A 57,368-nucleotide genomic window follows, 5' to 3' on the forward strand; every position below is an offset into this window, starting at 1 on the left:
ACAGGGAGCCGACGATTACGGAAGCGCCCCGTCCGCAGCCCAGGGTCGAGGTTCTTCCCGAACCGCAGCGTCCTGTACGTCAGGCGCCAGCCGTTACGGAAGCGCCCCGTCCGCAGCCCAGGGTTGAAGTTCCTCCCGAACCGCAGCGTCCTGTACGTCAGGCGCCAGCCGTTACGGAAGCGCCCCGTCCGCAGCCCAGGGTCGAGGTTCCTTCCGAACCGCAGCGTCCTGTACGTCAGGTACCAGCCGTTACGGAAGCACCCCGTCCGCAGCCTGAGACTGGTGTCGTAGCAGCTCCTCTTCCACAACAGTCTGGAGCTGATGAAGAGATGGGCAGACAGCACAGGTCCAAGGGCAAGGCTGGAGCACATCACAGGCATGAGGCTGCTGTGGTGGATGCAGCACAGCCGGTGGTGGAGCCGCATCGGACGCATAGGCATAAGCATACGCAGGCCCGTCAGCATGAGGTGGTGGTTATCGAGAGGGAGCATCACACGGTCGCCGGACGGCATGTGGAAGCACATGCCCAGAAGGAGCGTCATCATTCGAGCAGAAAACGTGATGATGATTACGTGGATGCTCTGGGCTTTGAGGCTCCTGCGAGGTCCCATCGTTCTCATAAGAGTGAAAGGGTTTATCAGTTTGACTGGGACAAATGAGACCAATCTTGTGAGAAAAAGAGCATAATCTGTCTCAATGAGGGTATCGTGGGCTGGAAAGGGCTTGACCTGAAAGGCTCAAGGTATCATTGTCCCGCTCAGGTATAGGGGATGTGCTGCTCCGACACTGATGAAGCAGCGTCCCATCATGCGGCAGCAGTCCGAGGGTAGTATGGCCAAGACAAACGTAATCATGATCCGTCTCGTTTCTTCTGCAGATACGGGTTATTTCTATGTCACGAAGAAGAATGCCCGTACGGCAACGGGGAAGATGGAAGTACGCAAGTACGACCCGGTCGTGCGCAAGCACGTTGTCTTCCGTGAAGCGAAGATCAAGTAATCGTCATTCCATTTGACGAAAAAGAAAGGCGGCCTTTTGGGGCCGCTTTTTTTTATGTGTCATTGCCCCCAAGAGGGGAGAAACGACCTGATAGTTTACAGGGAAACGTGAGGTGAGCGGGGGCAGAGCCCGGTCATTCTGTCTGTCAATAAAGAGAGTTTTTCTCACCGTAGGGAATGACCAGATCGCCCTTGCGGCTGCTGTTGAGCATCACTCGGCTCCGTTCATCCAGCATGTCCGGGTCCAGGGCTCTTTCATTCAGCGCCATGACGCGCCGACGCCAGATGTCCTGCTCCTTATGGGCATCCAGCAGGGCGGACTGTGCCTCTGCCTGAAGTTTCTTCTGTCGTTGATAGGCCTCAATACCAAGAGTCCCATGCAGGGCATTCCAGATGAAATAGGCTGTCAGAAGCAGAAAGAGGAGCGGAGCGAATACAGCACCCAGTCCACGCCGTAGCAGAGCGATCATGCAATGGCTCCTCGGTCTTCATGTTGATCAGGTTGAAACGGTTATCACCTTATAAGCGGTTGGTGGGAGAGGCAAGGTATCTGCCGGCCCTGCCAGAGAGAAATCTGAAGGGGAGGTATAAAAAAAGCCCCCACCCGTTTCCAGGTGGAGGCCTTTTCCGCAAGTTCAGCCGGGAGAACCGGCTAAACTGCTCCCGTAATTACTTGCGGGCTTTTTTCAGGATGCTGTGACCAGCATACTTGGCGCTCTTGCCCAGCTGCTGCTCAATGCGGATCAGCTGGTTGTACTTGGCCATGCGATCGGAGCGGGAGAGGGACCCGGTCTTGATCTGCCCCGTGTTCACGGCGACGGCGAGGTCGGCAATGGTGCTGTCCTCTGTCTCACCAGAACGGTGGCTCATGACAGTGGTGTAGCCAGCGCGCTGGGCCATTTCCACAGCGTGCAGTGTCTCTGTCAGGGAGCCGATCTGGTTCACCTTCACGAGCAGGGAGTTGGCAACACCCTTCTCGATGCCTTCCTTCAGGCGGGCCGGGTTGGTCACGAAGAGATCGTCACCGACCAGCTGGATGCGGTCACCCAGACGCTCTGTCAGCTCTTTCCAGCCTTCCCAGTCATCTTCAGCCAGACCATCCTCGATGGAGACGATCGGGAACTTTTTGGTCAGTTCCTCAAGGTAGGAGACCATCTCGCTGGAGGAGAAGCTCTTGCCTTCGCCCTTCATCTCGTAACGGCCGTTCTTGTAGAACTCGGTGGAGGCACAGTCGAGAGCGATGGTGATGTCCGTACCGAACTTGTAGCCGGCATCGGCAACGGCCTTCTCGATGTACTTCAGGCCTTCCTCTGTGGACTTCAGGTTCGGAGCAAAACCACCTTCATCACCAACGTTGGTGTTCAGGCCGTTCTTGTGCAGCTCTTTCTTCAGACAGGCGAAGATTTCGGAGCCCATGCGGATGGCTTCAGCAACGGAAGAAGCCCCGACCGGCTGGATCATGAATTCCTGGAAGTCGATGGCGTTGTCCGCATGCTCACCACCGTTGATGATGTTCATCATCGGGACCGGCAGAACATGGGCGAATGTGCCGCCAACATAGCGATACAGCGGCAGGTCCAGCTCTTCAGCTGTAGCACGGGCCACGGCGAGGGACACACCGAGAATGGCATTGGCGCCAAGGCGGCCTTTGTTCGGTGTACCATCAAGGTCGATCATGGCCTGGTCGATGGCGATCTGGTCTTCAGATTCCATGCCACGCAGCTTGTCGGCGATCTCCGTGTTCACGGCGTTGACGGCCTTCAGGACACCCTTGCCGTGGAAGCGTTTTTTGTCGCCATCACGCAGTTCTACAGCTTCGTGGGCACCGGTGGAGGCACCGGAAGGAACAGCGGCACGGCCGGTCACACCGGAGGCCAGTTCAACATCTACCTCAACAGTCGGGTTACCACGGCTGTCCAGAATTTCGCGGGCAATAATATCAACAATAGCGCTCAAGGGACTTCTCCTGACTCTATGCGGCGGACCCCGAACGGCCTATTATCAGCTCGCAGACCGGATCCGCTTTCGCTCTATTTCAGTCTCAAAATCCGCGCCCGAGGTCAATTAAGATGCGACAATTTCCTGTCACGGCTGCCATGCTTGTTGCGCTTGGCGGCGTTTTTCCCTTTCTGGTGGGGGGCTGGCTGTTTCTGGCGGGTGTGCTGACATCCCTGCCACATCTCAGCCAGATCCTTCTAGCCTATGGGGGATGCCTCCTGCCTTTTTATGGGGCTGTACAGTGGGGGTTGCTGGCCAGCAAACCCACGATCATTCCGCCAAAGGGAGAGAGCCTGCGGGACAGGCGGGCGCTTCTTTCAGGGACGTTTGCGTTTCTCTGGGGGTGGCTTGCCCTCTGCGCAGGCCTGCTGGGAAATCTGCGCACAGGCTTCGGGCTGGAGGCAATCGGCTTTGCAGGAATTTTTGCTCTGGAACGAATCGCCAACCGGCATGGTGACCTGCCGCAGGGATATATCATGGTCCGGGCCATCAGCACCGGTCTGTGCGTGATTGGCTTCCTGTTTGCCCTTCTCTCACCGCAAGGCCAGTTTTGAGAGGGGGGAAGGGCCTCTGATCAGAGGCCCTCAGCTTTCACGAGCTCGTCAATCTTTTTGAGTGGGGTCAGCAATGACCGCATTTCAGCAAGGGGGATCATGGTCGGGCCATCACTGGGGGCCGTATCCGGTTCCTGATGGGTCTCGATAAACAGGGCGCTTACACCTGTCGCCAGGGCGGCCCGGGCCAACGGAGCAACGAATTCACGCTGCCCTCCGGTGGCTGTACCCAATCCGCCCGGTTGCTGCACGGAGTGGGTGGCATCGAAGACGACGGGATAGCCGGTGCGCGCCATGATGGGGAGGGCCCGCATGTCGTTGATGAGTGTATTGTAGCCGAAGCAGGTGCCACGTTCGCAGAGCAGGATACGCTCATTGCCGGTAGATTTCAGCTTGTCGACAATGTTCTGCATGTCCTGCGGAGCGAGGAACTGCCCTTTTTTGACATTGATGGCCCGTCCTGTCCGTCCAGCGGCCAGAAGAAGGTCTGTCTGACGGCAGAGAAAAGCCGGAATCTGGAGAACATCCACAGCTTCAGCTGCAGGAGCACACTGTTCCGGTGCGTGAACATCCGTCAGCACAGGAATATTGAAGCGGGACCGGATGTCGGAGAGGATTTTCAACCCTTCCTCCATACCGACACCACGGGCAGCATGGACGGAACTGCGGTTGGCCTTGTCGAAACTGCTTTTGTAAATCAGCTTGATATCCAGCTCCTGACAGAGCCCATGCAGGGCTTCGGCCATGAAGAAGGCGTGATCACGGGATTCGATCTGGCACGGGCCAGCGATCAGCCGGAAGGGCTGATCCTGACCAATGATAAATTTGCCCAGAGGGACGCTCATACATCCTGTTCCCGTGACAGATGTTCTTTTTTTGCAGCGCCGACAAACCCTACGAAAAGCGGGTGCGGGTCGAACGGCTTGGAAAGCAGCTCTGGATGGTACTGCACACCGATAAACCAGGGATGGTCTGGATATTCCACCACCTCGGGCAGAACGCCATCGGGAGACATGCCAGAGAAGCGCAGGGACGTTTTTTCCAGCACGTCACGGTAATGGACGTTGACTTCCCAGCGATGGCGGTGGCGCTCACGGATGTCCGTCCGGCCGTAGACCTCTGCAACACGGGAGCCTTCAACCAGTTTGGCCGGATAGGCACCGACACGCATGGTTCCGCCAAGGTCGCCTCCTTCACGGCGGCGCAGCAGTTCCGTGCCACGGGCCCATTCGGTCATCAGGCCGACCAGTGGCTCATCTGTCGGGCCGAACTCCGTGGAGGAGGCCTTCTTCAGGCCTGCGAGGGAGCGGGCACATTCAATAACGGCCATCTGCATCCCGAAGCAGATTCCAAGGAACGGAATCCGGTTTTCACGGGCATAACGGACAGCGTTGATCTTGCCTTCAGACCCACGTTCGCCAAAGCCGCCCGGCACGAGGATGCCATCCATGCCACGCAGCTGCTCTTCAAGACTGGAGGGGTCTTCCAGTTCTTCTGCATCAATCCAGTTCATATGGACACGGACATCCTGCGAGATGCCACCATGCAGAAGGGCCTCGGCAAGGGACTTGTAGCTGTCCAGCAGGGCCGTATATTTGCCGACGATGCCGATGCGGACTTCGCCTTTCGGCTCCCGAACGCCACGGACGATTTTCTCCCAGCGGGAGAGGTCTGGCGCTGTTTCGAACGGCAGGCCGAAATAACGCAGAACTTCACGATCCATGCCCTGCTCGTGATAGGCGATAGGGCAGGCGTAGATTGTATCGACATCCAGCGCTGCAATTACGGCTTCGGGACGGACATTGCAGAAGCTGGCAATTTTCTGCCGCTCTGTCTGCGGAATGGGACGGTCGGAGCGGCAGAGCAGAATCTGCGGCTGGAGGCCGACATTCTGGAGTTCCTTGACGGAATGCTGGGTCGGCTTGGTTTTCAGCTCACCAGCGGAGGGAATGTAAGGCAGGAGGGTCAGGTGAACACACATGGTGTTCTCATGCCCCAGATCATTGCGGAGCTGGCGGATGGCTTCCAGGAAAGGAAGACTCTCAATGTCGCCAACCGTGCCGCCGATTTCAACCAGGACAAAATCGTAGCCATCCGTATCGGTAACCACGGCTTCCTTGATGGCATCCGTGATGTGCGGAATGACCTGGACCGTAGCCCCGAGGTAATCGCCCCGGCGTTCCCGGGCGATGACATCGGAGTAAATGCGGCCCGTCGTGGTGTTGTCGGAGCGACGGGCATGAACACCCGTAAAACGCTCGTAATGACCGAGATCGAGGTCGGTCTCGGCACCGTCATCAGTGATGAACACCTCACCATGCTGATACGGGCTCATCGTGCCCGGATCAACATTCAGATAAGGGTCCAGCTTCCTGATGCGGACCTTGTGCCCACGAGCTTGGAGGAGGGCAGCCAGAGCCGCCGAAGCGATACCTTTACCGAGGGAGGATACAACCCCACCCGTCACAAAAACAAAGCGCGTCATGGGAGGCCCTTATATAGTGAAGAGGGGGGGAAGGGGAAGCAGATTATGTGCTCCGCTTCCCCCAAAAATGGCCTCAGGGATGCTGTGGCTGGGACGGCGCTGTCGGAGCCGCTGGAGCTGCTGGTTGGCTGGCAGGAGGATGGGCCAGAATGTCCCGCGTGTTGCCACCGCTGGAGGCCCCACGGTTCAGCACGGCCAGACACAGGCAGAGAATCATGAAAATGGCAGCCAGAACGGCCGTACCGCGGGTCAGCAGGGTGGCTGTCCCCCGGCCGGACATGAAGGAGCCAAGTCCCTGACTGCTGCCAACGCCGAGACCACCGCCTTCGCTACGCTGGATCAGGATAATGCCGATGAGGGCCAGGGCAACCAGAACAGTGAGGATAAGCAGTAATGTGGTCATGCAGTCAGGTCCAACAGGTTATGGGGAAGGCTGAGGCGTTGTTGCTTCAGCCGCAGCGCCAATGATGTCCAGGAAGCTTCGTGCCTCGAGGCTGGCACTGCCGACAAGCACCCCATCCACTGCCTCTATGGACATGATGGAGGGAGCCTGCACGGAAGTTACAGACCCGCCATACAGGACCGGAACACGAATGTCATCCGTCATGAGTCTCATTGGCAGCAGGGCACGGATCAGCTGGAGCTTTCTCTGGAGCTCTTCCCGGGAGGGTGTGATACCACTGCCGATGGCCCAGACAGGCTCATAGGCCACGATTCCACGGAAGCCCCGTGTCAGGGAGCCCTCAATCTGTGTGGAAAGTACGCTGGCGGCCCGACCTTCGTTCCGTTCGGCCAGATGTTCGCCAATGCAGACGATTGGCGTCAGTCCGGCTGCCGTGGCGGCCTTGACCTTCTGACGGATGACTGCGTCCGTCTCCCCATGGTTCTGGCGCCGTTCGGAATGCCCCAGGATGACATAGCGTGCTCCCATGTCCCGGATCATCGGGGCGGAAATATCCCCCGTGAAGGGCCCGGAAGAGGCCGGGTAACAGTCCTGTGCCCCCAGGGCCAGCTGCTCGTGGGGCAGGCAGACTTCCTTCAGGGCCTGATGGACACCATCGAGCTGCGTGAAAGGCGGACAGATGATGGTGTGAAGGTGGGCTGGCGGCGGGGCTTCTTTCATGCCATGGGCAATGTCCCGTGCGAGCTGTAGGCCGTGCTCGTGGCGAGCCTGCATTTTCCAGTTCCCAATGACGAATTTGGGTACGGTGGTCATTCTGCTCTCCCCGGTCGGCACGATGCATCCACTGCGCATGAGCAGAGAAGGGACACGCCGTGCTGGTCAATCTGTGTCGGCATCTCTATGCTGGGGCAGCTTAGCGGGTTTTCCCGGCTAATGCTATTCTGCCATCAGTAAAGTGATATGCGTCTTCGATGATTACTGCCCTGCGTCATTTCCTGGTTGACTCCTGGCTCGGCCGGGTGATCGCCTTAATGGTTTTCGTGTCTTTTGTTGTACTGGGAGGCACCTTTTTTGGGCTGGGCGGCGGCATGGCCGGTCTGGGCGGTGATACCGTGGTGCAGGTCGGAGCACACAAGATCACCCCTGCCGAGTTTCAGAAAGCTATCCAGAATCAGGTTGCCTCTGTCCTTCAGCAGACGGGTGGTTCGGCTGAATTCCTGAAGACCCCGCAGGGACGGCAGGAGATCGGCCATACGGCCCTGCGCAGTCTCATTCTGGTGCATGAGGGAGAACTGGCTGGCAGGCGGAATGGCCTCAATCCTGGGGATGAAACGATTCGTGGGGTTGTTTTTGCCATGCCGGATTTCCAGGATCCCAGTGGCCGCTTTGACCCGCAGAAGATGGAGGCGGTGCTCGGGCGTAACAATATGAGTCATCAGGATCTGACGCAGGAAGTACGGCGCATGCTTTATGGTAGTGCCACTCTGCTTGCATTCGGTAAAACCGTGCAGCCCCCGGCGCAGGAGCTGGATTGGCTGATGAACTACATCGGTCATGGCGCCGTGGTGGATATGGTGCGTCTGCCGTTCTCTCTGGGAGAGGTGTCTGCCCAACCGACTGATGGGCAGCTGAAGCGTTATTATCAGAACCATCTCTGGCAGTTCCGGCAGCCGGAGTACCGTCATGCCCGGATCGTGATCATGACGGCAGGCAGTGTCGCAAAGACGATCCAGATTTCTGATGAGGACCTCCAGGCGGCATACAGGATGAAGATGCAGGACCCCGCCGAGGCGGCCCGGCATAACAGTCCGGAACTGCGCTCCATTGAGGTGCTGGCCGTGACGGATGAGGCTACGGCAAAGAGTCTGGCGGCAGCATGGCGGGGAGGGCAGTCTTGGGCGGCTCTGCAGAAGCAGCACCCCAAAGCCATTCCTGCCACGTTGAATGACGCCCGTCTGACCGATCTGCCTGATGAGGCCTTGGGCAAGGCAGCGTTTGCCACGCCGGAGGGTCATGTTTCTGCGCCTGTTCATACGGCCGCTGGCTGGAGCGTGGTACATGTGCTGTCCGTCAAGCCTGCGAGACATGCCAGTTTTGAAAGCCTGAAGGACAGTCTCCGTGAGGATCTGGCCAATGAACGGGCGACGGCCATGCTGAAGGACCGTCAGAGAGCCTTTGAGGAGGCCGTGGCCGGGTCTGTCACGCTGGACAAGGTTCCGGCCGACATTGGTGCTTTCCCTCTGGAAGGCAGTCTGGATTCCCATGGCAATCTGCCGGGCGGGGAGCCTGCTCCTTTGCCGGGTGATGTCGCCCTGCGTCAGGCTCTGATAGAGCAGGTCTTCAGTCAGAAGAAAGATGAGCCGCCGCATGTCGTGACCGGACCGGATGGCAGTGCTTTTGCCGTGCTGGTGGATGGTGTCACGCCGGGCAGGCAGGAGCCGTACGAGGCCGTGCAGCAGGCCGTCAAGGATGCCTGGCTGGCGGATGCCCGGAAACACGCCACTGAGCAGAGGGTCACCGCCTTGTATCAGCAGGCGAAAAAAGAGGGGCTGCGTCAGGCTCTGGCAGGACAGAAAGAGGAAGCCATGCTCCAGAAGGATGAGCATTTTTCTCGCCTCCAGCTGCGGAACGATGTGCCCGCCCTCATTCTCAGGGCGGCGCTTGAGCAGAAACAGGGACAGACAGCCATGCTCCAGGAGGGAGATGGCTACTGGCTTGTCAATGTGACAGGGCAGTATGCGGAATCACCGACCATGATGCAGGCCATCCGGCAGCGTCAGGCAAGCCTGATAGCCGGGGCTTACCGCAATGATCTTCAGGAGACGCTGGGCATGTCCTATACCCGGGAGGCTCCTCCCCGTCATTTCAATGCAGCTCTGTTCAGTGATGTGAATGAGAGGGTGCTGAGCATGATTTCAGGAAGGTTGGGCCAGCAGTGAGCAGGATATTACATAGGGTAGAAGCAGCCGATCTGCTGACACCGCTCTCGGTTTTTCTCCGTCTTTCCCGTCTGGTGGATGATCCGTACCGCCTCTTTTTCGAGAGTGTGGAGGGAGGCGCTGCCAGAGGGCGGTATTCCATCATAGCCTTGCTGCCGGATACGATCTGGCGCTGCAAGGATGGTCAGGCATTTCGTGATGGAAGGCCGGAAGAGGCGGCTCCATTGGTGTCGCTGAAGGCTCTGCTTGATGAGAGCCGTATGGACCTGCCGGAGGGGTTGCCCCCGATGATTGGCGGTGTCTTTGGCGTGCTGGGCTATGACATGGTCCGTCAGATGGAAGACCTTCCCAACCCGCCGCCGAATGACCTGGACCTGCCAGAAGGGGTGATGATCCGTCCCCGGCTGTTTGCTGTGTTCGATACGGTGCGGGACGAGCTGATTCTGGCCACCCCGTTGCGTGATGGCATGGCCAGGGCAGAAGGGGAGGCGCTGCTGGAGAAGGCTGTGGCCGCTCTGCGGCAGCCCGTTGCTGACCCGGCAGAGACCCTGCCAGAGGGAACCCGGCTGGCGGAGCCTGTTTCCAACATCACGCATGAGGCTTTCCTCCAGAAGGTGAGGACGGCGCAGGATTATATTGCAGCGGGTGATGCCTTCCAGATTGTTCCGAGCCAGCGTTTCACGACAGCGTTTCCCCTGTCGTCACTGGCCCTGTATCGCAGTTTGCGGCGCATCAATCCGGCACCGTTCCTGTTTTTGATGGAGCTGGGTGAATTCACCCTCGTAGGGTCGTCCCCGGAGATTCTGGTGCGGATGCGGGATGGTATCGTAACGGTCCGTCCTCTGGCCGGAACCCGGCCCCGCGGGCGGGATCGGGCCCATGATCTGGCACTGGAGAAAGAGCTGCTCGCTGATGGCAAGGAGCTTGCCGAGCATCTCATGTTGATCGACCTGGGCAGGAACGACGTGGGGCGTGTGTCCCAGCTCGGGACCGTGGAGGTGCCCGACCGTTTCGTGGTGGAGCGCTACAGCCATGTCATGCATATTTCATCGACCGTGACGGGCCGGGTGAAGCCGGGGTGCGGGGCGCTGGATGCTCTCTCGGCTGCTTTCCCGGCGGGAACGCTGACCGGGGCGCCGAAGATACGCACCATGGAAATCATTGACGAGCTGGAGCCCACCCGGCGTGGCCCTTATGCCGGGTGTGTCGGCTATTTCGGAGCGGATGGTGACATGGATACCTGCATCGGTCTGCGCATGGCCCTGCTGAAGGATGGCCAGATGCATGTGCAGGCCGGTTGCGGTGTCGTGGCGGAATCTGACCCTGAGGCGGAATATCAGGAGACGAGAGCCAAGGCCCGGGCGCTCTTCACTGCTGCGGAGGCGGCCATTGGTCAGGCTGTTCATAATGGGCAGCAGGCGTTTTCTGGGGAAGGGGGGTGTAATTCCTCATCCCGCACATCATCTGAGAAAGCAGATATGACCTCTGGATGTGAGGAGAGAGTCAGATGATCCTGCTGATTGATAACTATGACAGTTTCACTTTCAATCTGGTGCATCATTTCGGAGCACTGGGTGTGGAATGTGCGGTGAAACGGAATGATGCGCTGACCGCAGACCGGGCGCTGGAGATGAATCCTTCTGCCATTGTGCTGTCTCCCGGCCCCTGTTCTCCCGATGAAGCGGGTATCTGCTGTGAGCTGATTGAAAAAGCAGCGGGGAAGGTCCCCGTGCTGGGTGTCTGTCTGGGCCACCAGTCCATTGGGCAGGTCTTCGGGGCGAAGGTCGTCCGGTCTGCCGTGCCGATGCATGGCAAGATCAATGCCATCCATCACGATGGCAGCGGGGTCTTTGCCGGACTGTCCGACCCGGTGGATATGGTGCGCTATCACAGCCTGACGCTGGACCCGGACAGCATACCGGATTCGCTCATCGTCAATGCAAGGACGGAGGATGGTGTCATCATGGGGGTCCGTCACCGGGAGCATCCGATCCATGGTGTGCAGTTCCACCCTGAAAGCATTGCCTCCAATTCCGGGCGTGACCTTCTGGCCAACTTTTTGCGACTGGCCAATGTTCTTCCGCAGAAAGAGGGTGCAACTGGCTGATGGGCGGGCAGGAGAAGCCATTTGCGTCTTTTCTCAGGAAAGTCGCCGCCAGAAAGGAGCTGGATGTTTCTGAGGCGGAGCAGGCTTTCAGGCTCATCATGCAGGGAGCCGTTTCGGATATTGAACTTGCCGCTTTCCTGACAGCCCTTCAGATGCGGGGAGAGACCGTTGAGGAGCTTTCAGGTGCCGTGCAGGCCGTGCGGCAGAGTATGCAGGCCTTGCAGAAGGTGCCGGATGACACGGTGGATGTCTGCGGCACAGGGGGTGATGGCCTGGGAACATTGAATGTCTCCACAGCCACGGCCTTTGTTCTGGCTGGACTGGGCGTGTCCGTGGCCAAGCACGGGGGGCGGGCCCTGTCTTCCCGGGCCGGGGCAACGGATGTTCTGGAAGCTCTGGGGATTCCTGCCGATGCGGACCATGCCCGGCAGGAAAAACGTCTGAGGCAGGAAAATCTCGCTTTTCTGGCAGCGCCGTTCCATCACCCGGCCATGCGTGTGGCTGCACCTGTTCGCAAACAGCTTGGTTTCAGGACACTCTTCAACCTTCTGGGGCCGCTCTGCAATCCGGCGCGGGTCCGGCGGCAGCTGGTGGGCGTGTTTGATGAAGTCTGGTGCCGGCCAGTGGCCCGGGTGCTGGGTGAGCTGGGGGCTGTTTCCGCTTGGGTTGTGCATGGTCATACGGATGAAGGCGGAATTGATGAACTGACTCTCGCCGGCCCAACACACAATGATGTGTGGGAGAATGGGGAGATCATTTCTTTTGACCTGACACCGGAAATGGCCGGTCTGCCGCATTACGGCATTGCCGCCCTGAAGGGGGGAGACCCCATCTGCAATGCCCAGCGCATGAGGGCTCTTTTTGCAGGAGAAACAGGCTGTTATCGGGATACGGTGCTGTTGAATGCAGCTGTTGGTCTGCATGTTGCCGGGCGGGGGAATCTGCTTGAGAGTGGCCGTCTCTCTGTTCCCGCTCTGAGGCGCAACGTGGCCGAGGCAGCCCGCTCCCTTGATGAAGGGCTGGCCCGGAAGGCTTTAATCCGGGCTCAAACGGGTGTAAGTGCTCAGGACTGAACGCTAGAACCGTTCGGTAATGTTCCAAGGTAAAGATTCAGGACGATCATGATTTTTTTGCCACAGCGGTCGATGGCTGCTTTTGCCCCTGCAGAGGATGGTGGACAGGTTCCGGCTTCTGATGTCCCTTCAAATGGTGATGCACAGGAGGCGGTAGCGTCGGAAGTCTCCCAGCCTGCCACATCAGGTAGCGGGGAGAGCGGCGGTGATGTGCTGGAGCGCATCTGTGCCCGGACCCGCCTTGATGTCGAGCAGCGGATGCAGGTGATGCCGCTGAAGGAGATTGCTGCCAAGGCAAAGGAAGTCTCCATGCCGACCCGTGGGTTTGGTCAGGCCCTTCAGCATATTACGGCTGACAGGCGTGTGGGACTCATCGCAGAGGTGAAAAAAGCATCTCCATCGGCAGGAATCCTGCGGCCTGAGTATGATCCGGCGCAGATCGCCCGGTCCTATCAGAATGCTGGGGCAAGCTGTATTTCCGTTTTGACGGAAGGGTCCTGTTTCCACGGGAGTGCGGAAGACCTTCAGGCCGTCCGTGCTGCATGCAGCCTTCCGATCCTGCGCAAGGATTTCATCCTTGAGCCATGGCAGGTTCATGAGAGCCGCCTCATCGGGGCGGACTGCATCCTGCTTATCATGGCCGCCCTGAAGGAAGATGAGGCTGTTGAGCTGATCGCTCTGGCCCGTGGTCTGGACATGGATGTGCTGCTTGAGGTGCACAACGAAGAAGAGCTGAATCGGGCGCTTGCTTATGACAGTTTCCTGATCGGCATCAACAACAGGAACCTCAAGACATTGAAGACGGACATTCAGACGACGTTGGACCTTGCTCCGCAGGTTCCGCCGGATCGTCTTGTCGTGTCCGAGAGTGGCATTGCCACGCCGGATGATCTGGCCAAGGTTGGCGAGGCAGGGTGCAGTGCCGTTCTGGTCGGAGAATCACTGTTGCGTGAGGAAGATCCGGGGCTTGCAGCCCGCAGGCTGCTCGGTTTCTGAAAAGAGTACCGGTCCGGTATAAAAAATGGTTGGAGGGGGTCTCGGATAGCTAGCTTTTGGAAGGGACTGTTGTTACAAGTCCGCCCTATCTGAAATCGTCAACCGCGGGAGAGTGTCATGGGTTCTATGACGGACGCGCCGAACCGGCAGAATGGCCCGGCGCTATCACGGGAGGAAATGGAGCGTGCCTACAGGGAAATGCTCCTTGTGCGTCGCTTCGAGGAAAAGGCCGGCCAGCTGTACGGCATGGGGCTGATCGGTGGCTTCTGCCATCTTTATATCGGTCAGGAAGCTGTTGTGGCTGGTATCGGTCTCGCCATGAAGAAGGGCGACCGTTCCATCACCTCCTATCGTGATCACGGGCAGATGCTGGTGGCTGGCATGACGGCCCGTGGCGTCATGGCGGAGCTCACAGGCCGTTCAGGGGGGTATTCCCACGGCAAGGGTGGCTCCATGCACATGTTTTCAAAGGAACAGGAGTTCTACGGAGGGCATGGTATTGTCGGAGCGCAGGTGGCCATCGGGACCGGCCTTGCCCTGACGAGTGCCTACAAGAAGGATGGTGCCGTTTCCATCGTGTATTTCGGTGAGGGTGCGTCCAATCAGGGGCAGGTTTATGAGAGCTTCAATCTCGCCGCCCTGCACAAGCTTCCCTGCCTTTATGTGATCGAGAACAACCGTTACGGCATGGGGACTTCCATTGAGCGCTCCTCCGCCTCCAAGGACCTCTCGAAGAATGCCGCTCCGTGGGGAATTCCATCCCGCAAGGTGGATGGCATGGATGTGGCCGCCGTTTATCAGGCCGCCAGAGAAGCCATGGAGCATTGCCGCTCCGGCAAGGGGCCGTTCCTGCTGGAGATGGAAACTTACCGCTATCGTGGCCATTCCATGTCAGACCCGGCGAAGTACCGCCAGCGGTCCGAGGTGGACGAGATGCGCCGGACACGTGACCCGATCGAAACGCTGAAAGCAGAAATGATCAAGCACGGGATTGATGAAGCCTTCTTCAAGGCAGTGGAACAGGATGTGAAGGCCACTGTGAAGGATGCTGCCGAATTTGCAGAAACCAGCCCTGAGCCGGATGCATCCGAGCTCTGGACCGACGTTCTGGTGGGGGAATAACTCATGGCCTCTCCTATTCTCATGCCTGCTCTCTCCCCGACGATGGAGGAGGGAACACTGGCCCGCTGGGTCAAGAAAGAAGGTGATGTGGTCAAGCCCGGCGAAGTGATCGCCGAGATCGAGACCGACAAGGCCACCATGGAAATGGAAGCCGTCGAGGAAGGCGTTCTGGGGCGTATCCTCGTCACCGAGGGAACGGACCACGTGGCGGTGAACACGCCCATCGCCGTCCTGCTGGAGGAGGGTGAGGACGCTTCTGCAGCGGACGGGCTGGACCTCGGTCCCAAGGCTGGCTCTGCTTCCAAGGTGGAAAAGAACGTTCCTGCCCAGACGCCCGCACCACAGGCTCCGGCCAGCACCTCCACGACCGACCTGGTCGAGCCTGAATGGGGGGAGACGGCCGAGATCACCGTGCGTGAGGCTCTGCGTGATGCCATGGCTGCCGAGATGCGTCGTGATGAGGACGTGTTCCTGCTCGGTGAGGAAGTGGCCCAGTATCAGGGCGCCTACAAGGTCAGTCAGGGCCTTCTGGATGAATTCGGTGCGAAGCGTGTCATGGACATGCCCATCACGGAGCATGGCTTCACCGGCATGGCCGTTGGTGCCGCCCTGTCCGGTGTGAAGCCGATCGTCGAATTCATGACGATGAACTTCTCCCTTCAGGCTGTGGACCACATCATCAACTCTGCCGCCAAGACACGTTACATGTCCGGTGGTCAGATGTCCTGTCCGATCGTGTTCCGTGGTCCCAACGGAGCAGCGGCCCGTGTCGGGGCGCAGCATTCCCAGTGCTTTGGCAGCTGGTATGCCCACATTCCGGGCCTGAAGGTCGTGGCCCCGTGGTCTGCGGCAGATGCCAAGGGCCTGCTCCGTGCCGCCATCCGTGATCCGAACCCGGTCGTGGTTCTGGAAAACGAGATCATGTACGGCAAGAAGTTCCCATGCCCGGTGGATGAGGATTTCATCCTGCCGATCGGCAAGGCCAAGATCGAGCGTGAAGGCAAGGATGTGACGCTGGTCGCTTTCTCCATCATGGTTGGCGTGGCTCTGGAAGCTGCCGAGCTTCTGGCCGAGCAGGGCATCGAGGCCGAGGTGATCAACCTGCGGACCCTGCGTCCGCTCGATACGGAAACGATCATCAAGAGCGTGAAGAAGACGAGCCGCATCGTGTCGGTGGAAGAAGGCTGGCCGGTTGCGGGCATCGGGTCCGAAATCTGCACGGTTGCCGTCGAGCAGGCCTTCGACTGGCTGGATGCCCCTCCGGCCCGTGTCTGCGGGCTGGATATTCCTCTCCCTTATGCAGCAAATCTGGAGAAGCTGGCCCTGCCCAAGCCGGAATGGATTGTTGAGGCTGTGCGCAAGCAGTTTGGAGACTGAAACCGATGGCAATCAATATTTTAATGCCGGCCCTGTCTCCGACCATGACGGAAGGTACTGTCGCCCGCTGGCTTAAAAAAGAGGGTGACATGGTCCAGTCCGGCGATGTGATCGCCGAGATCGAGACCGACAAGGCGACCATGGAAGTGGAAGCGGCGGATGAGGGGATTCTTGGGAAGATCCTCATTCCGGAAGGGACCGAGCATGTGGCCGTGAAAACCCCGATCGCCATTCTGGTGGATGAGGGGGAAGATGTTCCGGAGGCTCCGGCTGCCGGGGCAAAGCCGGAACCGGAAAAGAAGGCCGGGGTAAAGGACGAGACTCCCGCCCCGATTGAGATTTCCTCTTTCGACCCGGACAAGAAGTCGGCTGCACCTGAAAAAGGCAAAGGGGAGCGCATCTTCATTTCTCCTCTGGCCCGTCGCATTGCCAAGGAGCATGGGGTTGATATTGCCAGTCTGGCAGGGACAGGCCCCAATGGCCGCATCCTGCGGCGTGACGTGGAGGAGGCGAAGGGGCAGAAGCCTGCCCCGGCTGCGTCGTCTGCGGCCGCTCCGGCAGCTGGTCATGTGGAGCATGTGAAGCATTCCGGGATGCGGAAGGTGATTGCCCGCCGCCTGACGGAATCCAAGACACAGGTGCCGCATTTCTATGTCTCTGTTGATATCGAGCTGGATGCCCTGCTGTCCCTGCGCAGCCGCCTGAACAAGGCTCTGGAGGCAGAGGGCTGCAAGATTTCTGTCAATGACATGATGATCAAGGCCGTGGCTCTTGCCCTGAAGAAGCTGCCGGGCCTGAACGTCCAGTTCACCGAGACCGAGATGCTGCATTTCGAGGATGTGGACATTTCCATGGCCGTCTCCGTGCCGGATGGGCTGGTGACGCCGGTCATCCGGCAGGCTGACCGCAAGAGCCTCAGGGAGATCAGTCAGGAGGCCCGCAGTCTTGCGACCCGTGCCCGTGACGGCAAGCTCTCGCCTGAGGACTATCAGGGTGGAACGTTCTCCATCTCCAACATGGGCATGTTTGGCGTGAAGGACTTCGCCGCCATCATCAATCCGCCGCAGGCTGCCATCCTTGCGGTTGCTTCGGGTGAGAAACGCCCCGTGGTGCGGGATGGTGAGCTGGCCGTGGCAACCGTCATGACGGCCACGCTCTCGGTGGATCATCGTGCCGTGGATGGTGCTCTTGGTGCGCAGTGGCTCAATACGCTGCGTGACCTCATTCAGAACCCTTATTCTCTGGTGCTTTGATCATGTCCGACCTTTTTGATCTTGTTGTGATCGGTGGTGGCCCGGGGGGCTATGTGGCCGCACTGCGGGCCAGCCAGCTTGGCATGAATGTGGCTCTGGTGGAGAGTACCCACATGGGTGGCGTGTGCCTCAACTGGGGCTGCATCCCCACCAAGGCCCTGCTGCGCTCCGCCGAGGTGTATCATACGCTCGGCCATCTCCAGGAGTACGGTCTTTCTGCCAACCAGCCGTCCTTTGACCTCGCAGCCATCGTGAAACGGTCCCGTGGCGTGGCGGAGCGGATGGGGAAGGGCGTGGCCCATCTTCTGAAGAAAGCCAAGGTCACGACCTTTGATGGTCGTGGCAGGCTGGCCGGTCGTGCTGGTGAGGCGCATAAGGTCTCCATCACGAAGGATGGCAAGGAAACGGCCCAGATCCGTGCGCCTCATGTCATTCTGGCCACCGGGGCACGGGGGCGTCAGCTTCCCGGGCTTGAGACGGACGGCAAGCTTGTCTGGGGTGCCCGTGAGGCCATGACGCCGGATACGCTGCCCAAGCGGCTTCTGGTCATCGGTTCTGGTGCCATTGGCATCGAGTTTGCCTCTTTCTATCGTGATCTTGGCTGTGAGGTCACGATTGCTGAAGTGGCTGACCGTATCCTCATGACCGAGGATGCCGAGATCAGCGCACAGGCGCACAAGGCGTTCGAGAAGCGTGGCATGACCATCCATACGGGTGCGAAGGTTGGTCCGCTGAAGAAGGGGGCCAATGAGGTCTCCACCACGATCGAGACGGCAAAAGGCAAGGTTGACCTGACGGTGGATCGTGTGATCTGCGCCGTGGGCATCGTCGGTAACGTGGAAGACCTCGGCCTCGAGGGGACGAAGGTCAAGGTGGACCGTTCGCACATCCAGACGGACGAGTTCTGCCGCACGGGTGAGCCGGGCATCTATGCCATCGGTGACGTGGCGGCTCCGCCGTGGCTGGCCCACAAGGCAAGCCATGAAGGTGTGATCTGCGTCGAGAAGATCAGCGGACGCTCTCCGGAGCCTCTCCATGCCCGCAACATTCCGGGCTGCATCTATGCCCGTCCGCAGGTGGCTTCCGTGGGGCTGAGCGAGGAGAAGGCCAAGGCAGAGGGCTACAAGGTCCGTGTCGGGCGGTTCCCCTTCCTGGCCAACGGCAAGGCCGTGGCCATGGGTGAGCCTGAAGGCATGACCAAGACGGTCTTTGACGCCGAGACGGGCGAGCTGCTCGGTGCCCATATGATCGGCTCCGAAGTTACGGAGATGATCCAGGGGTATGTCATTGCCCGTACGGGCGAGCTGACCGATGCCGAGCTTATGGAAACGGTCTTCCCGCATCCGACCATCTCGGAGACGATGCACGAAGCCGTTCTTGCCGCTTATGAGGGTGCTCTGCACATCTGATTCATGGTCCAGCGTATCGTCATCAATCATCAGCGGGAGCGTATGGCGGCCATACGGCATCCTGAGAAGGCTCACCGGCCGGACAACCCCATCCAGAAGAAACCTTCATGGATCAGGGTGAAGGCTCCAGGGAGCAATCCCGTCTATGATGAGACAAGAGAGCTGATGCGCACGCATGGCCTAGCGACCGTCTGCGAGGAAGCAGCCTGCCCGAATATCGGGGAGTGCTGGTCCCAGCGCCATGCGACCATGATGATCATGGGTGAGATATGCACGAGGGCCTGTGCCTTCTGCAATGTCACGACGGGCCTTCCCAACCGGCTGGACCCTGATGAACCTGCCCATGTGGCGGAGGCTGTGGCCAAGCTGGGGCTGAAGCATGTGGTCATCACATCGGTGGACCGTGATGACCTGCCTGATGGCGGGGCGCAGCATTTTGCCGATGTGATCGCCGCCATCAGGGCTGCGTCGCCCGGTACGACCATAGAAATCCTGACACCCGATTTCCTGCGGAAGCCGGGTGCGCTGGAGGTGGTCGTGGAGGCCCGGCCGGATGTGTTCAACCACAATATCGAGACGGTGCCCCGGCTCTATCCGGGGATACGCCCGGGGGCCCGTTATTACCAGTCAGTCCGTCTTCTGGATGAGGCCAAGAAGCTTGATCCGTCCATCTTCACGAAGTCCGGCATGATGCTGGGGTTGGGTGAAGAGAAGATGGAGGTGGCGCAGGTGATGGATGATTTCCGGATTGCCGATGTCGATTTTCTGACACTGGGTCAGTATCTCCAACCCACTGTCAAACATGCGGCAGTGAAAGCCTTCGTCACGCCTGATGAATTTGCTGATTACGGTGCCATGGCCCGGGCGAAGGGGTTCCTTCAGGTCAGCTCGTCTCCGCTGACCCGGTCCTCCTATCATGCGGACCGGGACTTTGCCGAGCTGCGTGAGGCCCGGGAACGTCGTTTGAAAAAGGGTCAGGGCTGATGCCGACACACGCTGAACAGAGAGTGATTCCCTATTCTGCTGAGCAGCTTTTTGATCTGGTAGCTGATGTTGGCAAGTATCCCGAGTTTCTGCCCTGGTGCGTGCGATCGGTCGTTCGGTCACGTACGGAAGACGAGCTGCTGGCCGACCTGACAATCGGCTTCGGGCCGTTCAGGGAAAGCTATACGAGCCGTGTGCGGCTGGAGCGTCCCCATCGTATCGTCGTGGGGTATGAGCGTGGTCCTTTCAAACATCTCAAGAATGTCTGGACCTTCACACCGGAGGGGCAGGGCTGCCGTGTCGATTTCTTCGTGGATTTTGAGTTCCGGTCCCGCCTTCTGAGGAATGCCATCGGCATGGTCTTCAATGAGGGGGTCCGCTTGATGGTCAAGGCTTTTATTACCCGGGCCGGGGCAATCTATGGGCCTCCCGGAGGGAATGCAGGCTGACAGGACCAGCAGACGAAAGATCTGTTGCCCGGTCTGGATGGGGTGGACTTACAGACCTGTTTTTTATGTAATATTTCTTTTAGTGCTGTGTGGATTGTTTTGCAGAAGTATTCGTCCTACACTGCCCCCGTCGTCACATGGAAGGACGATTGAGGAGGATTTATGAAGAAACTGTCTCTCTCTGCTGTCGCTCTGATCGGCCTGACAGCTGCTGCTGCTCCGGCTTTTGCTGCTGATGCCCATCATGCTCGCCATCACCATCATCATGGCAAGAAGTGCAACATGAAGCATGGCCAGAAGAAGGAAGACGGCAAGGCTCCGCAGGCTACTGAAGATCTGAACGCATCTTCCCTGCAGAAGTCCCAGCCTGCAGCTCCGGCTCCGGAAGCAGCTCCGGCAGCTCCGGCCCAGCCTGCAGCTCCGGCTCCGGAAGCAGCTCCGGCCAACTGATCCAGGCCTGTTTCTGGCAGTGGAAAAGCGGTCCCGTCTGGGGCCGCTTTTTTTATGATTCGTCCCTAAAAGATCAATGGGTCAGGAGAAGTGCATAAAGGGACATGTCTGTCATGATGTGCTCGATATAAACCCGTGTTTCCTTATAGGGGATGAGGAGAATCCAGCGCAGCAGACTGTCTTCATCTTCACGTGTTGGAGACGTGGGGCTGCCTATTTCGTCCTGCCACTGCCTGGAGCGGCCAGGCCCGGCATTGTAGGCAGCCAGTGCGTAGGGCAAAACCTGACCGAACTGGGCCTGAAGGTCCTCCATGAAAAGGCTGCCGATCGTCGTGTTGATGTTGGGGTCCAGCAGGTCGGCAGGGGATGTCAGCTGATACGGTAGAGCATGGCGTTTTGCTGTCCGGATGGCTGTTGGCAGGAGAAGCTGCGTGAGGCCAAGTGCATGGCGGGGGCTGACAGCGTATTCATCCATGCTGCTTTCCTGGCGGATCAGGGCTGGCATGAGGCTCGGGGGCAGGGAAGTGGGGACCATGACACGGGGTGACGGATAGCCTCCCGGATAGAAGGCGATACCCTGCCGGGCCAGCTGTCGGGCCACGAGGATGGCAGGCTTGGGCAGGCCAAGTCTGGTTGAAAGGCGTGCTATGGCTGGCTGCCCCGCCCGGTCATCCTGTGTCCTGCCCTGAAGATAGGTCAGGAACAGGGTAGCATTCTGGTTGTCACCAGCCTGTTGCAGCCGTGTTGCTGCCGCCATCAGATCAGGTCGTGGCGACTTTCCTGCTGGTGGCATGGGGGGCAGAGCAGCCAGTTGCTGTTTCAGAAGTGCGAGGAAACGCATGTCCCGGTTGGTGGCCGAGAGAAATGCTGTGTGCGTCAATCGTGCCAGAGCCATTTGGCCGTAAAAGGTGGTCGGCAGGGTTGCTGCTTTCCTGAAGAGTGGTCCGGCCTGGTCCGGGTGCTGGCTTTCCAGACTTCGGGCCTGCCAGTAGAGCCCTGCGGCCCGGTGGTTCAGGTCTGTTTCTGCTGCCAGAGCCTTGAAATGTGGTGCAGCCCGGTTGGGGTCATGCAGCAGCATGAGGGCGATATATCCGGCCATCATGTGGCTGTCTTCGGTCTGGCTGGAGGCAGGTATGGTGTCCAGCAGGGCAAAACCCGTCAGTGCGGCATCATGTCTGCCGGAGCGTAACAGGGCCCGGACAAAATTTGTACGCTCGTCCTGCCATTGTGTGACCGTCGGCGGGGAGAGGGCACCGACGGACGTTGTGGGAAGCGGTTGCTGCCAGAGCTGGATGGCTTCATCCAGCCGGTCGTGAAGGCGCAGATATTTCAGTCGATAATAAACCAGCATGGCATCGCTGGAGGCATCCGTATTCTGGAAGGCAGCATCGGCGTCAGCCGTGGCAAAACGGTTGGCCAGCCGTGCTGTGAGGACAGGACGCAGAGCAGGAGGTGTTCGTTGAAGCTGCTCCCTGGCAAGGGTGACCGGGCCGTTGCGTTCCAGCCGCTCGTAGCGTTTCAGTTCATCATCGGCTGTCAGATGGGCTGAAAAACGGGTAAGGAAAAGCCCCTGTTCTGCCGGACCCATGTCTGTTTCCCGCCAGAGCCGACGTGCCTGGGTTGGGAGGTCCGGCAGAAAGGAGGCACAGGCGGCGAGAAGATCACTGCGCATGATGGGGAAGGCAGGACACAGGGCCTGACGTGCCTGCGCCGACGTTTCCATCAGCATGGCCCGTTCATACCGGCTTTCGATGCGTTTCTGCAACGGCCAGGCGGGTTGCTGGCGGAGAAAGGCCGCATAACGCTGGGCTGGGTATGCCGTGCCTCCCGGGGCCGTCAGCGCTTTCCATTCATCCAGCCGGGATGGGGACGATGCGGATGGAACAGAAGGGGAAAGGCCGAGCTCTGCTTCCAGTGATCTGGAAGTGTCGCCCCATGCTGTCACGGCCGGAGCAGAACAGGCGAGGGCCAGAACACATCGGAGGATTGTCCGCCCCGGTCTGCCTGGCGGTTTAATGGACGTTCGGAAAGCGGATATCATGATAGCCTTGGTAAAGAAGGTGCAGGCTGAGGCCGAGCATGATCAGGACGCCAACCCAGCCCAGCCAGCGCATCCGCAACAGGAGGGTGGGCGTATGGATGACGCCGACCGTGATGATCACGAGGGAAATGACGAGCCCGACAATGAGGATGATGTGGTGATGGATGGACACACAGGCGATGGCGAGAATATTGTCCAATCCGAGGGCGAGGTCCGCAATGATGATCTTGGGAATGGCCTCGGCCAGGCTGGTTGAGTGGCTGCTTGTCTCTTCCGGGACGGGGGACGTGAGGGCACGGTACAGTGTCCAGCTTGTCCAGAACAGCAGAACGCTGGCTACAAGTTTCGTGTAGGAAAAAATGAGGAGATCACTGAGGATCAGGGTCAGCCCGATCCTGAGAAATGCAGCCAGAGCCGTGCCGAAGATCAAAGCCTGCCGCCTGTAGCGCCGTATTTCTGCCTGTGTCTCGGAGGACTGGAAATTCTCATCGGTTCCGGTTGGTCTGATGCTGTCTATGATCTTCTTGAGGATGATCACGTTATAGCCGCTGAGGGCCAGATTCAGGAGGATGGTCAGACAGACCATCACGATGAAATGGAAAAGAGACATGATCACACGATCGTATTTGCAGTGTCCGGCCTGCCTTTGTCGGCCCTCCATTATAGCCAGAAATGTTTTCTGATGCAGTAAAATGATTTCTCCGGAGAAGATTGATAAAGACGGTTCTGCTTTCCTTCCTGTAAAAGCCGGTCTCTTTTCGCTGTCGGCTCTGGCAAGAGGGTACTGTTTGGGGTAAGCAGGGCTGGATTGCTTTTTCTGCAGGAGTTACGTCATGGTTCCCCGCTATTCGCGTCCTCGGATGACGGCCATCTGGTCACCGGTCAACCGTTACCGCATCTGGTTCGAGATTGAGGCTCTGGCCTGTGAGGCGCTTGCCAAGAGAGGGGAGATTCCGGAAGAAGCTGCCAGGATCATCCGCACGAAGGGTGATGAGGCCATGGCGGCATTCTCCGATGCTGATGTGGCCCGGATTGATGAGATTGAAGCCGAAACCCGCCATGACGTCATCGCCTTCCTGACATGGCTGGCAGAAAAGGTCGGACCGGAGAGCCGTTTTGTCCACATGGGCATGACATCTTCTGATGTCCTGGATACCTGTTTGGCCGTGCAGCTGACGCAGGCAGCCGATATTCTCCTGGAGGACATGGACATCCTTCTGGCTGCACTGAAGAAGCGTGCCCATGAGCACAAACATACCGTCACCATCGGGCGCAGTCACGGCATCCATGCTGAACCGATGAGCTTCGGTCAGAAGCTGGCCGGGCATTATGCCGAGTTTGTCCGCAACCGTCGCCGTCTTGAGGTGGCCCGTGAGGAAATCGCCGTCTGTGCCATTTCCGGTGCGGTGGGTACCTATGCCCATATCTCTCCCGAGGTGGAAGAATATGTGGCCAGTCATCTGGGGCTGAAGGCGGAGGCTGTCTCCACGCAGGTGATCCCCCGTGACCGTCATGCGGCCTTTTTCTGCGCTCTGGGCGTGATCGCCAGCGGGATCGAGCGTCTGGCAACGGAAGTACGGCATCTCCAGCGCTCTGAGGTGCGTGAGGCAGAAGAATTCTTCCATGCCGGGCAGAAGGGCAGCTCGGCCATGCCCCACAAGCGGAACCCGGTCCTGTCCGAAAACCTGACGGGCCTGGCCCGCCTCATCCGCTCTTATGTCACTCCGGCGCTGGAGAATGTGGCCCTGTGGCACGAGCGTGACATCAGCCATTCCTCTGTGGAGCGGAACATCTGCCCGGATGGGACGGTCACGCTGGACTTCGCCCTGGCCCGCCTGTCCGGGATGATGGAGAAACTGGTGATCTATCCAGACCAGATGCTTGCCAATGTGGAAAGCCTTGGTGGCGTGGTCCATTCTGGCGAGGTGCTGCTGGTTCTGGCCCGTGCTGGCATTTCCCGGGAGGATGCCTACCGGATCGTCCAGCGTGCCGCCATGGCAACATGGACGAAGCTCGGTACGCCAGAAGGCCGGACATTCCGCGAAAATCTGGAGGCTGATCCCGAGGTGGCCGGACGGGTCGAGAAGGCCGTGCTTGATGATGCTCTGGATCCCGCACGGCATCTCCGTGCAGTGGACCAGATATTTGCCCGCGTTTTTGGCTGAACAGCAGGGCCGGAGCTGCCGGCCTGATCTCAGGCTCGTCTAAGGGCGTCCAGCTGTGCTAGGCTGCCCGGACGACCTGTAGGTGCATCGATTAAGGATTGAATGACATGGCTCGCCGTCGTCAGATTTATGAGGGAAAAGCCAAGATCATTTTTGAAGGGCCGGAGCCGGGAACGGTCGTCCAGTACTTCAAGGATGATGCAACGGCAGGCAATGGGGCCAAGAGTGGCGTCATTACGGGCAAGGGTGTTCTCAATAACCGGATCAGCGAATATCTGATGCAGCGTCTGGGGGAGCTGGGCATTCCCACCCACTTCATCCGCAGCCTGAACATGCGCGAACAGCTGGTGCGGGAGGTGGAGATCATTCCGCTGGAGGTCGTGGTCCGCAATGTTGTGGCGGGGTCCCTTTCCAAGCGTTTTGCCCTGCCTGAAGGTGAGCGTCTGTCCCGGACCCTTGTGGAATATTATTACAAGAATGATGCGCTGAATGACCCGCTGGTTTCCGAAGAGCATATTGCCACATTCGGCTGGGCGCATCCGCAGGAGCTTGAGGAAATCCAGAGCCTCGCCCTGCGGGTGAACGACTTCCTGTGCGGCCTGTTTACGGGTGTCGGGATCACGTTGATTGATTTCAAGCTGGAGTTCGGTCGTCTCTGGCAGGGGGACGAGATGAGGATAGTCCTGGCTGACGAGATTTCACCAGACAATTGTCGTCTGTGGGACAGCCGGACACAGGAGAAGATGGACAAGGACAGGTTCCGTCGGGACATGGGTGGCGTCGGTGAGGCCTATCAGGAAGTGGCACGTCGTCTGGGTATCCTTCCGGAACATGGCCAGGCTGAAAGCGTAGCTGCGGAGAGTGTGTGATGAAGGTTAGGGTGTTTGTTTCTCTGAAGGACGGTGTGCTGGATCCGCAGGGCAAGGCAGTAGAGCATGCGTTGCATTCTCTCGGGTTCGAGGAGGCATCTGATGTGCGGATCAGCCGTGTGGTGGATCTGTGCGTGAAGACTGACAGTGCAGAGGCGGCCAAGGAGAAGGGAGCTGAAATGGCTCGTGCTCTTCTGGCCAATGAGGTGATTGAGGATTTTCGGGTAGAGGTGGTTGGATGAAAAAGTCTGTTCGGCAGACAGGGCTTGCCCTGTTTTTCAGCATGGCATGCGTGTTCTTGGGGACTGCGGCTCACGCTCAGCGTATTTCATCTCTTTCAGGCGCTGAGCTGGAAAAGTTCTGCCAGAAAGAGTCCAAGCGGGCTGCCTGCGGGTCCTATCTGGCCGGTGTGGTCGATGGTGCTGCCTGGTCGCAGAGTTTTGGGGCTCTGGTCGGGGCACGCCCTGCGACGGCTTTCTGTCTGCCTGCGGGGATCAAGGGTATTCAGGTCCGGTCGCTTGTTGTCGGCTGGTTGGCTGGTCATGATGGCGTGGCCGCCCAGCCTGCCGGACGGGCCGTCTATCAGGCCCTTCATGCCAACTATGCCTGCCCTACGGGCATGGCCGGCATGTATGTTGAACAGAGGGCTGAAGCGCAGAATATTTCTTCTCTGCCGGGACGTGGCCTCGTCTCCATGTGCACGCATGAGAGTGGCCTGCTCGCCTGTGACGGCTATCTGGCCGGAACGATGGACAGTGAGGTCTGGGCCCGCAATTATTCCACGGTCGAGGGAGTCCATACACCGGTGGCTTTCTGTGTCCCGAAGGAAATCCGGGGAGCCCAGCTCCGGGCTTTGGTTGTCGGGTGGTATGCTGGTCATGAAGATGCCATGAACGAACCCGCCGGGCGTGGTATCTACCGGGCCCTGCATGACAACTATCCGTGCTCTTCCACGATACGGCCCATCGCCTCGGCACCAGCGGCTCAGTAGAGGACAGTAGACAGTCAATGAAAACAGGTATCGTCGTTTTTCCGGGCACCAATCGGGAGCGCGACATGGCTCAGGCCTTCCGGGTGGTATCCGGCCGGACACCTCAGATGCTCTGGCATCAGCAGGACAGTGTCGAAGGGTTTGACCTGATCGTCCTCCCCGGTGGGTTCAGCTTTGGGGACTATCTCCGCAGCGGTGCCATGGGGGCTCATTCACCGATCATGAAAGCCGTGCGCCAGTTCGCCGAGAAGGGTGGTTATGTCCTTGGTGTCTGCAATGGTTTCCAGATTCTGACGGAAGCCCAGATGTTGCCGGGGGCGCTCCTGCGTAATGCGGGGATGCGCTTCCTCTCGCAGGACTGTCACCTGAAGGTTGAAGGCCGTGACAGCATCTTCACGTCTGGCTGGAAGCATGGTGATGTTTTCCGTGCACCCATGGCCCATGGGGACGGCAACTACACGGCTGCGCCAGACGTGTTGGACCGTCTGGAGGGAGAAGGCCGTGTCGCTTTCCGTTACTGCACCGCAGAGGGGCAGGTGAAGGACGGGGACGAGCACGTAAACATGAATGGCAGTGCCCGGTCCATTGCCGGTGTGCTGAGTGAGAACCGCCGTGTCTGTGGTCTCATGCCGCACCCTGAAAATCTGACAGAGGAGATCCTTGGCGGCACGGACGGCTTGCCGCTCTTTAACGGGATCATGGAGGCACTGGGCTGATGACAGCAGCACCTGTTGATATCGAGCTTGCACGCTCTTTCGGCCTGAAAGATGACGAATATGAGACGGTGCTGAACATCATGGGACGGACGCCGAGCCTGACAGAGCTTGGCATTTTCTCCGTCATGTGGTCGGAGCACTGTTCCTACAAGTCATCCCGTCTTCACCTCAAGACATTGCCCACCAAGGCTCCATGGGTCATCCACGGTCCGGGTGAGAATGCCGGTGTGATTGATATTGGAGAAGGCTTGGCCGCCGTCTTCAAGATGGAAAGTCACAATCATCCGTCATTCATTGAACCCTATCAGGGAGCCGCAACGGGTGTTGGTGGTATCCTGCGTGATGTGTTCACCATGGGTGCCCGCCCCATAGCCAACCTGAATGCCCTGCGCTTTGGTGATGCCTCCCACAAGGATACCAAGCGTGTGGTGGATGGTGTCGTGCGCGGTATTGGTGGCTATGGCAACTGCATGGGGGTACCGACCGTTGGCGGTGAGGTGAACTTCCATTCTTCCTATAACTGCAATCCGCTGGTCAATGCGATGACGGTCGGGATTGCCCGGCAGGACCGTATCTTCCTCTCAGCTGCGGCAGGTGTAGGTAATCCGGTTGTTTATGTCGGCTCCAAGACGGGGCGTGACGGGATTCATGGTGCCACCATGTCTTCAGCGGAGTTTGATTCCGAATCAAGCTCCAAACGTCCGACCGTGCAGGTGGGGGATCCCTTCACCGAGAAACTTCTGCTGGAGGCGTGTCTGGAGCTGATGGCCACCGATGCGGTGATTTCCATTCAGGACATGGGGGCAGCGGGCCTGACTTCATCTGCCGTGGAAATGGCCAGCAAGGGTGGTGTCGGGATTGATCTGGAGCTGGATCATGTCCCGCAGCGTGAGCCCAACATGCATGCCTATGAGATGATGCTTTCCGAGAGTCAGGAACGCATGCTCATGGTGCTGCGTCCTGACAGAACGGAAGAAGCTCGCCGGATTTTCGAGAAGTGGGAACTGGATTTTGCCATTGTCGGAAAGCTGACTGACAGTGGACGCATCATCGTGCGGCATAATGGAAAGGTTGAAGCGGATATTCCTCTCGGTCCGCTGGCCGATGAGGCTCCGATCTATGACCGGCCTACGGTGGTGTATGAACGGCAGCCTGCTCTGGTGGCGCCTGCTGATCCATGTGGAATAGAGGCAGGACTCTGCCGCCTTCTGGCGGGTGCCAATGGGGCCTCCCGTGCATGGATATGGAACCAGTATGACAGCGGCGTGGGCGGGCAGACTGTCCAGCGTCCCGGTGGGGCTGATGCGGCCATCGTCCGGGTGGAAGGGACTGACCGTGCTCTCGCCATGACGACCGACTGCACACCACGGTACGGTCAAGCTGATCCGTATGTTGGGGGAGCTCAGGCCGTGCTGGAAGTGTGGCGGAACCTGACAGCCACAGGTGCCACACCATTGGCCATGACGGACAATCTCAATTTTGCCAGCCCGGAAAATCCACGTATCATGGCGCAGTTCGTCGAGGCTGTGAAAGGGATTGGCGATGCGGGGCGTGCTCTGGACTTCCCGGTCGTCAGCGGCAATGTCTCCCTGTATAATGAGACCCGTGGTGATGATGGTTCGGTGACGGCCATTCAGCCAGCTCCTGTGATTGGTGGTGTCGGTGTTCTGGATGATGTCCGGAAGGCCGTTGGTCTGGCCATGCCGCAGGACGGTGAGCTTCTTCTGGTTGGTGAGACTAGGGGGGAGCTGGGTCAGTCCATCTGGCTGAAGGAAATCCTGGGTCGTGAGGAAGGAGCCCCGCCGGCTGTTGATTTTACGGCAGAGCGGCGCAATGGCGACTTCGTGCGTGAGCAGATCCAGAAAGGTCTTGTCGAAGCCTGTCATGATGTGTCAGACGGCGGCCTGATCGTTGCTTTGGCTGAGATGGCCATGGCAGGTGACAGGGGATGCATCCTTGAAAAAGGACCGGCCGGACTGGCAGAGCATGTCTACTGGTTTGCTGAGGATCAGGCCCGGTATGTATTGGCCACGAAGCAGGCTGATGCAGTGCTGGAGGCTGCACAGGCGGCTGGTGTACCGGTATCCCGCTTGGGCCGTATCGGCGGTGATGTGTTGAAGCTTGATGGCGTCATGACGGTATCGGTTGAACATCTCCGTAAGCAGCATGCCTCTTTCTTCCCCCGTTTCATGGGGCAGAAAGAGGAGGATGCTCCGGTCGTGCATCTGGATGAAATATCCTGAGGAAACGAAGAGTAAGGAGGCTTCGACCATGATGACAGCAGAAGAGATAGAGAAGACCCTCCGGGCAGCTTTTCCTGATGCCGAGATTGTGGTTGAAGACCTCGCAGGTGATGGCGACCATTTTGCCTGTGAGGTCGTCAGCGAGGCATTTCGTGGTGTGCCACGGGTAAAGCAGCACAAGCTGGTTTATGAAGCTTTCGGGGACCGTGTCGGAACAGAGCTTCATGCTCTGGCCGTCAAGACACGTATTCCTGGTTGATCGAGAGGACATGATCAAATGAATGAGGCTGTTTTTCAGACCATCCAGTCCCTAGTGGACAAGAATCCCGTCATGCTCTTCATGAAGGGCGACAAGCAGTTTCCGCAATGTGGGTTTTCTGCTCGTGTCGTGCAGATTCTTACCCATGTGGGTGTGGATTTTGAAACGGAGAATGTGCTGGAAAGCCCGGAGATGCGTCAGGGTATCAAGGATTTTTCCCAGTGGCCGACAATTCCACAGCTTTATGTGAAGGGTGAGTTTATTGGCGGGTGTGACATCGTGACGGACATGTACCAGAGCGGTGAGCTGGAGAGCCTTCTGGCAGAGAAGGGCCTGCTGAAAAACGGGGACTGATTTCAGAGCAGGATGGTCCTCATTAAATAAAGGTCAGCGTAGGCTTCCAACGTTGCTTTCTTCATCCTGTTGTGATTAGAGTTACCCATTATTTGTAGAATGAGGTCCATCCCTGTTGTAGCGGCTTGGGGTAAAGGTGGAGGGTTGATGACATGGTGAAATCCCTTAAGGGAGGGGTTCTTTTTGGGCTTCTGGGGTTTGTGGGGCTGGCGTCTGCTCCTTCTGCCCATGCAGATCGTATCCTGACAGAGCATGAGGCGAGCAAGCTGACATTCAGTGCGCTCATCGCCCCGCCATCGGCCTTTCATCATGTGACGGTTGCCCGTCGGGCAGCGTTCCATACACGTGGCGCTGTGCCGACCCGTCTGGCCGCTTCACATTATCATCGGGCTGTTGCTGTCCGGACCGTGGCTTTCCATGGCCATGTTGTCAGCAGGCATCAGCGGAATACGCATCATCGCCGCGGGTGAGCCTGTCTCCCTGTGAGCATGAAAATGGGAAACCCCGCAGGCTGAATTGGCCTTTGTGGGGTTTCTTTTTGTTCGGATGAAGTGGTCAGTATAGACGGAGGGCATCCTCTATCTGTTCAATGCGTCCCGTCTTATCGATGACCAGCACATCCAGCCGGGTATTGGGACGCTGCCAGTCTGGTCTTGTCTCGAGAATGAAGGAAAAAGCCCGGAGCAGGCGTTGGCTCTGTTGGGGCGAAAGAGCGTACCGGGCTTCGCTCAGGGTTGTGCGTTGTTTGACCTCAATGGCAAGAAGCCACTCATCATTGGCGACAAGGAGGTCGATTTCTCCGCAGGGAGTTCGTAGCCTTCTTGCCAAGGGGGTATACCCTTGTCTGGCCAGAAATTCTGCAGCAGCATCTTCAGCCTGTTTACCTGCCTGATAGGCCAAGCTACCCCGCTTCCTGCGGTGAGGAGGCGGGGTGAGAGAAGATGGTTTAGCGGGCACGCAGCAGACGGGCTGCTTCGACAGCAAAATAGGTGAGGATGCCGTGGCAGCCGGCACGACGGAAGGCCATGAGACTTTCCAGAATGGTCTTCTCACGGTCCAGCCAGCCATTCTCAATGGCGGCCATGATCATGGAATATTCACCGGAGACCTGGTAGGCGAATGTCGGTGCGGCAAAACTGTCACGCACCCGGCGGATGATGTCCAGATAAGGCATCCCTGGTTTGACCATGATCATGTCGGCCCCTTCTGCAAGGTCCATGGCAACTTCGCGCAGGGCTTCATCACTATTGGCGGGGTCCATCTGGTAGCTTTTCTTGTCTCCGCCGAGCAGGGCATCGGAGCCTAGAGCGTTGCGGAACGGACCGTAGAATGCAGATGCATACTTGGCTGCATAGGCCATGATGCGGGTTGTCTGGTACCCATTTTCATCCAGCGTGGAGCGGATGGCCCGGATGCGCCCATCCATCATGTCGGAGGGAGCAATGATGTCGATGCCGGCCTCTGCCTGGTTGAGGGCCTGTTTGCGAAGAACCTCGACGGACTCATCATTCAGAATCTGTCCATCCCGTACTAGGCCATCATGCCCGTGGGAGGTGTAGGGGTCCAGAGCCACATCCCCGACGAGAGCAAGCCCGGGATAGGCGGCTTTCAGTATCCGGGCAGCACGGCATATCAGGTTGCTGGGGTTCAGGGCTTCCGTTCCCATCTCGTCACGTTTTTCCATGGGCGTGACGGGGAAGAGAGCGACAGCTGGTATGCCCAGCTCGACAGCGGGGCGGACATGCTCCGCTAGCAGATCGAGACTCACACGTTCCACGCCCGGCATGGCCTGTACTTTCTGACGCTGTTTTTCGCCCTCACAGACAAAAATTGGCCAGATCAGATTATCGACATGCAGGTGTGTTTCGCTGACAAGGCGGCGTGTGGCGTCGTCGTGACGATTGCGACGCAGGCGGGTGTGGGGAAAAGAATGTATCATCATGCAGGCATGATGCCTGTTGAAATCCCGTATGACCAGACCCCTTAAAAAAAGCCACCCTCGCAGGAGGGTGGCTTCATGGAGGAGATGGTGGCTTTCAGTGGTGTGTATGTTTGAGGCGGCTGCGGTGCAGACCATAAACGGCGTAGATTCCAAGGCCGACCAGGAGCCAGAGAGCCAGCCTGATCCATGTCATGATGTCCATGGAAAGCATGACGGTTCCGCAGGACAGGATACCGAGGATGGGGACGAGGAATGGCCCCCCCGGTGTCTTGAAGCGACGCACTGCCTTCGGTTGACGGAGGCGCAGGACCATTACACCGAAACAGACAATGATGAAGGCGAGCAGTGTCCCGATGGAGGTCATCTTGCCAAGGATGTCGATGGGCAGGCAGGCTGCCAGAATGCTCGCCACCACGGCTGTGATGATATGTGAGGACCACGGTGTCCGGCTGCGTCTGTTCAGGGTTTCGAAGAGGGAGGGCAGAAGGCCGTCTCTGGCCATGGAGAGACAGATGCGGCTTTGGCCCATGAGCAGCCCATAGATGACGGAGATATACCCCAAGGCTATGCCGAAGGTTATCAGGGCAGAGAACCAGGGGATATGCAGGCTGTGCAGGACCGTGGCGACCGGGTTGGGGTCATGCAGCATGGCCCGGTAATTGACGACACCGACAATCACAAAGGAAAAAATGGCGTAGATGACGGCGGCCAGCACCAGGCTGCCCAATACGCTCAGGGGGATGTTGCGCTGGGGGTTGTGGCTGTCCTGCGCCGCTGTGGAGACAATATCAAAACCGATATAGGCGAAGAAAATGAGCCCCGCAGCCCGCATCACGCCACTTGCGCCGAACTGTCCGAACTGCCCTGTATTGGCCGGAATGAAAGGGTGCAGGTTGGCAGCGCTGATGTGTGGCAGGCAGATGACCGTCACGCTTCCGATAATCAGCAGCTTGAGAGCCACGATGGCCATGTTGATCTTGCTGGAGCCCCTGGTGCCACACATCAGCAGGCAGGTGACGGCGCAGATGATGAAGACGGCAGGAGCATTGAACCAGGCGCGGACGAACTGCCCGTCCGACGTCATGATGGAGGCACCGGTAGGGGCCAGCAGGCGGGGATCCAGCGAAATGCCGATTTCATGCATCAGGCTGGCAAAATAGCCTGACCAGCTGGCTGCTACCGTGGAAGCGTTTACTGTATATTCCAGGATAAGATCCCAGCCGATGATCCAGGCGATACCTTCCCCCATGGAGGTATAGGCGTAGGTGTAGGCGGACCCGGCCTCGGGAATCATTCCGGCGAGTTCGGCATAGCAGAGACCGGCAAAAGCGCAGGCGATGGCGGCGATCATGAAGGAAAGCGTCACGGCAGGGCCGGCATACTGCCCTGCGGCCACGCCCGTCATGGAGAACAGGCCAGCACCGACAGTGACACCAACACCCAGGGCAATCAGCTGCCACGGCCCCAGTACACGATGTAGCCCTGTTTCGGGGGCTGCCGCCTGGGATATTGGTTTGGTACGCCAGAAAGGCCGTCTCATGTACTTTGCTCCACGATGTTTCGGTATCGTCCAGAACAGGAGGACGGCCGTTCAGCCGTTCGTCCTGAGATGACTGTGCCGTATGCTATAAGCGAAATAGATGACAGCACCAATGACCAACCAGATAATTAGACGCATCCATGTGATCAGGCTCATGGAGAGCATGACACTGCCGCAGGAGATGATGCCCAAGCAGGGGATCAGAAGCGGTCCTCCGGGCAGGCGAAAGGTGCGGGGCGCATCGGGAGATGTGAAACGCAGGGCGATGACACCTGCGCAGACAATCACGAAGGCTGTCAGGGTTCCGATGGATGCCATGTTGGCCAGCACATTGATGGGCAGGCAGCAGGCCAGTACGCCACTGACAAGGAAGCTGAGCATGTGGCTGGGCACCGGCGTATGGCTTTTCGGGTGCATCCGGCGGAAGAAGGTGGGCAGCAGGCCATCCTGGGACATGCTCATCAGGATGCGGCTCTGGCCCATCAGCAGGCCATAGACGACAGACACATAGCCCAGACAGATGCCGCCTTTGATGAGCAGGCTGAGCCACGGGATGTTGACGACATCCATGACGGTAGCCACGGGGCTGGGGTCATGGGCGAAGTGGTGGTAGTCCACCACGCCAACCAGCACGGCCGATACGATGACATAGACGGTTGCACAGATGATCTGGCTGCCCAGGATGGCGAAGGGCATGGAACGCTGGGGGTTCTTTGTGTCCTGCGCCGCCGTGGAGACGATGTCGAACCCGATATAGGCGAGAAAGGCCATCCCGGCTGCCCGCATGACACCACTGAAGCCAAAATCCCCATAATGTCCTCCGTTGGGGGGGATGAAGGGATGAAAATGTGCCAGTTGGACATAGGGGATGCAGGCAATGGTCAGGCCGACCAGCACGCAGATTTTGATGCCTACGATGAGCGCATTCATCCAGGAGGATTCTTTCATGCCCCGTGTCAGCATGATGGTGACCAGCCAGAGGATGAACAGGCAGGGAGCATTGAACCACGCATGGGCCTTGTGGCCGTCGGGCAGTTCAACCAGCGTCATGGGCGGGTTCAGGAGCCGTGGATCGATGACAATGCCCCAATCCCGGAGGAAGGAGGTCATGTAGCCGGACCAGCTGGAGGCGACGGCCGCCGTGCTGACGGTATATTCAAGGATCAGGTCCCACCCGATGACCCAGGCAACGAATTCACCGAGGGCGGCATAGGCGTAGGAGTAGGCCGATCCGCCAGAGGGGATCATGCCTGCCAGTTCGGCATAGCAGAGACCGGCAAAGCTGGCGGCAACCGCAGCGATGAGGAAGGCGAGCGGAATGGCCGGGCCGGCATAAAGTCCTGCTGCCACACCTGTGAGGGAAAAAAGACCGGCCCCTATGGTTACACCCACTCCAATGGCGATGAGCTGCCACGTCCCGAAGATGCGCTTCAGTCCGGTGGATGGAGGAGTGGAAGAGGTGATGGCCTTTTTGCGCCACAGGGATGACATCATGGGGAAGAAGATCTCATGTCCGGTCGTTTCTGGTCTGCCCCGGATGCGGTATCCTTTGCGGGGAACCGCATCCAGGGTGATCTCTCTTCTATGGAAGAATATTATAAATTTCCACCCTGTTTTGTAGAATTATTGCGTAGTCTACTTTTCCTGATGCCATAAGCGAAATAGACGCAGAAGCCGACTGCCAGCCAGAGGATCAGACGCATCCATGTGAGCGGGCTCATGGATCCCATGACGATCCCGCAGGAAATGATCCCCAGCAGAGGCACGGCGAACGGCCCGCCCGGCACCTGGAAGCTGCGTGGTGCCTCCGGTGCCCGGAAGCGCAGGGCCGTCACGCCGGCACAGACGATGACGAAGGCGAGCAGGGTGCCGATGGAGGTCATCTCCCCCAACGTGGCGATGGGGACGCAGCCCGTCAGCACGGCGGCCGTTGCCGCAGTGATGATATGGGCCGTCCAGGGCGTGCTGGTGCCTTTGTGCAGTCTGGCAAGGAAGGGGGGCAGAAGGCCGTCATCGGCCATGTTCATGGCAATCCGGCTCTGCCCGATGAGCAGGCCGAACAGCACGGAGATGAAACCGAAGGTGATGCCGATTTTCACCAGCACGGCCATCCATGGCATATGAATCTTGTCCATGGCCGTGGCAACGGGGCTGGGGTCATGGGCGAGGGCACGATAGTCCACCACACCAAGAAGGATGGTGGAGAAAACGACATAGATGACAGCACAGGTCAGCAGGCTCCCCAGAATGCCGATCGGCATGTTGCGCTGGGGGTTCTTCGTGTCCTGTGCGGCGGTGGACACGATGTCGATGCCCACATAGGCAAAAAAGGCCATGCCAGCAGCCCGCATGATGCCGCTGATCCCGAATTCTCCGAATTTCCCCGTATTGGCCGGGATGAAGGGGTGGAAATTGCTGGTATCGACAAAAGGCGTGCAGACGATGATCAGGCCGACGATGACGAGAATCTTTACCAGCACGACCAGCGAGTTGAGACGGACGGAGAAGTTTGTGCCCCGCATCAGCATCAGGGTGATGATGAAGAGAAGCAACATTCCCGGTGCGTTGCACCACGCATGGGCGGTGTGACCATCCGGCATGACGACATCCGTCATTGGTGGTGCAAGCAGTCTCGGGTCAATGATGATGTTCCATCCCTTCAGCAGGGAGGCGATGTAGCCCGAAGCACTGGAGGCGACGGCCGCCGCCCCGACCGTATATTCCAGAATCAGGTCCCAGCCGATGATCCAGGCGACAATTTCACCCAGTCCGGCGTAGGCGTAGGCATAGGCGGACCCGCCGGAGGGCAGCATCCCGGCCAGCTCGGCATAGCAGAGCCCAGCGAAGCTGGCGGCGATGGCGGCGATGAGGAAAGAGATGATGACTGCCGGGCCGGCATTCTGTCCGGCAGCAACGCCTGTAAGGGAAAAGAGACCCGTGCCAACGGTGACGCCAACACCCATGGCGATGAGACGCCAGGGGCCGAACACCCTTTTCAGTCCACTGTTCTGACTTTCTGGAGGGGGGACTTGTTTGGTCTGCCAGAAGGGCAAGGTCATTGGTGGGTCTCTCGCATTTTTTAAACGTAATTAACCTGCAACGATAGACGCGCTTAGCTCTCGCGCCTATAGAAAGAAAAGAGTTTTTTTGCGGGAGATGGATGACAATGTCCAAAAGCACCAATCAGGCCGGTCTGCATTCTTTCTTTCATGCCCCCCTCAAGGAGAGGGATCATGAAGTCAGTGCGATCCTGAATGCCGAGCTTGAACGCCAGCAGGATGGCATCGAGCTGATCGCTTCTGAGAACATGGCGTCTTTCGCCGTAATGGAGGCTCAGGGGTCCGTCCTGACCAACAAATATGCCGAAGGTCTGCCGGGTCGCCGCTATTATGGTGGCTGCGTTGATGTGGACAAGGTCGAGAATCTTGCCATCGACCGTCTGAAGAAACTTTTCGGTGCTGAATTCGTCAATGTCCAGCCCCATTCCGGTGCCAATGCCAATCAGGCGGCTTTCATGGCACTGGCAAAGCCGGGTGACACCATCCTCGGCATGAGCCTTGCCGCCGGTGGCCACCTGACCCACGGTGCAGCCCCGAACTATTCCGGCAAATGGTTCAAGGCTGTGCAGTACGGTGTGCGTGGCGAGGACGGCCTGCTCGATTACGAGGAGATGGAGCGTCTGGCCCGTGAGCACAAACCCCGCATCATCGTGGCGGGCAGCTCGGCCTATCCCCGCGTGATCGACTTCCCCCGTTTCCGCAAGATTGCTGATGAGGTCGGTGCCTATCTGATGGTGGACATGGCCCATTTCGCCGGGCTTGTGGCGGCTGGCCTCTATCCCAGCCCGGTTCCTCACGCTGATATCACGACTTCCACGACACATAAGACGCTGCGTGGCCCCCGTGGCGGCATCATCATGACCAACGATGCGGAGATCGCCAAGAAGATCAACTCTGCGGTGTTCCCTGGTCTCCAGGGTGGCCCATTGATGCACGTCATCGCCGGTAAGGCTGTAGCTTTCGGTGAGGCCCTGCAGGGTGAGTTCAAGGAATATCAGCAGCGTGTGCAGGCAAATGCCCGTGCGCTGGCTGACGAGCTGCTGAAATGTGGGTTCGATATCGTGACGGGTGGTACGGATACTCATCTTGTGCTGGTGGACCTGCGCCCCAAGAAGGTGACCGGCAAGAAGGCCGAGGCCCTTATGGAACGTGCTGGCATCACCGCCAACAAGAATGCCGTGCCGTTCGATCCGGAAAAGCCTTTCGTCACCTCTGGCGTGCGTCTGGGCAGCCCGGCCGCCACGGCCCGTGGTTTCGGTGAGGCAGAGTTCCGTCAGGTGGCTCGCATGATTGATGCCGTGCTGAGCGCTGATGAGAATGATGACGCTACCTTCGAGCGTATCCGCAAGGATGTGAAGGAGCTGTGTGCTCGCTTCCCGATCTATGATCGTGCGTCTGCCTGATCATGTTCAGTTCTGCCGGGGGAGGGCGTGCAAGTCAGCCCCCGGCAGGAAGGCCGTTCTATAGCGTTTCCGTCGTGATGATGCGGATGCGGTACTGGATGTGCTTCTCAATATCCCGCAGGCGGGTCCGTTCTTCCAGCGTGGCGAACGTGACGGCCCGCCCCTGCTTTCCCGCGCGGGCTGTCCGGCCGATGCGGTGAATGTAGAGTTCTGGCGTCTGGGGCAGGTCCATGTTCACGACGAGCTGGATGTCGTCAATATCAAGTCCGCGGGCGGCAATGTCCGTTGTCACGAGGATGGACCCGGTCTGATTCTGGTAGCGGTCCAGAGTCTTTTTGCGGTCTCCCTGCGTCTGCCCGCCATGCAGGGCAATGGCCCTGTATCCGGTTTTTCTCAGGAGTTTTGCGACGGAATCGGCCTTCTGCTTCGTCTTCGTGAAGATGATGCTTCGACCCGTTCCGTCTTTGGCTTGTGCTCCTGAACGTTCCAGAAGTGTCAGGAGCAGGGTGTCTTTCTGCGCCTCGGTGATGAACAGGGCCTGCTGGCGGATGCGCCGTGGCGTGACCTCTTCCTCGCCGGGTTCCACCCGCACGGGGTCTTTCGTAACCTGTTTTGCCAGTGCCATGACAGGTTCCGGCAGCGTGGCGGAACAGAAGATGGTCTGGGGCCGGTCGGCGATATAGGGCACGAGAGCCGTCATGCTGGCGGAGAATTCTTCATCCAGAAGACGGTCAGCCTCATCCAGCACCAGATAGATGATGTGTTCCAGCGACAGTTCGCCTTTCTCCACGAAGTCCAGAAGGCGGCCATGTGTGGCGACGATGATGTCGGCTCCCTGTTCCAGTGAGCGTGCCTGCTGGTCACGGGGCACGCCGCCACAGATGACCCGCGTGCGAAGGGGAAGTTGACGGCCCAGCTGACGGCAAACCCCGGCTGTCTGCATGGCGAGGTCACGGGTTGGCTCTAGGATCAGGACCCGTGGAATGGACCCGGCAGTTCCGTCCTGTTTGAGGATGGCCAGTTTCTGGAGGGCGGGCAGGACGAAAGCTGCCGTCTTGCCCGTGCCGGTCTGGCCGGGCAGGAGAACGTCACGCCCCGCCAGCAGGGGGGGGATGCCCTGCTGCTGTATGGGGGTTGGTCTGGCCATGCCTGCTTTCCAGGCGGCCTGTGCCAGCTCGTCTGAAAGGCCGAGGTCTGTAAAATCTGTTTGTGTCATGAATGCTGTTCTTGCCAGAAGAGGGATGTCGATGTGATGCACGGGACCATACCCGCAGGAGATCAGGAATGCATGCAGCCATCATAGCTGAAGATTTCGCCGGAATGAGATCCCAGGGGCGAGGGCTGGCAGAGCGGACGGGTTTTTCGTGGGAGTTCCATCCTGTCATCACCAACAGGGGAAGGCTGGTCTCACGTCTGTCCGTCCGTTTCTGGCCGCATTCTCTGGGTCTTTTTGCCCCATTCAGCCTTTCTTCTGCAACCCGTCTCATCATCAGCGTGGGTGGAAAGGGCGGCGTGGCCGGGGCGGCTCTCGGAAAACGGTACGGTCTGCCAGTAGTGCAGATACAACACCCACGAGTGAAACTCTCCCCCTTTGCTCTTGTCGTGGCCAGTCAGCATGACCGGCTTGAGGGGCCGAATGTGCTTTCAGTCCGTACAGCCATGCATGATGTTACACCGGCCCGTCTGGAAGAAGCTGGCAAGCTGTGGAAGGATCGTATCCGGGCAGGGGCAGAAAAGGTGTTGGGGGTGCTTCTGGGTGGCTCCAATGGGCGGTACAGGTTGGAAGAGGCCGAAGCTGCGGTCCTGTCGGAGAAGCTGGCCGGTTTCATGCAGGTGACTGGTGTTCGCTGCGTGCTGACACCATCCAGACGGACATCACGGCAGGCTTTGGAGGTGCTGCGGGAGCGCCTGATGCCTCTGGGGGGTGTCGTGATGGAAGGAAAAGGGAATGAGAATCCTTATATGGGACTGCTGGCCTGCGCTGATGCTCTGGCTGTGACGCAGGATAGTGTATCCATGATCTCCGAAGCAGTGGCGACGGATCGCCCTGTCTGTATTCTGCCATTGAAGGGTCGGTCTTCAAGGCTTGAGAGGTTCGTCGAGATACTTGAAAAAGAGGGACGTGTGCAGTCTTCTTTAAGAAACGTTTCGTTTTATCCTTGTAAAAGACTTGACGATACTTCTCTGGCAGCAGAAGAAATACATCGCCGTATTCAGTTCAATCAGGAAGGATGACCCAATGCTGGATATCAAGACATTTGGCCCGCAGGGGGGGAACGTCCTTTATAAGGCTTTGTCTCACCCTCTGGTTGTAGAGGGAATGAAAGAGCTGGAGCAGACGCTTCAGCACTGCTCTCTTGCCGTTTATGACCCGGAGGGGTACCTGCCGACAGTATGCGGGCTGTATCCTGCTCTTCAGCCTTCCGTCATCCTGACGCATGATAGCGAGCAGGTCGGGCAGCCTGATGGATTTGGCGGGCAGAAAAAGGCTGTCGTCCACATTGCCGAGATTGATGCGGATGCGGTCCTGGCCCTGTCTTTTGATGATGCCAGGATGCGGTCCCGTCTTGGGGGATTTCTCGGAGGGAAGCCTCTTCATACTCTGGGGGATGCACGGTTGCCGGATAAATTTCTGCCTTACCGGCGGCCTTATCTGGACAAATGCAATTTTGCGACCAATTTTGCCTTTTTCCGGGAAACTGAACAGTTCAGCACCAGGCTGGTTACGGCGAATTATTGGTCGAATTATGGTGCAGAAACGATCCGCTATTGGTTGCGGCTCTTTGATGTTACTGGTCACGTTCTGGCTGAATGGTTTGAGGAGGTGGAAGAGGCTGATGCGGGTGTAGTGATTGACAGCCGCACGGTGAAGAAACAGTTTGGCCTGCCAGATTTTGTTGGACAGCTTTTCATTCATGTCATCGGGGCGAAAGGCCATGATGTCGTGAAATATGCGCTGGACAGCTTTGGCCGGAATGGTGATCCCAGCCTGTCTGTTACCCATGATGCCAATGCCTGGCCTTCCATGCGGTTTGCCACATTGCCAGCTCCAGACGACGAGGAGACGGTCCGCCTCTGGATACAGAACAGTCATGGCACGGCCATTCCGTCAGGGGCGATCACGCTGAACCCGATGGGCGAGGAAGAGCATCGTGCGGTAAAGCAGGTTATCGGACCTTATGAGACGGTCGCTGTTGATGTGGGAGCGTTGTTTCCTGATCTGGAATGGCCAGCCCAGCTTGAACTTCGTTCCGGGCAGCATCTGGTGCGGCCCCGCTACGAGGTTGTGCAGAGGGGCCGGACCCGTATTGCCCATATGAATGTTGAGCGTGCCGACCTGCTGCCGGACCCGGCAATCCGCACGATGTCCCCGTTGCTTGGGCGTGGTTTCGTTCTGCCTTTTCCGGTGCCGGACCCGGCTGTCTATACGAGTTTCGTCCAGCCGACCCCCATGTCGGAAGCTCTGGAGAGCCTGCCGATGAGGCTGGATCTGTTTGATGAAGCAGGTCAGAGTTGTGGCAGTCATTTTCTGGGTAATCTGCCCCGGAATCATCAGGGAGCCGTGGCCCTGCATGAACTGATGAATCAGTCCGGTCATGCGGAGCTGGTCTATGATTTCCGTGATGGGGGGGAGGGAGATGGCTGGCCTCATGCGCTGATGCGTTATCGCCATATCGGGACAGATCATGCCGCCGAAACCAGTTTTGGTGGACATATTTTCAACACCATGATGACCTGGCGGAATGAGCCGCAGTCCTATGCAGGTCCACCGCCGGGCCTGACCACCCGGCTGTTCCTGAAGCTGGGGCAGAAGCTTGATGGTGTTACCCTGAAAAGCTTCTGCCATCTGATCTATCCCACGTCCCTGCGGGATGGGCGTCAGCCTTCCAGGACCTGTCTGCATCTTCACGCTGCCAATGGGGCTGAAGTGGCGCAGGAGACCATCAGTATTCAGCCTTCCGGTTCCTGGCTTCTGAAGCCTCATGAGCTTTTTGATGCGGAGCTGTTACAGAAGGCAGGAGAGGGGGGGTATGTTCTCATACGGGACCTGACCTGCCGTCTGTTCGGGTATCATGGGCTGGAGAATGGCGTTGGGAGTTTCTCTCTGGATCACATGTTTGGTTTTTGAGAGGGTTATTGAAATAATCTGTACCGTTCTCCCTTATTGCTCTTGCAAGCGTTAGGGGAGAGCGGTATAAGGCGCTCATCCAAAGAGACGGATGCGTAGCTCAGCGGTAGAGCACTGCCTTCACACGGCAGGGGTCACAGGTTCAATCCCTGTCGCATCCACCACGCTTTTTCCCCAGAAAACTGCCGTTTTTCGCTATTCCGAGACAGAGCATCTCTTAGCGATTGACCCAAATTTGACCCAAGTTTAACCGTTTTTGTGGTCATAAGAGTGGGTCAGGGAGAAGCTTGGATGGCTTTTATTGCCCTGTCCGTGGCAGCTCGGAAGAAGCTGAAACGTCGTCTGGAAAAACATGCAGGGTTTCGCCTGCGAGGGAGTGTGACCATAGAAGCGCGCGTTAGCGTCCAGGGTCGGCGTCTCGCGAGGAGTTTTTCTGACAGTTCCGATATTTTCACCAACCTGGATGCCGCCATCGCTTGGCAGGCCGTTCAAAAGGCGTCTCAGGACGTTCCACAAGGTGTTGGTCAGCCAGTTGTTCCACTGGCTGATCCTGTTCCTGTGGAGACTGTTTCTTCGTCTTCCCCGTTTGCCGAATGGACAGTGGCTGATCTTCTGAGAAAATTTGGGCAGTATCATATCGAACAGGGGAAGGTCAGTTACGTGTCCCATATTTCCTCGTTCCTCAAACGCTGGAAAAAGCTTCCCCTTGTGCAGTGCAAGTTAGGCACATTGCGCGCGGTTCATATTCGCCAGTTTCGTGAAAGCATGAAGGAAAAGGGATTATGCGCTGCGACGATCAACAAACGGATCGGGTTGATTGAAGTTGCCATCAATTTTCTGAATCGCGAACACGATGCTGAGCTGACCAACTATGCTTCTTCAGATTACGTCGCCCATATCAAGAATGCCGACAAGCGCCGGAGCCGCCGCGTCAGTGACGAGGAGCTGACCCTCATCCTCCGGCATTTCAAAGGCCCCACAGCCAGACATGCGGCAGCCCTGATCTGTTTCTGCTTCCATCAGGGCACAAGACGCTCAGAGGCCTTCAACATGACCTGGGGCGACGTCGATTTTGACAATCACGCCATTCGCTTTCCCAAACACAAGACGATGAATTACGACCAGGAACTTGGCGGGCAGGTTCGTGTCATGACCGGCAAGGCGCGGGACCTGCTGTTACGGCTCAGGGAGGAGGCAGGCCGTGTTACTGCCTCCCAAAAGGTCTTCAATGCCTATGCGAGAGTGGATGGTTACAGCCTTGCCTTCAGGCGCGCGACCAAAGAGGCCGGACTGGAAGACATCCGCCTGCATGACCTCCGGCATGAGGCCACAACGCGGATTGCTGCCCTCTGTGGTCATAATACTTCCCTCATCAAGCGTGTTACCGGCCATCGGGATGATGCCTCCCTGGCCCGTTATACCCATACAAGCACCAACAGCATAGCCATGCTCATGTCCAGGAATGCCATTCAGCATGAATAACCATGAATGCGCATCCATTTCTTCAACAAACTGCAACGGAAATTTAGGGTAAACTGAAAAAAGTGCTTTTTTTGTAAGTTTATTATTCCATACCTTTGTCTCAAATAAAGATTTTGTCTGAGACAACTGGGGAAAAGCCTTGCCTGGACCTGCCAACAAATATGAAGGGACTGTTTTCCCCGCTGGTATGCGCCAGCGGGGGAAGACGGCCATTCAGGCACGGTTCAGCTTTCAGGGGAAGCGTCATGAGAGAACCTTCTCATCCGGACGAACCCTACAGGACAACCTGAAGACGGCCATGCGCTGGCAGGCTGCACAGAAAGAGGAATTGAAACTCCGTTCATCCCGGGATCATGGCAGCGTCAAATTTTGCGGGATGACCCTAGAGAGCGGGTTAAGGCTGCTGGACCTTCATTACAGGGCCGAGAAAAAGACCAGTTATCAGGGCTACATCAATTTCCTGCTTCAGAACCTAGAGCAGTTTCCTTTTTTGCGCCTCCCCCTGGAAGAGCTGCAACGCAGTGACGTCACGAAATTCAGAAAGGACATGCAGGCTCCCTACACGGTGCCTACAGGGCAAGCCTCATTACGGGGACAGGGCCGCGTGAAGGGTAAAAGACCACTCGGGGGAAAAACGCGCTCCCGGGCGACGGTCAATAAATACATCAACCTGCTTTCCGTCGTCATTGATCACCTCAATGAGGAGCATGATGCCGATTTTGAAAATGTCGTAAAAACCGTCAGGAAACTCAAGGGCGCTGACAGGAAACGAAAGCGTCGCGTTACGGATGACGAGTTTGCCGCCATCCTGTCCCATATTCCCGCGCAGGATGCTTCCGATATCGTGGAATTTTTCACCTTCTCTCTCAATCAGGGCACAAGGCGGCAGGAGACATTCAATCTGACATGGGGCGATGTCGATCCTGCCAATTACAGATTAACCCTTCCCCATCACAAGACCGAGGCTCACGACGATGAGGAAGGCGGACAAATCCGCACGCTTACCCGGACAGCGTGTGAACAGATTCAGCGTTTGAGACAGCACTATAAGGCAATCCATGGTCGGGCACCCGACCCGGAAGCACGCATTTTTACCCGCTATCAAACCGAAGCCACATACAGCAAGATATTTGCCAGGGCAGCACGGGAAGCCGGGTTGCAAGACATTCGTCTGCATGATCTGAGACATGAGGCGACAACGCGCATTGCCCGTGACTGTCGCTATAACAGCACCCTGACCAAAAGCTACACCGGCCACAAGGATGAACGCTCCCTGGCCCGCTACTCCCATGCCAGTCCCCGGGATATTCATGACACCGTGCAGCAGTTACAGGTCCAGAACGGCCGGGACGGACAGGCAGCGCAACAGGGATCGTCTCCTCCTTCCGATACTGCCGTGCTGGAAGCTGACCAGAAAGAGCAGACAGCTCTTGCGAACCTGATTGAGCGCATCAGAAATGATAAAAAATCCAAATCCCTTCTTGTAAATTTCTTCACATCTCTCTCTGACAGCCTGTGATTTTGAAGCTGCATTTCTCCTTCATGTAACGATGTTCTTCTGTTTCGTGTCCGACCTTCCGTAACTTTATGCCAGCAGTGTCGAATGGCTACCCATTCGACAGCGGGCAAGGGGGAGTGACCATCCCCCGTTGACCCCCTTTATCGTATGAAATCTGATCTGTTTATGTGGAGCTTTGCCCATAAAGCCAGTCCTCTCTCAGGCCAAATTATAGCTTATGCACCTTTTCGAAAAACCGGGACCATTTCTCTTGCAGGGCTGACACAGTATTCCAGAAAAGATATGCTTCCCATAATCAAGCCTAACACAGAAAGCTGAACGTACTGCCATGGCCGACTCCTTGAGAGACCTTATTCTTTCCCTTCTCCCTGAAGACGGATCGAGCATCGGAAATCAGCGCTTACTGACCGCTCTGCAAGAGCATCTGCCGAAGCTAAAAGAAAGCCGCTATCAGGCGGAGAGGGATGAATTAGCCGCCGAAGGCTTGCTTATAAAGGGCAAAGGGCGCGGGGGCTCCGTTGCTCGCGCAAAGCCCGTCGCCCAGTCGCTCAGCAAATCAACGTCGGGACAGCCACACGCATCGCCTACAATCGATTCCCCAGGCGCCAATGCCTATCTTTATCCGGACAAGGCTATAATGCGCCCGGATGTTGGGATGGAAGCACAGTTCTCAAATAAGAAGACACCGAAAACCTACCGTTACGATTCAAGTCTCGCCCCCGAACTGGCATGGGATGAAAATGAGGAGCGTGACTTTGCGGAGTGGCTGCTGGCGCTGATAGCCGAAGCAGCAGACAAGGGCGAGGCCACCGTGTTTGCCCAGCCGCAGGTATGGCAGGGAACAAATGAGCGCTTTCGTTCTCTTTCGCAATGCGCAGACCGGTTACGCGACCTCACGAAACCCTTCCTGAATTGGGCAGGTAAGGCCGAGCGCCGACAGATCTCAGTGCCCACGCTTCCTCTGTTCGTTCACGAGCGCCATTCCACCCAAGCTATCCTCGATACCCTGCAATCTCACAAGGCAGTCGGCACCAATCTCGACCTGTTCGGCGACACGGACTTGGACGTTGCCGACAGATTGGATGCCTACGAGCATAAGGGGCCATGGACCAATCGCCTTGTCCTTGGGGATTCGTTGCAGGTTATGAACTCTTTGCTCGAATATGAGGGGATGGGTGGTCAGGTGCAGATGCTCTACTTCGATCCACCCTACGGCGTGAAATACGGATCGAACTTTCAGCCCTTCGTTCGCAAGAACCGGGTCAACCACGGCTCCGACGACGAAATGATCCGTGAACCAGAAATGGTGAAAGCCTACCGGGATACATGGGAACTGGGGCTTCACTCCTATCTGACCTATCTGCGTGACCGATTAATGCTGGCGCGCGAGCTACTGACTCCTTCCGGTTCAATCTTTGTTCAGATTTCCGACGACAACGTACATCATGTTCGGGAAATTCTGGATGAGGTATTTCCCGGTGGTTTTGTCTCGCAAATCAGCTTTCAAACGACATCAGGTTTCGATTCTACGACTTTGCCCACGATGGGCGACTTTTTGCTTTGGTATTCCAAGGACAAGGATACCGTTCGCTATAATAAGATTTTCCAGCCGCAGCCCATCGAACTCGGAAAAGGCAATGCGACATGGGTTTTGTTGCCAGATGGGAGCTACCGAGGGGTCAATGCCGCTGAAAAGCGCGGCGAAGCCGAATTGCCTAAAGATGCCAAGCTCTACAATCCCGATAACATTCAGTCGCAGAGCGCCGCCTCCGAGCCTCAACCCTTCGAGTTTGAAGGCAAAACATATCTGCCCGGTGGCAATTCGCACTGGAAAGCCAACTACCCAGACGGAATGAACAGGCTGGGTAAGGCGGGGCGCATCCATGTCGCCAAAAATAGCGTCCGCTATCGACGCTACGCAGACGACTTTCCCTTCCAGCAACTGGGCAATATCTGGACCGACACCATCACCGGCAGTTTCACCGACGATAAAGTGTATGTTGTTCAGACCGGGGTGAAGGTTGTCGAGCGGTGCATCCACATGACGACCGAGCCAGGCGACCTCGTGTTGGATATCACTTGCGGCTCGGGCACCACCGCCTACGCGGCCGAACAATGGGGCCGGCGTTGGATCACCGTAGATACATCGCGCGTGCCGATTGCGCTGGCCCGGCAGCGTCTTCTGACTAGCACATTCCCATGGTATAGGCTCAGGAATCCAGCCCAAGGCCCTGCAGGCGGTTTCATCTATGAGCGCAAGCGGAACAATAAGGGCGTGGAAGTCGGCGGTCTTGTTCCGCGCATCACACTCAAATCCATCGCCAACGATGAAGACCCAAAGCTGGAAACAATCATCGACCGCGCCGAGGTGAACGACAAGGTCACCCGCATTTGTGGCCCCTTCACGGTCGAAGCCACCATTCAAGCGGCGATGAATATGGAGGAAGATTTCACCGCCCCGTCGCCGCACCCGACAAGCGATAGTCCGCGCGCCTACCTGGATCGTATGATCGAGGTGCTGCGCCAGAGCAAAACGCTCAATTTGCCCGGCAATATCACTGTGGAACTGGAAACCGTCAGCCCACTTGCCGACCGTGAATATCTCCATGCCGAGGGAACCGCCCGTAACGGCACGGAGAAGCGCATCGCCATCGTGTTCGGTCCCGAAGATGGCGCGATCGGTTCCGAATATGTGTTCAACGCCCAAACTGAGGCGTTACGGCAGGGCTATAGCCAACTCTTCCTGTTCGGCTTCGCCATCGACGCCAATGCGCGGGGGATGCTGGCGAAGTTGAAACTGCCCACCATCTACATCGCCGTTACGCCGGACGTGGTGATGTCCGACTTGCTCAAAACCAGCAGGTCGAGCGAGATTTTCTCGATTACCGGTCTCCCGGACGTGCGGCTGGAAGAAGCTGGCAAGAACAAGGACGGGACCCCGCTTCACCGCGTTGTCATCAAGGGGCTGGACATTTTCCGCCCCGATACGATGAAAACGGACGAAGTGAAGGCGGAAAATCTGCCATGCTGGATGCTCGATACCAACTATAACGGCATGGCATTCTTCGCCTCGCAAGTATTTTTCCCAAAGACAAGCGCATGGGATAACCTGCAAAAATCCCTCAAAGGACAATTCGCCGAAAACGTATGGGAACATCTGGCCGGGACGGTAAGCGAGCCATTCACGCTTGGCGATAAGCGACGCATCGCGGTCAAGGTCATCGACGAGCGCGGCAATGAATTGATGACCGTCAAGACGCCGGGAGGCGATAACTGATGGGCGCGCGGCAAAAGCAAGAACCGACGGTTACCGTTCCAGAGGTCGAATCTCCGATTATCAACTCGCCCTTCATCGAGCCCCAATGCCATTGGCAGATTGAGCGCGGCAAGGTGCCCGTAAAGGCCAACGGGCGACGTCGGGCCAGCTACTTCTATCGCGTTCCCGAACATTCGGGCCGGGGACGGCGTGGCCGTGCTGAAGCCGATCTCTTCGAGGATGTGAAAGGAGAAGAGGTTGAACTGCAAATCGTCAACCTCATCCGCGAGCGTGTAAAGGAATGGCGCGAAGGAACGCGCTCCGGTAGCGTCGCCTATGATGGCGCATCATTGGTGACGAAGGAGTTGCTAGACCTCTGGCGCAGTGACGAACGAATGCAGCGCCTGTTCTTCGCGCAAATTGAGGCCGCCGAGACTATCATCTTTCTGGTCGAGGCCGCCGATATCTATCGCAAGGGCATCCCCGAAATTCCGAAGGATGAGCCGGGTCTGGCGACGAAGGCAGAGGGGGTGCGTGCCTTCCTCCGCTACGCCTGCAAAATGGCAACCGGCTCCGGCAAAACGACCGTCATGGGAATGCTCGCCTCATGGTCGATCCTGAACCGCGTTGCCGCACCGCGTGATGACCGTTTCTCTGATACGATCCTGATCGTCTGCCCCAACGTCACCATTCGGGAGCGCCTTCAGGAACTGGACCCCGCTCTTGGTGACCTAAGCCTTTACCGAACCCGCCAGCTTGTGCCGCCGCACCGCATGGAGGAATTACGGCGTGGCGAGGTGATGATTGCCAACTGGCACCGCCTTGCCAAGAAGGAAAGCAACACTGTCAACGGCGATTCTGCCAAGGTCGTTAAGGCAGGTGAACCGGTCGAAGTGGTGAAGAACGCTGGTAAGGCGAACGAAACTATCGAAACCAAGTATTTTGAGTCTGACGCTGCATGGTTCAAACGCATCCGTCGCGAGCTTGGTAGTGGCAAAGGCCGCAGTCCGCATTGGTTGATTTTCAACGACGAAGCCCACCACGCCTACAGGCGCGGTGATAATGCCGAAGGCGACGAACAGACGTTGGATGAGGACAAAGACCTCGCCAAGAAGAATGCCCGTGAGGCGACCATCTGGATCGAGGGCCTTGACCGCATCCACAAACTAGCTGGCGGCAGCCGTCGTCGTGGCGTCACCCTTTGCGTCGATTTGTCCGCCACGCCTTTCTACATTCAAGGTTCAGGAAACGAGGTTGGCAAGCCCTTCCCGTGGGTTGTGTCCGACTTCGGATTGCTGGACGCCATCGAATCCGGCCTTGTGAAGATCCCACAACTGCCATCCCGTGATGTAAGTGGCGCTGAAGAAGCTGCTTATTTCAATATCTGGCGTTGGGTGCAGGCTAAAGCGAAGGAAGATGGTTTTGGCACAAACATTACGCCGGAAATTGTCATGAACTACGCAAGCGCCCCCATCAATCTTCTGGCAATCGAATGGCACCAAAGGTTTCTCGAATGGGAGCAGTTTGCCAAAGCGCAGCACAAACACCCGGTACCCCCGGTATTCATTGTCGTCTGTCGTGATACTGCCGTTGCGCGAGAAGTACATGGCTGGCTTGCCACAGGCGAAGGCGGGTATGGTGAGGCTCCGGTATGGTTCCGGAATACACTTGGTCAAGAAGTAACGGTTCGCATTGATTCCAAGGTGATCGAGGACATCGAGGAAGGTGGCTCGAAGGATGAAACCCGTCGCCTCCGCTTCATTCTCGACACCATCGGTAAGGCTGAATGGCCGGGTGGCAAGGTGCCAGACGAATGGGCCGAGCTTGTCCGCAAGCACAACGACAAGGCGGCGAGTGACGATAACGACGGCTCGCTTAAATGGATCGATGAGCGGATTCCGCCGGGCCGCGATGTGCGATGCATCGTGTCAGTCGCCATGTTGGCCGAGGGCTGGGATGCTAACACCGTCACGCATATTGTCGGTTTGCGCCCATTTGGTTCGCAGCTTCTTTGTGAGCAGGTGGTCGGACGTGCGTTGCGGCGTAAGAACTATGCACTCAACGAGGAAACGCAGATGTTCGCCGAGGAAACCGCTAAGGTTTTCGGCGTGCCGTTCGAACTGATCCCATTCAAGGTGTCGCCACCCGGCCCTACGCCCCCGCAGCCTGATCCTAACCATATCTACTCCGTACCAGAAAAAGCCGAATTCGAGATCACGTTTCCAGTTGTCACTGGCTATTACCAGTCTGGCCAGTTCGATGTTTTCGTCGATTGGGAACAGGTGGCGAAAGTCACCATCGATCCGATGAAGATTCCGCAGACCGTGGAGTTAACCCCTCTCACCGCGCCAGATGGCACACTTGCCCCCTACGGCCCCGGCGAAAAGCCAGTCCTATCTTTACAGGACTGGCGGGCGATGTTCCGTGAGCAGCAGGTAGCTTTTCGGCTGGCGAAAGAGATTTGCGCCCGCTGGACCGTCGATAACGGTGCTGCGGCAGTGCCGATGCAGGTCTTGTTTCCCAAAGTCGCCTTCGCCGCCAAACGCTTTCTCGTCGAAAAACTGCACCGCAAGGGCGACAGTCAGCCATGCGATGTGCTGCTGGTCGGCGAGTATATGCAGGCGGCCGTTGGTGCGCTGTTGGAAGCGATCAAGAAAGGCTCTTCGACCAAGAAAGGCTCTTCGACATCGGATGCTGAAGTGGCCGTCATCCCGCAGGGCGCTGCCGGGTGTGGCAGCACACTTTACGTGGATTTTTACACAACCAAACCGATATATCCCGTGACTCGATGCCACCTAAACGCGATGGTTGCAGACACAAAGCGATGGGAGCAAAGCGCTGCTTTCTTGCTCGATAGCCATCCGGGTGTCCGTCGCTGGGTCAAGAACGACCGGCTGGGTTTCTTCATTCCCTATCGCAATCGTGGCATTCAAGCCCGTTATATTCCCGACTTCATCGTTGTGACCGACAAGAGCATAAACGTGATTGTCGAAATCAAGGGGCAGGTTACAGATAGCGCGGACACCAAAGCAAAGGCTGGCGTACGCTGGGTCAGCGGCGTTAACCGACTGGGCACTTATGGCGAATGGGCATACCTGTTCGTGACTGATCCAGGCCGTGTCGCCGAGGCACTCAATACATATACAGTTGCGAAAAGCACAGACGGTTCTTTCGAGCTAACAGCCTAGTAATACAGGTTGGTTTAATAACGTCGGGGATAGTCGCGCTGATAGCTAAAACGGGCGAATTGCTCCCCATCGTTGCGGGCGACAGAAAAAAGGGGGTCAACGGGGGGTATCTCCCCCTTGCCAGATGCTCAATGGGTAGCCATTGAGCACTGCTGGCTCCCTTTTAAATCGTCATGTTTGCAAAGGCTGTTTCCGGGTAGCTGATTGCCTCTATGGTTTGCTTGAGGTTGGCTGTTGAAATGCTGGTCAGGTAGGTTGTGGTGCCCTGACTTTTATGGGTGGCTTCATGGCCAAGGAGACGGTCAATCCACACCTCTCGGATGTTGGCATCCGCGTTTCTGAGTTGGGTGGAGACGGTATGCCGGAACGAGTGGAAGGTGATTTCTGCCGGCAGGCCGATACGGGTTTTGAGTAATGAGAAAGCCCTGCCAAGGGCGGCGCTCCTGACACCCTGTTTTGAGGTTTCCAAGCCGGGAATGAGGTAGGGGCCTTCCGTGGTCTCTGTCAGCACCAGCACACCGGCTTCAATCAGTTTTGAATGGACTGGCACCATACGAGTGCCAGCTTCTGTCTTGGGTGCCCAGCCGGTTTCGGTGTGAGGTCGGATAAGGAAGCAAGGGATACCGTCAACGGTCTGGAGGTCTTCCTTGCGTAGGGTGCAGATTTCGCCCAGCCTCATACCAGAATAGGCTGCAATAAGGGTGACCAGCCTGAAGGTCTGTTCTGGCACCGAAGTGCTGTGCCATGAGGCAGAGGCCAGCAAAGCGAGTTCTTTTGCTGTCCAGCTTCTCCTGACGGTCTTCTGCCCATTCTCAAAATTCCAGCCTGTCCACGGGTTACGTGTGACCAACTCCCTCTGGTGTAACTGGTTCCAGAGGGCAGAGAGGCGCATCATATGGTTCTTGACGCTTTTCCCGCTCAGGGTCTGTAAACCTTCCTCTCTGACTCTCTGTGCTTCTTCCTCAAGGGTAAGACTGCTTTTGCGTTTGCCCAGTGATGCAGGCAGTGAAAACAGGAGGTCACGGAATGCCCCAGCTTTTTCGCCCCCTATGATGGACACGGGCGCATCTCCAAAGGCTTGCAGGAAAAGGTCTACGGCCCGCTGGGTCGCTTTCTTGGTGTCAGCACTGGCATGGGGGCTGTCCAAGACAAAGCGTTTCAGGGCACCGGAGAGCATTAAAGGTTGGGCTTTGGGTGCTCTGGCTGGTTTCTTCACTGTTCGGGGTTTTGGCCTCGGTGCTGAAACTGGCACGGACCCCGTTTCATGAGCAGATGAAGGCAGGTTCACGCTCTGCAAATCCCGCAGTGAAACCCGCAGTCCCTCAAGCCTGCTTAAAGCGTCTGGTTCAGAGAGGGCCAGATGGGTCTGAGAGAACAGTTCAGTGGTTCTGGCGTGAAGGAGGGATGCCCGTTTGCGGGCTTCATTCTGGTAGCCGGTTTTCAGGGAAACCCAGATTTCCCGCCGTTTTAAGGCTACTCGCAGGGCAGGGGGAACGATACGGCGGAAGTGGTAGGTGGTGCCTCGGACGCGGAGCATAAAATCTTCCCTCGGTGGGGAAGGACGATGGAGCAAAGACAGCCTTTGCCCCTCATTCAGCCGAAAAATCGTGCTATTTCAGGTGTCTGTGGTGCGAACTGCGGGACTCGAACCTGCATCAACCCGTAGTGACACTTTTCTAACTTATTGAAATGGCGTAGAGAATATAATGAGCTGTCTTCCAATTAGATTTTTCTTTTTAACATTGGTGAAGCATTCTGGGAAGATGTAGGCATGGTTGGACCCGGTTTTGTGCGAAATGCTTTTTCCCCGTGCATTCCAAGAATATTTACATACCAGTCGAATGATATATCAATGTCATTGACGTTCAGAACAAGATGATCGATCGCTATAACGGATAAGGTGGACATAACACGTCTCCATGTTCGTGAGGTGGGGGGGTTCTAAAAACCTTTGTCTGACTTTTCTTGTGCCTGATTTCAGGCTTTTGATGTGTTGATTTTCGCTCTGGGTTTTGAGCAGAGCGAGGGGGGCACGCTCTGTATTGCTACGCGCTCGTGTTAATCCGCTCCAAGAGGAGAAAGCGGCGCATATTATAGACGATATTGGCCAGCCCGACCTTCATGGTGGCCCGCGTTATGCCTACGGTTCGGACAAACAGCCCCGTCTGTGATTTCTGATCGGCAAAGACATGCTCGACACGCGACTGGATAACGGATTTTCCTGCATTGGATCTCTGGATATGGCATGGCATAGGCTTGAGATGCGGCTTTTTCCTGTGAACCTTCGAGACAACGCCCTGCTTTTCCATGAAGGCTTCATTGGCTTTTGAGCGGTAGGCTGTATCCGCCCAGACATCAGACGCCGTATTGCTGCGATCAAGAAGTCCCTCACGTAGATCCGCCTTCTCCGCACTGGTATTGCGCTGCTTTGGAGCCGCTACCAGCGTAGCATCTAGGATCTGACCTGACATCGGCAGATAACCGGCATTCCGCAGGGTCGTATCAAAGCGGTTGAACAAAACATCAATGGCTTCCGCCTGTGTCAGACGCTCACGAAACAGCCATACCGTTCTGGCATCAGGTACACGGTCCGACAGTCCCAGACCTAAAAAGCGCATGAAGGAGAGACGGTCGTTGATCAGCTATTCTGTCCGTTCATCGGACAGATTGTTGAGTGTCTGGATCAACAGGATCTTGAACATCAGCACCAGATCAAACGGCGGACACCCGCCTTTGCTCCCGTTTGAATAGGCCAGTGCTCTGTCCAGCTCCGGCGGAACACCTCAAAATCCACAATCCGAGAAAACGCTTCTCCTCATTCCTCCAACCAGAACCGGGAAAATGGAATCACAGCGTAGGCCTCAATACCAAGAGGTTTTTAGAACCCTCCATGCACATGATCGGCCCTGTTTTCTCGTACACTCGGCACAGCCAAGTCCGCATTACGTGACTTTGCTGATTTCTCTGTTCAAGCTTAATCATAATGCCTTGGTGAGGGCGCGTCATCCTGCGTAGCAATGACACGTTATCGGCCTGCAGGATCAGTACTGCTGCTGAATTGTAGCGGCCCATCAGCTTTAGTCTGGTGAGTTCTCAATTGGTTTGCAAGTTTGTTTTTTATTGTCTTAGGTTCGTCCAAAAGCTTGACCCAGAAGCGACCCAGATTTATAAGCTTTTTCATCCTTTTAACCATGGTGTGTTTGTCTTCGGGATTAGCTGTACCACTAGAGAAACTTGGGTTTTTTGAAGATAAAGAAGCGTGTGGGATCGGCCTTCACACGGCAGGGGTCACAGGTTCAATCCCTGTCGCATCCACCATGGCTTTCCTGAAAAGATGTCGTTTTTCGCTTTTGCAGTTGTTTTGCTGCCTTATTGTTTTTAATTGACGGTGACTTTGTGTCCTCATTTTTAAAATGACAGCTTTTGGTTGAACTGACCGGATTTCGTTTTGTCGGTATTGTTCTTGCCCAATTCCACGAGATAAAATTTATCACATTTTATTTTTGTCCATTCCTGTTTGCAGAATGATGAAAAATGTACGGAACGTTCTTTGTCGTGATGCGATGGTATACGCTTGGAAGATAGGGTGATCATGCGTAGCCTGTATCTGAGGGATTGAACTGTCCTGTTGTGGTCCCCACTTTCAAAGATGGTTGGATGTCTGCAAGTGGATGGAGGGGTTATGCTGTATACGCACGTTGTCATCGGGACGAATGATCTGCCACGGGCCAAGGCTTTCTACGATACCCTTTTCAACGTTCTTGGAGGGCAGGCCCTTGGGGAACTGATGGGTAAGCTGCTTTACGAGAAGGATGGTCAGATGTTCATGGTTGGGCGCCCCATTGATGGGCAGCCTGCCACAGCTGCGAATGGCTTTACTCTTGGTTTTGCCCTTTCGAGCGTGGAGGCGGTGGAGGCTTGGCACAGGGCTGGTGTTGAGCATGGTGGAACCGCAATAGAAGACGCACCTGGCGTGCGGACCATCGGAGGCAGGAAATATTTCATGGCCTATCTCCGGGACCCCGATGGCAATAAGCTTTGTGCCCGTCACGATATGTGAACGTGGGATAATTGCAGGGGGGCGGGAATTACTGCGAGTCCCGTGGGTATGATTGATTGGATCATACGAGGCTCCTGTGTATGTGAGGTTTTTTCTTTTCCTTCAGTGTGTTCTGATGAAGGAAAACAGGAGGAGATAGCCATGTCTTTATCATCCAGGCTGGCCCGTATGTTTCTGCTGGGAGGAATGGCCATTGGGGCCTGTACTTCTTCCATAGGGTTCGCTGCTTCGGGAAATACCACGGCTCAGCAGGGAGGGCTGAAGCAGATAACGGCGCCGTTTTCTGGTTCTGTGAGTCCTGCAGGAGCGGTGGAGGACAACAGTACGGGGAAGATCATCGGAGAAGTTGATCGGACCGGTGTCGTGTATGACAACACGGGCACAGTGGTAGGGTCGATCGATTCGAAGGGAATCGTACGGAATGCCAAGGGGGTGGCTGTGGCTCAGGTTGCACAGAACAACCGTCTTGCCGGGATAGCGTTTCTTCTGGGCAGGTAAGTTCTGTTCTCTGATTTGCCCTGCCCGGTTTATGGGGCAGGGTGAGTCCGTGCCATTTCGGACAGAATGTCCGTGATGTCTTTCTGTACTTTTTCAAAATGGCGGTTGGGTTGTAACGTCTGCAGGTTCAGGTAGCAGGCACGGTTGATTTCCACCTGCAGGGTCTGCCGATTTTCTTCCATCTGGCCGTATCTGCCCGTTATGTAGCCGCCCGAGTAGGGTGTGTTTCGCTGGACATGGTACCCTTTCTCGAGGAAAAGGTGCTCCACTAGGCTGATAAGTCTGTCGGAGCAGGTTTTCCCATGCCTGTTCCCTAGGACGACATCACAGGGGCGGGACTGTGCCAGTGGTGGCATGGAATGGATGTCCAGCAGGATGGAAGCGCCAAACTGTGCGTGCAGTGTTTTCTGCGTCTGCTGGAGCGCTGTATGGTATGGCTCCCAATATTGTGAAAGGCGATGTCCCGCCTCTTCGAGAGGCAGGCAATAGCGGTAGATGCTCTTGCCTGGCGATGTGCAGCGGGGAATGACACCATAACCTGCGCTGACTTTCGTGCTGAGGATGAGGTCCTTCTCAATGAGAGGAGGAGAAAACATGGTGGCATCCAGTTCTCTCCAGTCCCGGTTTACATCGCAGAAACTGCGAGGAAACAGGGCCTGCACGAGGCTCAGGCCATTCTCAGGGGCATATTGAAGGAGCTGATCGGTGAATCGGTCCTCCATGCGTTCCAGCTCTGTCATGGGCAGGACGGCCATTTCCAGGAAATGCTGGGGGTAATTGCGCCCTGAATGTGGAGAGGAAAGCAGGAAGGGTGTCCGCTTCCGGCAGGAAGGAAGATGGATCCCGACAGTGGAAGACGGGCGGGCAGTGTTGGTGCATGGAAGTTTCTGATTTTTTTTCACAATAAAGGCTTGCCACAATCCATAGGCTGAGGTAAACACCATTTCACACCAGACGGGGGCGCATAGCTCAGCGGTAGAGCACTACCTTGACATGGTAGGGGTCACAGGTTCAATCCCTGTTGCGCCCACCACCCCTCTGGTGATTAACTCCCTGA

At 57.3% G+C, this 57,368-nt stretch carries 49 protein-coding genes, 2 tRNA genes and 2 pseudogenes; 35 read left to right on the top strand and 18 right to left on the bottom strand.

From position 1 onward, the window contains the following. Together ASO19_RS09120 and rpmG are read left to right on the top strand one after the other, a co-directional pair. A pseudogene (locus ASO19_RS09120) lies at positions 1 to 659 on the top strand (hypothetical protein); the annotation flags it as partial. Between the two features lie 172 nt (positions 660 to 831). After that, a complete protein-coding gene (gene rpmG / locus ASO19_RS04395) occupies positions 832 to 999 on the top strand; it encodes a 50S ribosomal protein L33 (RefSeq protein ID WP_043561310.1) in 168 nt (55 codons plus the stop codon). A gap of 145 nt (positions 1,000 to 1,144) precedes the next feature. Here rpmG and ASO19_RS04400 read toward each other — a convergent pair whose 3' ends face one another. Together ASO19_RS04400 and eno are read right to left on the bottom strand one after the other, a co-directional pair. Next, positions 1,145 to 1,468, bottom strand: coding sequence for an FtsB family cell division protein (locus tag ASO19_RS04400; protein WP_043560387.1), 324 nt, complete (start codon positions 1,466 to 1,468; stop codon positions 1,145 to 1,147). Between the two features lie 199 nt (positions 1,469 to 1,667). Then, on the bottom strand, positions 1,668 to 2,954 hold the full coding sequence (gene eno / locus ASO19_RS04405) for a phosphopyruvate hydratase (RefSeq protein ID WP_043560384.1): 1,287 nt from the start codon (positions 2,952 to 2,954) through the stop codon (positions 1,668 to 1,670). 113 nt (positions 2,955 to 3,067) lie between these two features. Here eno and ASO19_RS04410 point away from each other — a divergent pair, with 113 nt between their 5' ends. Continuing rightward, positions 3,068 to 3,550, top strand: coding sequence for a DUF3429 domain-containing protein (locus tag ASO19_RS04410; protein ID WP_043560369.1), 483 nt, complete (start codon positions 3,068 to 3,070; stop codon positions 3,548 to 3,550). A gap of 20 nt (positions 3,551 to 3,570) precedes the next feature. Here ASO19_RS04410 and kdsA read toward each other — a convergent pair whose 3' ends face one another. The 4 genes from kdsA to tpiA all read right to left on the bottom strand — a co-directional run bounded on the left by kdsA (position 3,571) and on the right by tpiA (position 7,251). Continuing rightward, positions 3,571 to 4,395, bottom strand: a complete 825-nt coding sequence (gene kdsA, locus ASO19_RS04415) for a 3-deoxy-8-phosphooctulonate synthase (RefSeq protein WP_103765486.1) — start codon at positions 4,393 to 4,395, stop codon at positions 3,571 to 3,573. After that, positions 4,392 to 6,035 carry a CTP synthase gene (locus ASO19_RS04420; RefSeq protein WP_043560366.1) on the bottom strand — a complete coding sequence of 548 codons (1,644 nt, stop codon included), beginning with the start codon at positions 6,033 to 6,035 and terminating at the stop codon, positions 4,392 to 4,394. The genes kdsA and ASO19_RS04420 overlap by 4 nt, the downstream gene beginning before the upstream one ends. 73 nt (positions 6,036 to 6,108) lie before the next feature. Next, on the bottom strand, positions 6,109 to 6,438 hold the full coding sequence (secG, locus tag ASO19_RS04425) for a preprotein translocase subunit SecG (protein WP_043560365.1): 330 nt from the start codon (positions 6,436 to 6,438) through the stop codon (positions 6,109 to 6,111). Between the two features lie 18 nt (positions 6,439 to 6,456). Further along, the gene (gene tpiA / locus ASO19_RS04430; protein WP_043560363.1) at positions 6,457 to 7,251 is read right to left on the bottom strand and encodes a triose-phosphate isomerase; all 795 of its coding nucleotides are present in this window, start codon (positions 7,249 to 7,251) and stop codon (positions 6,457 to 6,459) included. A gap of 158 nt (positions 7,252 to 7,409) precedes the next feature. On the opposite strand from tpiA, the gene ASO19_RS04435 reads away from it, so the two are divergent. From ASO19_RS04435 to ASO19_RS04490, 12 genes are all read left to right on the top strand, one after another. Next, positions 7,410 to 9,377 carry a peptidyl-prolyl cis-trans isomerase gene (locus tag ASO19_RS04435; RefSeq protein WP_103765487.1) on the top strand — a complete coding sequence of 656 codons (1,968 nt, stop codon included), beginning with the start codon at positions 7,410 to 7,412 and terminating at the stop codon, positions 9,375 to 9,377. After that, positions 9,374 to 10,888, top strand: a complete 1,515-nt coding sequence (locus ASO19_RS04440) for an anthranilate synthase component I family protein (protein WP_081563095.1) — start codon at positions 9,374 to 9,376, stop codon at positions 10,886 to 10,888. Before ASO19_RS04435 ends, ASO19_RS04440 begins: the two co-directional genes overlap by 4 nt. Continuing rightward, positions 10,885 to 11,484 (top strand): anthranilate synthase component II, encoded by a 600-nt coding sequence (locus tag ASO19_RS04445; protein WP_103765488.1) that lies wholly within the window; start codon positions 10,885 to 10,887, stop codon positions 11,482 to 11,484. The genes ASO19_RS04440 and ASO19_RS04445 overlap by 4 nt, the downstream gene beginning before the upstream one ends. Then, positions 11,484 to 12,557: an anthranilate phosphoribosyltransferase gene (gene trpD / locus ASO19_RS04450; protein ID WP_103765489.1), complete on the top strand. Its 1,074-nt coding sequence runs from the start codon at positions 11,484 to 11,486 to the stop codon at positions 12,555 to 12,557. The genes ASO19_RS04445 and trpD overlap by 1 nt, the downstream gene beginning before the upstream one ends. Before the next feature lie 48 nt (positions 12,558 to 12,605). Next, a complete protein-coding gene (trpC, locus tag ASO19_RS04455) occupies positions 12,606 to 13,553 on the top strand; it encodes an indole-3-glycerol phosphate synthase TrpC (protein WP_081563098.1) in 948 nt (315 codons plus the stop codon). 117 nt (positions 13,554 to 13,670) lie between these two features. After that, the gene (gene pdhA / locus ASO19_RS04460) at positions 13,671 to 14,675 is read left to right on the top strand and encodes a pyruvate dehydrogenase (acetyl-transferring) E1 component subunit alpha (RefSeq protein ID WP_043560353.1); all 1,005 of its coding nucleotides are present in this window, start codon (positions 13,671 to 13,673) and stop codon (positions 14,673 to 14,675) included. A 3-nt stretch (positions 14,676 to 14,678) separates the two neighbouring features. Then, complete coding sequence (locus ASO19_RS04465) at positions 14,679 to 16,052, top strand: pyruvate dehydrogenase complex E1 component subunit beta (protein WP_086431029.1); 1,374 nt, start codon at positions 14,679 to 14,681, stop codon at positions 16,050 to 16,052. Between the two features lie 5 nt (positions 16,053 to 16,057). Continuing rightward, the gene (locus ASO19_RS04470; RefSeq protein ID WP_103765490.1) at positions 16,058 to 17,305 is read left to right on the top strand and encodes a pyruvate dehydrogenase complex dihydrolipoamide acetyltransferase; all 1,248 of its coding nucleotides are present in this window, start codon (positions 16,058 to 16,060) and stop codon (positions 17,303 to 17,305) included. Between the two features lie 2 nt (positions 17,306 to 17,307). Further along, positions 17,308 to 18,714, top strand: coding sequence for a dihydrolipoyl dehydrogenase (gene lpdA, locus ASO19_RS04475; RefSeq protein ID WP_081563099.1), 1,407 nt, complete (start codon positions 17,308 to 17,310; stop codon positions 18,712 to 18,714). A 3-nt stretch (positions 18,715 to 18,717) separates the two neighbouring features. Further along, the gene (lipA, locus tag ASO19_RS04480) at positions 18,718 to 19,698 is read left to right on the top strand and encodes a lipoyl synthase (RefSeq protein WP_043560338.1); all 981 of its coding nucleotides are present in this window, start codon (positions 18,718 to 18,720) and stop codon (positions 19,696 to 19,698) included. Then, a complete protein-coding gene (locus ASO19_RS04485) occupies positions 19,698 to 20,147 on the top strand; it encodes a type II toxin-antitoxin system RatA family toxin (protein WP_043560335.1) in 450 nt (149 codons plus the stop codon). Before lipA ends, ASO19_RS04485 begins: the two co-directional genes overlap by 1 nt. 162 nt (positions 20,148 to 20,309) lie before the next feature. Then, entirely contained in the window at positions 20,310 to 20,597 is a 288-nt protein-coding gene (locus tag ASO19_RS04490; protein WP_103765491.1) for a hypothetical protein, read from the top strand. A gap of 73 nt (positions 20,598 to 20,670) precedes the next feature. Here ASO19_RS04490 and ASO19_RS04495 read toward each other — a convergent pair whose 3' ends face one another. Next, positions 20,671 to 22,542, bottom strand: a complete 1,872-nt coding sequence (locus ASO19_RS04495; protein ID WP_181005605.1) for a lytic transglycosylase domain-containing protein — start codon at positions 22,540 to 22,542, stop codon at positions 20,671 to 20,673. 67 nt (positions 22,543 to 22,609) lie between these two features. Further along, a complete protein-coding gene (locus ASO19_RS04500; protein WP_181005197.1) occupies positions 22,610 to 23,248 on the bottom strand; it encodes a TerC family protein in 639 nt (212 codons plus the stop codon). Positions 23,249 to 23,471: 223 nt separating this feature from the next. On the opposite strand from ASO19_RS04500, the gene purB reads away from it, so the two are divergent. The 9 genes from purB to ASO19_RS04545 all read left to right on the top strand — a co-directional run bounded on the left by purB (position 23,472) and on the right by ASO19_RS04545 (position 30,705). Continuing rightward, on the top strand, positions 23,472 to 24,803 hold the full coding sequence (purB, locus tag ASO19_RS04505; protein WP_103765494.1) for an adenylosuccinate lyase: 1,332 nt from the start codon (positions 23,472 to 23,474) through the stop codon (positions 24,801 to 24,803). Positions 24,804 to 24,910: 107 nt separating this feature from the next. After that, on the top strand, positions 24,911 to 25,672 hold the full coding sequence (gene purC, locus ASO19_RS04510) for a phosphoribosylaminoimidazolesuccinocarboxamide synthase (RefSeq protein ID WP_043560324.1): 762 nt from the start codon (positions 24,911 to 24,913) through the stop codon (positions 25,670 to 25,672). After that, the gene (gene purS, locus ASO19_RS04515) at positions 25,672 to 25,914 is read left to right on the top strand and encodes a phosphoribosylformylglycinamidine synthase subunit PurS (protein WP_103765495.1); all 243 of its coding nucleotides are present in this window, start codon (positions 25,672 to 25,674) and stop codon (positions 25,912 to 25,914) included. Before purC ends, purS begins: the two co-directional genes overlap by 1 nt. Beyond that, a complete protein-coding gene (locus ASO19_RS04520) occupies positions 25,911 to 26,663 on the top strand; it encodes a Rap1a/Tai family immunity protein (protein ID WP_052349075.1) in 753 nt (250 codons plus the stop codon). Before purS ends, ASO19_RS04520 begins: the two co-directional genes overlap by 4 nt. 17 nt (positions 26,664 to 26,680) lie before the next feature. Beyond that, positions 26,681 to 27,379, top strand: a complete 699-nt coding sequence (gene purQ / locus ASO19_RS04525) for a phosphoribosylformylglycinamidine synthase subunit PurQ (protein WP_043560318.1) — start codon at positions 26,681 to 26,683, stop codon at positions 27,377 to 27,379. Next, a complete protein-coding gene (gene purL / locus ASO19_RS04530; RefSeq protein WP_081563104.1) occupies positions 27,379 to 29,622 on the top strand; it encodes a phosphoribosylformylglycinamidine synthase subunit PurL in 2,244 nt (747 codons plus the stop codon). The genes purQ and purL overlap by 1 nt, the downstream gene beginning before the upstream one ends. Positions 29,623 to 29,653: 31 nt before the next feature. Beyond that, positions 29,654 to 29,881 carry a BolA/IbaG family iron-sulfur metabolism protein gene (locus tag ASO19_RS04535; protein ID WP_081563465.1) on the top strand — a complete coding sequence of 76 codons (228 nt, stop codon included), beginning with the start codon at positions 29,654 to 29,656 and terminating at the stop codon, positions 29,879 to 29,881. Between the two features lie 18 nt (positions 29,882 to 29,899). Beyond that, positions 29,900 to 30,235: a Grx4 family monothiol glutaredoxin gene (grxD, locus tag ASO19_RS04540; protein WP_043560315.1), complete on the top strand. Its 336-nt coding sequence runs from the start codon at positions 29,900 to 29,902 to the stop codon at positions 30,233 to 30,235. Positions 30,236 to 30,387: 152 nt separating this feature from the next. Beyond that, the gene (locus tag ASO19_RS04545; protein WP_103765496.1) at positions 30,388 to 30,705 is read left to right on the top strand and encodes a hypothetical protein; all 318 of its coding nucleotides are present in this window, start codon (positions 30,388 to 30,390) and stop codon (positions 30,703 to 30,705) included. Positions 30,706 to 30,790: 85 nt separating this feature from the next. Here ASO19_RS04545 and ASO19_RS09240 read toward each other — a convergent pair whose 3' ends face one another. The 5 genes from ASO19_RS09240 to ASO19_RS04570 form a co-directional block, all read right to left on the bottom strand. After that, on the bottom strand, positions 30,791 to 31,288 hold the full coding sequence (locus tag ASO19_RS09240) for a YraN family protein (protein ID WP_258036079.1): 498 nt from the start codon (positions 31,286 to 31,288) through the stop codon (positions 30,791 to 30,793). After that, complete coding sequence (gene hemB / locus ASO19_RS04555) at positions 31,182 to 32,177, bottom strand: porphobilinogen synthase (RefSeq protein WP_103765498.1); 996 nt, start codon at positions 32,175 to 32,177, stop codon at positions 31,182 to 31,184. Before hemB ends, ASO19_RS09240 begins: the two co-directional genes overlap by 107 nt. A gap of 94 nt (positions 32,178 to 32,271) precedes the next feature. After that, on the bottom strand, positions 32,272 to 33,717 hold the full coding sequence (locus ASO19_RS04560) for an amino acid permease (protein ID WP_043560307.1): 1,446 nt from the start codon (positions 33,715 to 33,717) through the stop codon (positions 32,272 to 32,274). A 51-nt stretch (positions 33,718 to 33,768) separates the two neighbouring features. Further along, positions 33,769 to 35,211, bottom strand: coding sequence for an APC family permease (locus tag ASO19_RS04565; RefSeq protein ID WP_103765499.1), 1,443 nt, complete (start codon positions 35,209 to 35,211; stop codon positions 33,769 to 33,771). A gap of 101 nt (positions 35,212 to 35,312) precedes the next feature. After that, positions 35,313 to 36,776, bottom strand: a complete 1,464-nt coding sequence (locus ASO19_RS04570) for an APC family permease (RefSeq protein WP_086431021.1) — start codon at positions 36,774 to 36,776, stop codon at positions 35,313 to 35,315. 107 nt (positions 36,777 to 36,883) lie between these two features. Between ASO19_RS04570 and glyA the strand changes: the two genes are divergently transcribed. Beyond that, positions 36,884 to 38,179, top strand: a complete 1,296-nt coding sequence (gene glyA, locus ASO19_RS04575) for a serine hydroxymethyltransferase (protein WP_081563108.1) — start codon at positions 36,884 to 36,886, stop codon at positions 38,177 to 38,179. A gap of 58 nt (positions 38,180 to 38,237) precedes the next feature. Here the strand turns inward: glyA and ASO19_RS04580 are convergent, their stop codons facing one another. Then, on the bottom strand, positions 38,238 to 39,395 hold the full coding sequence (locus ASO19_RS04580) for a DEAD/DEAH box helicase (protein WP_103765500.1): 1,158 nt from the start codon (positions 39,393 to 39,395) through the stop codon (positions 38,238 to 38,240). 68 nt (positions 39,396 to 39,463) lie between these two features. Here ASO19_RS04580 and ASO19_RS04585 point away from each other — a divergent pair, with 68 nt between their 5' ends. From ASO19_RS04585 to ASO19_RS04615, 7 genes are all read left to right on the top strand, one after another. Beyond that, positions 39,464 to 40,414, top strand: a complete 951-nt coding sequence (locus ASO19_RS04585; RefSeq protein WP_103765501.1) for a mitochondrial fission ELM1 family protein — start codon at positions 39,464 to 39,466, stop codon at positions 40,412 to 40,414. 4 nt (positions 40,415 to 40,418) lie between these two features. Then, entirely contained in the window at positions 40,419 to 42,308 is a 1,890-nt protein-coding gene (locus tag ASO19_RS04590; protein WP_103765502.1) for a hypothetical protein, read from the top strand. 89 nt (positions 42,309 to 42,397) lie between these two features. Further along, positions 42,398 to 42,472: transfer RNA gene (locus tag ASO19_RS04595), tRNA-Val, on the top strand. Positions 42,473 to 42,599: 127 nt separating this feature from the next. Beyond that, the gene (locus ASO19_RS04600) at positions 42,600 to 43,790 is read left to right on the top strand and encodes a tyrosine-type recombinase/integrase (protein ID WP_103765503.1); all 1,191 of its coding nucleotides are present in this window, start codon (positions 42,600 to 42,602) and stop codon (positions 43,788 to 43,790) included. Between the two features lie 139 nt (positions 43,791 to 43,929). Continuing rightward, entirely contained in the window at positions 43,930 to 45,309 is a 1,380-nt protein-coding gene (locus tag ASO19_RS04605) for a tyrosine-type recombinase/integrase (RefSeq protein ID WP_146046913.1), read from the top strand. A 328-nt stretch (positions 45,310 to 45,637) separates the two neighbouring features. Then, positions 45,638 to 48,586 carry a site-specific DNA-methyltransferase gene (locus ASO19_RS04610; protein ID WP_219811873.1) on the top strand — a complete coding sequence of 983 codons (2,949 nt, stop codon included), beginning with the start codon at positions 45,638 to 45,640 and terminating at the stop codon, positions 48,584 to 48,586. Continuing rightward, entirely contained in the window at positions 48,586 to 51,753 is a 3,168-nt protein-coding gene (locus tag ASO19_RS04615) for a BPTD_3080 family restriction endonuclease (protein ID WP_103765505.1), read from the top strand. Before ASO19_RS04610 ends, ASO19_RS04615 begins: the two co-directional genes overlap by 1 nt. A 163-nt stretch (positions 51,754 to 51,916) precedes the next feature. On the opposite strand, the gene ASO19_RS04620 is transcribed toward ASO19_RS04615, so the two are convergent. From ASO19_RS04620 to ASO19_RS04630, 3 genes and pseudogenes are all read right to left on the bottom strand, one after another. Continuing rightward, on the bottom strand, positions 51,917 to 53,290 hold the full coding sequence (locus ASO19_RS04620) for a site-specific integrase (protein ID WP_103765506.1): 1,374 nt from the start codon (positions 53,288 to 53,290) through the stop codon (positions 51,917 to 51,919). A 185-nt stretch (positions 53,291 to 53,475) separates the two neighbouring features. Beyond that, the gene (locus tag ASO19_RS09265) at positions 53,476 to 53,661 is read right to left on the bottom strand and encodes a VOC family protein (RefSeq protein WP_103765507.1); all 186 of its coding nucleotides are present in this window, start codon (positions 53,659 to 53,661) and stop codon (positions 53,476 to 53,478) included. A gap of 137 nt (positions 53,662 to 53,798) precedes the next feature. Further along, positions 53,799 to 54,565, bottom strand: a pseudogene (locus tag ASO19_RS04630) (transposase); the annotation flags it as partial. Between the two features lie 870 nt (positions 54,566 to 55,435). On the opposite strand from ASO19_RS04630, the gene ASO19_RS04640 reads away from it, so the two are divergent. Then, positions 55,436 to 55,813, top strand: coding sequence for a VOC family protein (locus tag ASO19_RS04640; protein WP_308455501.1), 378 nt, complete (start codon positions 55,436 to 55,438; stop codon positions 55,811 to 55,813). Between the two features lie 141 nt (positions 55,814 to 55,954). After that, a complete protein-coding gene (locus ASO19_RS04645; protein ID WP_043560268.1) occupies positions 55,955 to 56,311 on the top strand; it encodes a hypothetical protein in 357 nt (118 codons plus the stop codon). Positions 56,312 to 56,340: 29 nt separating this feature from the next. Here ASO19_RS04645 and ASO19_RS04650 read toward each other — a convergent pair whose 3' ends face one another. Continuing rightward, positions 56,341 to 57,255 carry an N-formylglutamate amidohydrolase gene (locus ASO19_RS04650; protein WP_081563113.1) on the bottom strand — a complete coding sequence of 305 codons (915 nt, stop codon included), beginning with the start codon at positions 57,253 to 57,255 and terminating at the stop codon, positions 56,341 to 56,343. 14 nt (positions 57,256 to 57,269) lie between these two features. On the opposite strand from ASO19_RS04650, the gene ASO19_RS04655 reads away from it, so the two are divergent. Next, positions 57,270 to 57,344, top strand: a tRNA-Val gene (locus tag ASO19_RS04655). Positions 57,345 to 57,368 lie beyond the last annotated feature (24 nt).

Source organism: Parasaccharibacter apium (assembly GCF_002917995.1).
In the GTDB taxonomy this organism is placed as follows: domain Bacteria; phylum Pseudomonadota; class Alphaproteobacteria; order Acetobacterales; family Acetobacteraceae; genus Bombella; species Bombella apis.

Excerpts from the sequence above, each read along its gene's own strand:
- ASO19_RS04580 (WP_103765500.1), bottom strand. The coding sequence starts at position 39,395 with ATGACACAAACAGATTTTACAGACCTCGGCCTTTCAGACGAGCTGGCA.
- glyA (WP_081563108.1), top strand. The coding sequence starts at position 36,884 with ATGTCCAAAAGCACCAATCAGGCCGGTCTGCATTCTTTCTTTCATGCC.
- trpC (WP_081563098.1), top strand. The coding sequence starts at position 12,606 with ATGATTTTTTTGCCACAGCGGTCGATGGCTGCTTTTGCCCCTGCAGAG.
- ASO19_RS04620 (WP_103765506.1), bottom strand. The coding sequence starts at position 53,290 with ATGCTCCGCGTCCGAGGCACCACCTACCACTTCCGCCGTATCGTTCCC.
- ASO19_RS04445 (WP_103765488.1), top strand. The coding sequence starts at position 10,885 with ATGATCCTGCTGATTGATAACTATGACAGTTTCACTTTCAATCTGGTG.
- rpmG (WP_043561310.1), top strand. The coding sequence starts at position 832 with ATGGCCAAGACAAACGTAATCATGATCCGTCTCGTTTCTTCTGCAGAT.
- purC (WP_043560324.1), top strand. The coding sequence starts at position 24,911 with ATGGCTCGCCGTCGTCAGATTTATGAGGGAAAAGCCAAGATCATTTTT.
- ASO19_RS04640 (WP_308455501.1), top strand. The coding sequence starts at position 55,436 with ATGCTGTATACGCACGTTGTCATCGGGACGAATGATCTGCCACGGGCC.
- ASO19_RS04615 (WP_103765505.1), top strand. The coding sequence starts at position 48,586 with ATGGGCGCGCGGCAAAAGCAAGAACCGACGGTTACCGTTCCAGAGGTC.
- lipA (WP_043560338.1), top strand. The coding sequence starts at position 18,718 with ATGGTCCAGCGTATCGTCATCAATCATCAGCGGGAGCGTATGGCGGCC.
- ASO19_RS04400 (WP_043560387.1), bottom strand. The coding sequence starts at position 1,468 with ATGATCGCTCTGCTACGGCGTGGACTGGGTGCTGTATTCGCTCCGCTC.
- ASO19_RS04600 (WP_103765503.1), top strand. The coding sequence starts at position 42,600 with ATGGCTTTTATTGCCCTGTCCGTGGCAGCTCGGAAGAAGCTGAAACGT.
- ASO19_RS04545 (WP_103765496.1), top strand. The coding sequence starts at position 30,388 with ATGGTGAAATCCCTTAAGGGAGGGGTTCTTTTTGGGCTTCTGGGGTTT.
- ASO19_RS04645 (WP_043560268.1), top strand. The coding sequence starts at position 55,955 with ATGTCTTTATCATCCAGGCTGGCCCGTATGTTTCTGCTGGGAGGAATG.
- pdhA (WP_043560353.1), top strand. The coding sequence starts at position 13,671 with ATGGGTTCTATGACGGACGCGCCGAACCGGCAGAATGGCCCGGCGCTA.
- grxD (WP_043560315.1), top strand. The coding sequence starts at position 29,900 with ATGAATGAGGCTGTTTTTCAGACCATCCAGTCCCTAGTGGACAAGAAT.
- purQ (WP_043560318.1), top strand. The coding sequence starts at position 26,681 with ATGAAAACAGGTATCGTCGTTTTTCCGGGCACCAATCGGGAGCGCGAC.
- ASO19_RS04410 (WP_043560369.1), top strand. The coding sequence starts at position 3,068 with ATGCGACAATTTCCTGTCACGGCTGCCATGCTTGTTGCGCTTGGCGGC.
- purS (WP_103765495.1), top strand. The coding sequence starts at position 25,672 with ATGAAGGTTAGGGTGTTTGTTTCTCTGAAGGACGGTGTGCTGGATCCG.
- ASO19_RS04465 (WP_086431029.1), top strand. The coding sequence starts at position 14,679 with ATGGCCTCTCCTATTCTCATGCCTGCTCTCTCCCCGACGATGGAGGAG.
- ASO19_RS04420 (WP_043560366.1), bottom strand. The coding sequence starts at position 6,035 with ATGACGCGCTTTGTTTTTGTGACGGGTGGGGTTGTATCCTCCCTCGGT.
- ASO19_RS04520 (WP_052349075.1), top strand. The coding sequence starts at position 25,911 with ATGAAAAAGTCTGTTCGGCAGACAGGGCTTGCCCTGTTTTTCAGCATG.
- ASO19_RS04535 (WP_081563465.1), top strand. The coding sequence starts at position 29,654 with ATGACAGCAGAAGAGATAGAGAAGACCCTCCGGGCAGCTTTTCCTGAT.
- lpdA (WP_081563099.1), top strand. The coding sequence starts at position 17,308 with ATGTCCGACCTTTTTGATCTTGTTGTGATCGGTGGTGGCCCGGGGGGC.
- ASO19_RS04470 (WP_103765490.1), top strand. The coding sequence starts at position 16,058 with ATGGCAATCAATATTTTAATGCCGGCCCTGTCTCCGACCATGACGGAA.
- ASO19_RS04435 (WP_103765487.1), top strand. The coding sequence starts at position 7,410 with ATGATTACTGCCCTGCGTCATTTCCTGGTTGACTCCTGGCTCGGCCGG.
- purL (WP_081563104.1), top strand. The coding sequence starts at position 27,379 with ATGACAGCAGCACCTGTTGATATCGAGCTTGCACGCTCTTTCGGCCTG.
- trpD (WP_103765489.1), top strand. The coding sequence starts at position 11,484 with ATGGGCGGGCAGGAGAAGCCATTTGCGTCTTTTCTCAGGAAAGTCGCC.
- secG (WP_043560365.1), bottom strand. The coding sequence starts at position 6,438 with ATGACCACATTACTGCTTATCCTCACTGTTCTGGTTGCCCTGGCCCTC.
- ASO19_RS04570 (WP_086431021.1), bottom strand. The coding sequence starts at position 36,776 with ATGACCTTGCCCTTCTGGCAGACCAAACAAGTCCCCCCTCCAGAAAGT.
- kdsA (WP_103765486.1), bottom strand. The coding sequence starts at position 4,395 with ATGAGCGTCCCTCTGGGCAAATTTATCATTGGTCAGGATCAGCCCTTC.
- ASO19_RS04565 (WP_103765499.1), bottom strand. The coding sequence starts at position 35,211 with ATGATGTCATCCCTGTGGCGCAAAAAGGCCATCACCTCTTCCACTCCT.
- ASO19_RS04590 (WP_103765502.1), top strand. The coding sequence starts at position 40,419 with ATGCTGGATATCAAGACATTTGGCCCGCAGGGGGGGAACGTCCTTTAT.
- ASO19_RS09265 (WP_103765507.1), bottom strand. The coding sequence starts at position 53,661 with ATGTCCACCTTATCCGTTATAGCGATCGATCATCTTGTTCTGAACGTC.
- ASO19_RS04485 (WP_043560335.1), top strand. The coding sequence starts at position 19,698 with ATGCCGACACACGCTGAACAGAGAGTGATTCCCTATTCTGCTGAGCAG.
- ASO19_RS04650 (WP_081563113.1), bottom strand. The coding sequence starts at position 57,255 with ATGGTGTTTACCTCAGCCTATGGATTGTGGCAAGCCTTTATTGTGAAA.
- ASO19_RS04610 (WP_219811873.1), top strand. The coding sequence starts at position 45,638 with ATGGCCGACTCCTTGAGAGACCTTATTCTTTCCCTTCTCCCTGAAGAC.
- ASO19_RS04490 (WP_103765491.1), top strand. The coding sequence starts at position 20,310 with ATGAAGAAACTGTCTCTCTCTGCTGTCGCTCTGATCGGCCTGACAGCT.
- ASO19_RS04500 (WP_181005197.1), bottom strand. The coding sequence starts at position 23,248 with ATGTCTCTTTTCCATTTCATCGTGATGGTCTGTCTGACCATCCTCCTG.
- hemB (WP_103765498.1), bottom strand. The coding sequence starts at position 32,177 with ATGATGATACATTCTTTTCCCCACACCCGCCTGCGTCGCAATCGTCAC.
- tpiA (WP_043560363.1), bottom strand. The coding sequence starts at position 7,251 with ATGACCACCGTACCCAAATTCGTCATTGGGAACTGGAAAATGCAGGCT.
- purB (WP_103765494.1), top strand. The coding sequence starts at position 23,472 with ATGGTTCCCCGCTATTCGCGTCCTCGGATGACGGCCATCTGGTCACCG.
- ASO19_RS04585 (WP_103765501.1), top strand. The coding sequence starts at position 39,464 with ATGCATGCAGCCATCATAGCTGAAGATTTCGCCGGAATGAGATCCCAG.
- ASO19_RS04560 (WP_043560307.1), bottom strand. The coding sequence starts at position 33,717 with ATGAGACGGCCTTTCTGGCGTACCAAACCAATATCCCAGGCGGCAGCC.